This is a genomic window from Geobacter argillaceus (assembly GCF_007830735.1).
GTDB classification, from domain to species: domain Bacteria; phylum Desulfobacterota; class Desulfuromonadia; order Geobacterales; family DSM-12255; genus Geomobilibacter; species Geomobilibacter argillaceus.
In genome coordinates this window covers 1-49212 of sequence record NZ_VLLN01000029.1, presented here as the reverse complement: position 1 = coordinate 49212, position 49212 = coordinate 1, and the positions used below count along the sequence as shown (strand labels likewise).

The 49212-nt window shown below is 57.9% G+C and carries 38 protein-coding genes, 1 pseudogene and 3 riboswitches; of the genes and pseudogenes, 14 read left to right on the top strand and 25 right to left on the bottom strand.

Annotated elements, in window-relative coordinates:
• A partial coding sequence (locus JN12_RS17480) for a helix-turn-helix domain-containing protein (protein ID WP_170242033.1) occupies positions 1–247 on the bottom strand: 247 nt, incomplete at its 3' end.
• A 36-nt stretch (positions 248–283) separates the two neighbouring features.
• Here JN12_RS17480 and JN12_RS17475 point away from each other — a divergent pair.
• The 4 genes from JN12_RS17475 to JN12_RS17460 all read left to right on the top strand — a co-directional run bounded on the left by JN12_RS17475 (position 284) and on the right by JN12_RS17460 (position 7023).
• Positions 284–688, top strand: a complete 405-nt coding sequence (locus JN12_RS17475; protein ID WP_145025139.1) for a diguanylate cyclase — start codon at positions 284–286, stop codon at positions 686–688.
• A 67-nt stretch (positions 689–755) separates the two neighbouring features.
• A complete protein-coding gene (locus JN12_RS17470) occupies positions 756–3416 on the top strand; it encodes a chemotaxis protein CheB (protein ID WP_145025137.1) in 2661 nt (886 codons plus the stop codon).
• A gap of 49 nt (positions 3417–3465) precedes the next feature.
• Complete coding sequence (locus JN12_RS17465) at positions 3466–5499, top strand: PAS domain-containing hybrid sensor histidine kinase/response regulator (RefSeq protein ID WP_145025135.1); 2034 nt, start codon at positions 3466–3468, stop codon at positions 5497–5499.
• A gap of 243 nt (positions 5500–5742) precedes the next feature.
• Entirely contained in the window at positions 5743–7023 is a 1281-nt protein-coding gene (locus tag JN12_RS17460) for a sensor histidine kinase (protein ID WP_145025132.1), read from the top strand.
• A 68-nt stretch (positions 7024–7091) separates the two neighbouring features.
• On the opposite strand, the gene ftsH is transcribed toward JN12_RS17460, so the two are convergent.
• From ftsH to JN12_RS17445, 4 genes are all read right to left on the bottom strand, one after another.
• Complete coding sequence (gene ftsH / locus JN12_RS17455) at positions 7092–8954, bottom strand: ATP-dependent zinc metalloprotease FtsH (RefSeq protein ID WP_145025130.1); 1863 nt, start codon at positions 8952–8954, stop codon at positions 7092–7094.
• Between the two features lie 3 nt (positions 8955–8957).
• Positions 8958–9164 (bottom strand): hypothetical protein, encoded by a 207-nt coding sequence (locus JN12_RS17450; protein WP_145025128.1) that lies wholly within the window; start codon positions 9162–9164, stop codon positions 8958–8960.
• A 13-nt stretch (positions 9165–9177) separates the two neighbouring features.
• The gene (locus JN12_RS20575) at positions 9178–9339 is read right to left on the bottom strand and encodes a hypothetical protein (protein WP_170242031.1); all 162 of its coding nucleotides are present in this window, start codon (positions 9337–9339) and stop codon (positions 9178–9180) included.
• A 178-nt stretch (positions 9340–9517) separates the two neighbouring features.
• Positions 9518–10867: a porin gene (locus JN12_RS17445; protein WP_145025126.1), complete on the bottom strand. Its 1350-nt coding sequence runs from the start codon at positions 10865–10867 to the stop codon at positions 9518–9520.
• Between the two features lie 337 nt (positions 10868–11204).
• Between JN12_RS17445 and JN12_RS17440 the strand changes: the two genes are divergently transcribed.
• Positions 11205–12722: a B12-binding domain-containing radical SAM protein gene (locus tag JN12_RS17440; RefSeq protein WP_145025124.1), complete on the top strand. Its 1518-nt coding sequence runs from the start codon at positions 11205–11207 to the stop codon at positions 12720–12722.
• A 102-nt stretch (positions 12723–12824) separates the two neighbouring features.
• On the opposite strand, the gene JN12_RS17435 is transcribed toward JN12_RS17440, so the two are convergent.
• The 3 genes from JN12_RS17435 to JN12_RS20880 all read right to left on the bottom strand — a co-directional run bounded on the left by JN12_RS17435 (position 12825) and on the right by JN12_RS20880 (position 16776).
• Positions 12825–13586 carry a methyltransferase domain-containing protein gene (locus JN12_RS17435; RefSeq protein ID WP_145025122.1) on the bottom strand — a complete coding sequence of 254 codons (762 nt, stop codon included), beginning with the start codon at positions 13584–13586 and terminating at the stop codon, positions 12825–12827.
• A 134-nt stretch (positions 13587–13720) separates the two neighbouring features.
• Positions 13721–15898, bottom strand: a complete 2178-nt coding sequence (locus JN12_RS17430) for a TolC family protein (RefSeq protein ID WP_246125909.1) — start codon at positions 15896–15898, stop codon at positions 13721–13723.
• Between the two features lie 284 nt (positions 15899–16182).
• Positions 16183–16776, bottom strand: a complete 594-nt coding sequence (locus JN12_RS20880; RefSeq protein WP_246125908.1) for a c-type cytochrome — start codon at positions 16774–16776, stop codon at positions 16183–16185.
• 179 nt (positions 16777–16955) lie between these two features.
• A riboswitch (cyclic di-GMP riboswitch) is annotated at positions 16956–17032 on the bottom strand.
• Between the two features lie 60 nt (positions 17033–17092).
• A riboswitch (cyclic di-GMP riboswitch) is annotated at positions 17093–17169 on the bottom strand.
• Positions 17170–17554: 385 nt separating this feature from the next.
• On the opposite strand from JN12_RS20880, the gene JN12_RS17420 reads away from it, so the two are divergent.
• The 5 genes from JN12_RS17420 (at position 17555) to JN12_RS17400 (ending at position 21696) form a co-directional block, all read left to right on the top strand.
• Entirely contained in the window at positions 17555–18013 is a 459-nt protein-coding gene (locus tag JN12_RS17420) for a MarR family winged helix-turn-helix transcriptional regulator (RefSeq protein WP_170242029.1), read from the top strand.
• Between the two features lie 25 nt (positions 18014–18038).
• Positions 18039–18803 carry a 4Fe-4S binding protein gene (locus JN12_RS17415; RefSeq protein ID WP_145025116.1) on the top strand — a complete coding sequence of 255 codons (765 nt, stop codon included), beginning with the start codon at positions 18039–18041 and terminating at the stop codon, positions 18801–18803.
• Between the two features lie 82 nt (positions 18804–18885).
• Positions 18886–20049: a YeeE/YedE family protein gene (locus tag JN12_RS17410; protein WP_145025114.1), complete on the top strand. Its 1164-nt coding sequence runs from the start codon at positions 18886–18888 to the stop codon at positions 20047–20049.
• An 8-nt stretch (positions 20050–20057) separates the two neighbouring features.
• On the top strand, positions 20058–20312 hold the full coding sequence (locus JN12_RS17405; RefSeq protein WP_145025112.1) for a sulfurtransferase TusA family protein: 255 nt from the start codon (positions 20058–20060) through the stop codon (positions 20310–20312).
• Positions 20305–21696, top strand: coding sequence for a sensor histidine kinase (locus JN12_RS17400; RefSeq protein WP_145025110.1), 1392 nt, complete (start codon positions 20305–20307; stop codon positions 21694–21696). The genes JN12_RS17405 and JN12_RS17400 overlap by 8 nt, the downstream gene beginning before the upstream one ends.
• A gap of 84 nt (positions 21697–21780) precedes the next feature.
• On the opposite strand, the gene JN12_RS17395 is transcribed toward JN12_RS17400, so the two are convergent.
• The 7 genes from JN12_RS17395 to JN12_RS17365 all read right to left on the bottom strand — a co-directional run bounded on the left by JN12_RS17395 (position 21781) and on the right by JN12_RS17365 (position 32569).
• Positions 21781–23940 carry an alpha/beta fold hydrolase gene (locus JN12_RS17395; protein ID WP_145025108.1) on the bottom strand — a complete coding sequence of 720 codons (2160 nt, stop codon included), beginning with the start codon at positions 23938–23940 and terminating at the stop codon, positions 21781–21783.
• Positions 23937–24701: a glycerophosphodiester phosphodiesterase gene (locus tag JN12_RS17390; RefSeq protein ID WP_246125907.1), complete on the bottom strand. Its 765-nt coding sequence runs from the start codon at positions 24699–24701 to the stop codon at positions 23937–23939. Before JN12_RS17390 ends, JN12_RS17395 begins: the two co-directional genes overlap by 4 nt.
• 7 nt (positions 24702–24708) lie before the next feature.
• Entirely contained in the window at positions 24709–25818 is a 1110-nt protein-coding gene (locus tag JN12_RS17385; protein WP_145025104.1) for a hypothetical protein, read from the bottom strand.
• A gap of 210 nt (positions 25819–26028) precedes the next feature.
• Positions 26029–26523 (bottom strand): hypothetical protein, encoded by a 495-nt coding sequence (locus JN12_RS17380; RefSeq protein WP_145025101.1) that lies wholly within the window; start codon positions 26521–26523, stop codon positions 26029–26031.
• 4 nt (positions 26524–26527) lie between these two features.
• Entirely contained in the window at positions 26528–27352 is an 825-nt protein-coding gene (gene ccsA / locus JN12_RS17375) for a cytochrome c biogenesis protein CcsA (RefSeq protein ID WP_145025099.1), read from the bottom strand.
• Positions 27349–28752 carry a cytochrome c biogenesis protein ResB gene (locus JN12_RS17370; RefSeq protein WP_170242025.1) on the bottom strand — a complete coding sequence of 468 codons (1404 nt, stop codon included), beginning with the start codon at positions 28750–28752 and terminating at the stop codon, positions 27349–27351. The genes ccsA and JN12_RS17370 overlap by 4 nt, the downstream gene beginning before the upstream one ends.
• Positions 28753–28834: 82 nt before the next feature.
• Complete coding sequence (locus tag JN12_RS17365) at positions 28835–32569, bottom strand: CxxxxCH/CxxCH domain c-type cytochrome (RefSeq protein WP_145025094.1); 3735 nt, start codon at positions 32567–32569, stop codon at positions 28835–28837.
• A 439-nt stretch (positions 32570–33008) separates the two neighbouring features.
• Between JN12_RS17365 and JN12_RS17360 the strand changes: the two genes are divergently transcribed.
• Entirely contained in the window at positions 33009–33884 is an 876-nt protein-coding gene (locus JN12_RS17360) for a C1 family peptidase (RefSeq protein WP_145025092.1), read from the top strand.
• An 83-nt stretch (positions 33885–33967) separates the two neighbouring features.
• Here the strand turns inward: JN12_RS17360 and JN12_RS20570 are convergent, their stop codons facing one another.
• The 6 genes from JN12_RS20570 to JN12_RS17335 form a co-directional block, all read right to left on the bottom strand.
• Entirely contained in the window at positions 33968–34123 is a 156-nt protein-coding gene (locus JN12_RS20570; RefSeq protein ID WP_170242024.1) for a hypothetical protein, read from the bottom strand.
• A 53-nt stretch (positions 34124–34176) separates the two neighbouring features.
• Positions 34177–36426, bottom strand: a complete 2250-nt coding sequence (locus tag JN12_RS17355; protein WP_145025090.1) for a phospholipase D-like domain-containing protein — start codon at positions 36424–36426, stop codon at positions 34177–34179.
• A gap of 19 nt (positions 36427–36445) precedes the next feature.
• On the bottom strand, positions 36446–38242 hold the full coding sequence (locus JN12_RS17350; RefSeq protein ID WP_145025088.1) for a lipase family protein: 1797 nt from the start codon (positions 38240–38242) through the stop codon (positions 36446–36448).
• Positions 38243–38251: 9 nt separating this feature from the next.
• Positions 38252–38632 (bottom strand): hypothetical protein, encoded by a 381-nt coding sequence (locus tag JN12_RS17345; RefSeq protein ID WP_145025086.1) that lies wholly within the window; start codon positions 38630–38632, stop codon positions 38252–38254.
• On the bottom strand, positions 38629–39384 hold the full coding sequence (locus tag JN12_RS17340) for a hypothetical protein (protein ID WP_145025084.1): 756 nt from the start codon (positions 39382–39384) through the stop codon (positions 38629–38631). Before JN12_RS17340 ends, JN12_RS17345 begins: the two co-directional genes overlap by 4 nt.
• Before the next feature lie 178 nt (positions 39385–39562).
• A riboswitch (cyclic di-GMP riboswitch) is annotated at positions 39563–39650 on the bottom strand.
• A 116-nt stretch (positions 39651–39766) separates the two neighbouring features.
• The gene (locus tag JN12_RS17335; protein WP_145025082.1) at positions 39767–41875 is read right to left on the bottom strand and encodes a family 2 glycosyl transferase; all 2109 of its coding nucleotides are present in this window, start codon (positions 41873–41875) and stop codon (positions 39767–39769) included.
• A 592-nt stretch (positions 41876–42467) separates the two neighbouring features.
• On the opposite strand from JN12_RS17335, the gene JN12_RS17330 reads away from it, so the two are divergent.
• Together JN12_RS17330 and JN12_RS17325 are read left to right on the top strand one after the other, a co-directional pair.
• Positions 42468–42686 (top strand): hypothetical protein, encoded by a 219-nt coding sequence (locus tag JN12_RS17330; RefSeq protein WP_211360578.1) that lies wholly within the window; start codon positions 42468–42470, stop codon positions 42684–42686.
• On the top strand, positions 42676–43020 hold the full coding sequence (locus JN12_RS17325) for a type II toxin-antitoxin system RelE/ParE family toxin (RefSeq protein ID WP_145025080.1): 345 nt from the start codon (positions 42676–42678) through the stop codon (positions 43018–43020). Before JN12_RS17330 ends, JN12_RS17325 begins: the two co-directional genes overlap by 11 nt.
• 212 nt (positions 43021–43232) lie before the next feature.
• Here JN12_RS17325 and JN12_RS17320 read toward each other — a convergent pair whose 3' ends face one another.
• From JN12_RS17320 to JN12_RS21135, 4 genes are all read right to left on the bottom strand, one after another.
• A complete protein-coding gene (locus tag JN12_RS17320; protein WP_145025078.1) occupies positions 43233–43964 on the bottom strand; it encodes an HNH endonuclease in 732 nt (243 codons plus the stop codon).
• A gap of 224 nt (positions 43965–44188) precedes the next feature.
• Entirely contained in the window at positions 44189–45700 is a 1512-nt protein-coding gene (locus JN12_RS17315; RefSeq protein WP_145025076.1) for a hypothetical protein, read from the bottom strand.
• A 3-nt stretch (positions 45701–45703) separates the two neighbouring features.
• Positions 45704–48538, bottom strand: coding sequence for a hypothetical protein (locus tag JN12_RS17310; protein WP_145025074.1), 2835 nt, complete (start codon positions 48536–48538; stop codon positions 45704–45706).
• A 209-nt stretch (positions 48539–48747) separates the two neighbouring features.
• Positions 48748–48900, bottom strand: coding sequence for a LuxR C-terminal-related transcriptional regulator (locus JN12_RS21135; protein ID WP_145025144.1), 153 nt, complete (start codon positions 48898–48900; stop codon positions 48748–48750).
• A 96-nt stretch (positions 48901–48996) separates the two neighbouring features.
• Between JN12_RS21135 and JN12_RS17300 the strand changes: the two are divergent.
• Positions 48997–49212: pseudogene (locus JN12_RS17300) on the top strand (IS1380 family transposase); the annotation flags it as partial.

The following is a 49212-nucleotide window of genomic DNA, read 5'->3' as shown; positions in this document are numbered from 1 at the left end:
GCTCAAGTGCAGCTTCGAGGCCATCTTCTACAAAACGCTTCTTCAGGTGTTCAATTGTCCGACTACTCACACCAAGTGCCTCTGCAGTATCAGCAACACTCCAGCCTGGACCATTATCACCGGCATCAGAAAGCAACAAGGCACGGGCGTGGACAAACCGCCTTGCGTGGGTCTTTCCACGCTTGGTTAAGGCTTCAAGATCTTTACGCTCCTGCTCGGTAAGTGTTACTCGGTATCTTGGCGACATGGTGGCCTCCTTGAATGAGTTACGCCAGTATGCCATATACCGCAATTAAACGAAATATTAAATGTTAAGTGGTACTACGGACATCTGGCCGGCGACGTGGTGCTCCGCTTGACTGCCGGCAAAATGCATTCCCTGATGCGTTCCTACGATGTTATCGGACGTTATGGCGGCGAGGAGTTTCTGGTCATCCTTCCCGAATGCTGCCCGGAGTGCGCTGCCGCTTTTGCCGAACGACTCAGGCTGTGCGTGAGCAGCGACAGTATCGACACCCCGGAGGGGAGGATACCGGTCACCATCAGTCTCGGGGTAACGGTAAGCAGCAAGGAGAGGAAGAATGATGCCGATTCCCTGGTAAAGGCCGCGGACAAGGCCCTTTACCGGGCAAAAGAAAACGGTCGCAACCGTGTGGAACCTGCTCATGATGAAGGGATGATGGCTTGAGGAATCAATTTCGCTGTCCAGATACTCTCATAGATACATTTATGAAAATGCTGGTATATCTATCGTTATGAAAAAGCGACTGCAACCTGCCATCAGCGGTAATGAACGGGACAAGCCCTCCGCCAGGGAGGCCTTGTCACAGCACAAGAACCGCCTCTTCCCCATTGTCGGCATCGGCGCCTCCGCCGGCGGACTGGAGGCGCTGGAACAGTTCCTGCGGCAGGTGCCGGAAGGGTGCGGCATGGCCTTTGTCATCGTCCAGCACCTGGACCCGACCCACAAGGGGATCATGGCAGAACTGCTCCAGCGCACCACCGGCATGGCGGTATTCCAGGTAAAGGACCGGCTGCGGGTCAAACCGAACTGCGTCTACGTGATCCCACCCAACAAGGATATGTCCATCCTGCACGGTGTGCTGCATCTCTTCGCACCGACTGCCCCAAGAGGACTCCGTCTCCCCATCGACTTCTTCCTCCGCTCCCTGGCCGAGGACCGGCAGGGGGCGAGCATCGGCGTCATCCTCTCCGGCATGGGCTCGGACGGTACCATGGGCCTGCGGGCCATCAAGGAAAAGGCCGGCGTGACGCTGGTGCAGGAGCCCGCCTCGGCCAGGTTCGACAGCATGCCCAGGAGCGCCATCGAGGCCGGGCTGGCCGACCTGGTAGCCCCGGCGGAGGAACTGCCCGCTAAGATCATCGACTACCTCCGGCACGCCTTTACCATCACCAAGGCGGAGCTCACACTGGAGGAGAAGGACCAGAGCGCCCTGGAAAAAGTCCTGATACTCTTGCGGTCAAGGACCGGCCACGACTTCTCCCTGTACAAGAAGAACACCGTCTATCGCCGGATCGAACGGCGCATGGGCATTCACCAGATCGACCGGATCGCCTCCTACGTCCGCTATCTGCAGGAGAACTCCCAGGAGGTGGAACTCCTCTTCAAGGAGCTCCTGATCGGCGTGACCAGCTTTTTCCGCGACCCGGCGGCCTGGGAGCAGATACGGGAAGTAGCCATCCCGGCGCTCCTGTCGGGCCGCCCGGCCGGCGGGGTCCTGCGGGCCTGGTCGGCAGGCTGCTCCACCGGGGAGGAAGCGTATTCGCTGGCCATTGCCTTCAGGGAGGCACTGGAACAGGTCAAACCAACCGAGAATTTCACGCTGCAGATCTTTGCCACCGACCTGGACCGGGACGCCATCGACAAGGCCCGCCAGGGTCTCTATCCGGTCAACATCGCCGCGGACGTAAGCCCTGAGCGCCTGCACCGTTATTTCATCAAGGAAGAGAACTGCTACCGGGTCGGCAAGGAGATCCGGGAAATGGTGACCTTTGCCACGCAGAACGTCATCATGGACCCCCCCTTTACCAAGCTGGACATCCTCATCTGCCGGAACCTTTTGATCTATCTGACGCCGGAACTGCAGAAAAAACTCCTGCCGCTCTTCCACTACAGCCTGAATCCGGGCGGAGTCCTGTTTCTGGGGAGTGCGGAGACACTCAGCAGCTCAAGCGACCTCTTTACGCCGCTGAACATCAAGTCGAGACTCTTCCGGCGCCGCGAATCCCTTCTGACGGCCGAACCGATAGCGTTCCCGGCCTCGTTCGTCCCCGACCTGCCGGGAGTTTCCAAGGAGTTGCCGATGGTGAAGCCTGCAGCCAACCTCCAACAGCTTGCCGACCAGCTGCTCCTGCAGCACTTCGCACCGCCGGCCGTGCTGACCAACGACAAGGGGGACATCCTCTATATCAGCGGGCGGACCGGCAAATATCTGGAGCCGGCGGCCGGCAAGGCCAACTGGAACATCTTCGCCATGGCCCGCGACGGCATCCGTCTCGATCTGGGCAGCGCCTTCCAGAAGGCGCTCCGGCAACAGGAGACGGTCACTGTCAAGGGGCTCAAGGTCGGGACCAACGGCAGCACGCAGACCGTCGATGTCACGGTCCAGGCGATTCAAGAGCCGGAGGCGCTGCGGGGGTTGGTGATGATCGTCTTTACCGACGTGGCGGCCCCCCCGGCAGAGAGAGCCACCGGCCGCAGCAGGTCCGCACCGGCAGGCAACGCCCGGCAGCTCGAACTGGAGCAGGAACTCCAGCAGCTCCGCGAAAATCTCCAGACAACCCGAGAGGAGATGCAATCCTCGCAGGAAGAGCTCAAATCCACCAACGAGGAACTGCAGTCCGCCAACGAGGAGCTGCAGTCAACCAACGAGGAACTGACCACCTCCCGGGAGGAGATGCAGTCCCTGAACGAAGAGTTGCAGACGGTCAACGCCGAGCAGCAGTCCAAGATGGACGAGCTCAGCCGGACGAACAACGACATGAGGAACCTCCTGAACAGCACGGAGATAGTCACGGTGTTCCTGGACAACGACCTCCACGTTCGGCGGTTCACCACCGGGGCGAACAAGCTCTTCAAACTGATTCCGGGGGACGTGGGGCGGCCGCTTTCCGACATCGCCAACGATCTGCTCTATCCCGGGTTGACCGACGAAGCGCGGGAGGTGCTGCGGACACTGGTCTTTTCCGAGAAGCAGATCGCCGCCACCGACGGGCGCTGGTTTACCGTGCGCATCATGCCCTACCGCACCATGGAGGACGTCATCGGCGGGGTAGTGATCACCTTTGCGGACATCACCGAGGCCAAAAAGCTGGAGGAGGAACTGCGGGCGGAGATTTCCAGGCTGGCTGAGGTCAATGCCGGAACCAAACCGGAACATGTCAAAGGTAATTGAACGCGGAATTAAATGGGCATGAAAGAATCCTGAATTGAGAGAGTCAGCAATGGGAATCGACAACGACAAGAACCAGTTAACAGCAGCGGACGAACTGCGCCGCCGCGCTGAAGAACTGTTTCTCTCGGAAACTACGGAATCGCTCCCTCCTCGGATAAAGACCGAATTGCAGAGGCTCCTCCATGAACTCGATGTTCACCGGATCGAACTGGAGATGCAGAATGCAGAGCTCCGTCAGGCCAGGAACGAGGTGGAGACGGTACGGGAAAAGTACACCGACCTCTACGATTTCGCCCCGGTCGGCTACTTCGCCCTCGACCGCGACGGGACCATCGGTGCCGCGAACTTAAGCGGCGCCAGCCTCCTCGGGATTGAGCGCTCCCGGCTGATCGGCCGGCGTTTCGGGTTGTTTGTAACGGAAGAATATCGTCCAGCCTTCACCGACTTCCTCGATAAGGTCTTCACGAGCCCGACCAAAGAGGCGTATGAGGTGAAAATCCTGAAAGAGGAGGCCCCCCCGCTCTTCGTGCGGATCGAGGCCGTGGCCGCCGCATCGGGACAGGAGTGCCGCGCTGCATTGATTGACATCACCGAACGCAAGCAGGCGGAGGAGGAGCTACATGAGAGCGAGGAGCGCTTCCGGACTCTCGCCGACGCCATCCCCCAACTGTGCTGGATCGCGAATGCCGACGGCTGGATATTCTGGTACAACCAGCGCTGGTACGAGTACACCGGCACTACTCCTCAACAGATGGAGGGGTGGGGGTGGCAGTCGGTCCATGATCCCGAGGTGCTGCCTCAAGTCCTTGAACGGTGGAAGACTTCGATCGCAACCGGCAAGCCATTCGATATGGTGTTCCCGCTACGTGGCAGTGACGGCCTGTTTCGGCCCTTTCTGACGCGGGTGATGCCGCAATGCGCCCAGGATGGCAAGGTTGTCCGCTGGTTTGGCACAAACACCGACATCACCGAGCGGGAGCTGGCTGAGGAGGAGCTGCGCCGGGCGAAGAAGACCGCCGAGGCGGCCAACAGGGCCAAGAGCCAGTTCCTGGCCAACATGAGCCACGAACTGCGCACTCCCATGACCGGCATCCTCGGCATGCTCCAACTAGTCCTCGAAAAAGAACTTGCCCCGACGCTGCGGGACGATATGGAAATGGTGCTGAGTTCGGCCCGCTCTCTCCTCCTGATTATTAACGATATCCTCGATATGGCCAAGATCGAGGCGGGAAGACTGGTCATCGAAGAGACAGTGTTTTCTCCACGGAGGTGTATCGCAGAGGCGGTCGACATCTTTACTCCCGAGGTGCAACTCAAGGGACTCGACTTCTCCGTCTCGGTGGCGGAGGAACTGCCGGATACGATTGCCGGTGACCAGGTGCGGCTGCGGCAGGTCCTCACCAACCTCATCGGCAACGCCGTCAAGTTCACCGAAGCTGGCAAGGTGGTGGTGCACGTCACCGCCGGCGGGACGACCTCCGAGGGAAAACGCGAGGTTACGTTCGCCGTCACGGACACCGGCATCGGCATCCCTGATGACAAGAAGGAACTTCTCTTCCGGGCTTTCAACCAGGTTGACGGCTCTCACAGCAGGAGTTTCGGCGGCACAGGCCTTGGGCTTGCCATAAGCAAGGAAATTGTGGAACTGATGGGGGGAACGATCGGCTTCGTGAGTGAAGAAGGGGTGGGAAGCACCTTCTCATTCACCATCCCCCTGGGAGAAACCGGACTGGACAGGCACGTCCTGCCCTCAACCGAGCCCCAACCAAATGAAACGACAACTCCTGCCTTGCAGGGAGAAAGGATTCCGCGTCTCCTCCTTGCCGAAGACGATCCGGCCACCCGGAAGGTTTTGGGACTGATGCTCAATCGGTCAAACTTTGATCTCGATTTTGCCGAGGACGGACTGAAGGCGGTCGAACTGTGGGAAAAGGGGGCATATGATCTCGTGCTGATGGATGTCCAGATGCCGCGGCTCAATGGCTTCGAGGCGACCAGCGCCATCAGGGAGAAGGAGCGGGAGCGCGGCGGCCATACCCCGATCATTGCCCTGACGGCCCACGCCTTCAAAGAGGACGAGTAAAAGTGTCTTGCCGCCGGCATGGATGCCTATGTCTCAAAACCGGTCGACTTCAAGAACTGTGTTGAGGTAATCCGGGAGCTTCTCAACAAATAAGGTCGATAGCGGTAATCCGGAGACCTGATGGCAACAAGGGCAGATCATGCATGATGACCAGAGTGAGGCTACTGAAGCCGCCGAACTGGGCCATAACTGCGCGAGGTTAATGTGCGCGGCTCAAGGGGCTGCTTGAGACAGGGGGTAGTAATGGGTAGCAACAACGACAAGAGCAGATCGGAGACGGACGAGCTGCGGCGCCGTGCTACGGATCGACTGCGGGTTCGGGCACCGAAAGAGCGATCATCCTGGGAAGAGAATGACCGACAGCGGCTTGTTCATGAACTTGAGGTCCACCAGATCGAGCTTGAAATGCAGAATGAGCAACTCCGCCAGTCCAGGGACGATATGGAAGAGACTCTGGAGAAGTTCACCGACCTCTACGATTTCGCCCCGGTCGGCTACGCTACCATCGACCGCGACGGGATCGTCCGGGCTGCGAACCTCACCGGCGCCGGGCTTCTGGGGATTGAACGCTCCCGGCTGACCGGCCGGCACTTCAGTCAGTTCGTTGCCGCTGAAGCCCACTCGTTATTCTCTGAATTTCTCGGGAAGGTGTTTGCGCGCCCGGGCAAGGAGTCATGTGAAGTAACGCTCTCGACAAAGGGGAGTCTTCCGCTTATCGTACAGATCGATGCCATGGTCTCCGCTTCCGGTCAGGAGTGCCGTATTGCGATCATCGATATCTCAAAGCGCAGGCAGCTGGAAGAGCAACTTGAAATTCTGCACGACGACCTTGCCGCACGCGCCGCCGAACTGGCGGCTGCCAACATCGAGCTGGAGGCATTCAACTTCACCGTTTCCCACGACCTGCGCAAACCGTTGTCGATCATCCACGGCTATTGTCAACTGGTCCAAGAACTGTGCAGAGAACAACTCGATGAGCAGTCCAAGGAATTCATCCAGGAAATATATGAAGGCACCAAGAGCATGAACCGGCTCATTACTTCCCTGCTCAGATTTTCGCGCGCCACCCGCACCGAAATGCGCCGGGAAACGGTTGACATGAGCGCCATGGCAAAGGCGGTAGCTTCGGAACTGCAACTGGCGGAGCCGGAGCGCCGGGTTTCGTTCCGCATCGCCGAAGGGATAACGGGCAACGGTGATGAAGGATTGTGGCGCATCGTCCTGGACAACCTCATCGGCAACGCCTGGAAGTATAGCGCCAATCGGGAGGAGGCGGTCATCGAATTCGACATGAAGGAGGTTGACGGGAAACCGGCCTGTTTCGTCCGGGACAACGGACCGGGGTTCGACATGGCGCATGCGGACAAACTGTACATTCCGTTCCAGCGAATCCCCGGAATAGATGTCGAGGGGCACGGCATCGGTCTGGCCACGGTGGAGCGGATCGTCAGGCGCCATGGTGGACGGATCTGGGCCGAAAGTGAACCGGGCAAGGGAGCGACCTTCTTTTTCACCATGGAGTAAATCCCATGACGATGCATCCACAAGTTGATCGAGGAGATGCGCGCCAGGAACAGGGGAGAGGCTGAGACTTAAGAGGGGGCTGGGGTAAGCCGAAGAATCTCCTCCACCCGTGCACCATCCAGGGTCTCCTCTTCCTGCAGGGCCGTCGCCAGGGCATCCAGACGGAGTCTGTGTGCACTCAGCAGCCCGTCGGCAACCTCTTCCCCATGGCGGATGATGGCGGTGATCTCCTGGTCGATCACCCAGGCCATCTCTTCGGAAAACCCCTTTTCTTGTGCCAGCTTGCGTCCGAGAAACGGATGCTCTTCGCCGCGGGTAAAGGCGACCGGCCCGACCTTTTCGCTCATCCCCCACTGGCAGACCATCTTCTCGGCCAGATCGGTAACCATCTTCAGATCGTTCTGGGCGCCGGTGGAGACTTCACCAAAGATCAGCCGCTCGGCAGCCCGACCGCCCAGGGTAACACTGATGCGGTTTTCCAGATAACTCCGGGGGTAATAATAGCGATCATCCTCCGGGAGTTGCTGGGTGATTCCCAGCGCCATGCCGTGAGGTATGATCGTTACCTTGTGGATCGGATCGGTGCCCGGAAGCAGCTTGGCAATCAGGGTGTGTCCTGCCTCATGGTAGGCGGTGATCCTCTTCTCGTTGTCGGATATGACCATTTTCCGCTCGCCGCCCATCAGGAGCTTGTCCTTGGCCTGCTCCAGGTGCGCCATGGTAACGGCTGAGGCGCTCTCCCGCGAAGCCAGAATGGCCGCTTCGTTCACCAGATTTTCCAGATCGGCGCCGGTCATTCCGGGAGTCCCCTTGGCGATGGTGATGAAATCGACCCCTTCGGCCAGCGCGATCTTACGCGTATGTACCTTAAGGATTTTTTCCCGGTCCCGCCAGTCCGGCCGTTCGATCACCACATGCCGGTCGAAACGGCCGGGGCGGAGCAGCGCCGGATCCAGCACGTCGGGACGGTTGGTAGCTGCCAGCACGATCACCTCCTCGTGCTGGTCGAAACCGTCCATCTCGGAGAGAAGCTGATTCAGTGTCTGCTCCCGCTCGTCATTGCCGCCGCCCAGGCCTGTGCCTCGGCTTCTCCCTACGGCATCGATCTCGTCGATAAAGATAATGCTCGGCGCACTCTTCTTGGCGTTGTTGAAAAGGTCCCTGACCCGGCTGGCGCCAACCCCGACATACATCTCGATAAACTGGGATGCAGAGATGGTGAAGAAGTTGACCCCCGCCTCTCCTGCTACCGCCCGCGCCAGCAGGGTCTTTCCGGTACCGGGAGGCCCGACCAGCAGGATCCCCTTCGGCACCTTGCCGCCGATGCGACGAAACTGTCCCGGCTCCTTCAGGTACTCGACAATCTCCTTTAGCTCCTGCTTGCTGTTCTCCATGCCGGCCACATCTTCGAAGGTGACATTGACCTTCTCCCCGGTGCCGTACATCCTGGCTCCGGATTTGGCAAAGCTGCCGAACATACTACCCATCGGCCCCTGGTTACGGGCAGTGCGGGAGATATACCACCAGACACCGATAATCAGAATCCAGGGGAGTAGTGTGATGAGAAAAGAAACAAGAGGCGATGCTTCGGTAGAAACTGCAACGATCTCCACCTTGTGGCCGCTCAGTTCGGCAATCAGCGCCGGATCGGCCGTAGCCGGCATGGTCGTGGAAAAGGCCCCCACGTCCCGTGTGACCTCTTTGCCCTGCACCGTTTCGGCCACCTGAACCTTCTTCAGGAATTCACCGCTTACGGCCGCCCCCTTGAACCTGACCTTTTTCAGGTTGTTGCCGGCAAGTTCGCTGCGAAAGCGGCTGTAGCTTATCTCGGCACTCTGCCCCGCATCGCGTCGAAGATAGTTGTAGCCGAAATTAAATAGTATCGTTACTACCATCATGAGAAGAATCGTGCGCCAGGTTGACTGGTTCATGGATTAGTCCTTGACAGGAATGTCGCTGCTATTTCTGCCCCAGAAGAATATCATCTGCGGGGTAGTGGCGCTATGCTCATTAATGAGCTGCTGGGTGCTTACCAGTTCCCATCCTGCCTTGGCCATTTGATCCAGGTGATCCTGTAGATCAAGTGCCAGGAGATCGTTTACCGGATAATGCCTGGTCGTGAAGGTGTATGCTTTCGCCATGACCGACTCCCCATCAATCTCTTTCCCAGAAAAAATAGTAATAACCGCTCTCCTTGACGACAGTAACCATCCTCCACCCTTCCTGCGCCACCTGGTTCAGATGCTGCTCCATTCCTTCTCGGATGAGTTGGGTGGTAGGAGGTTCGTGCAACGTAATGGAGTATTCTTTAGCCATGGTCATTCTCCTTTCGCTGCTGTTGTTGGCAGGACCTGATGATCTGTGATATTGGCCTGGCGCGGGTGTCAATATTATTATTTACAATTGTAACATGTCTTTTTGCAGGCATTTTCTTCTTGATAAAGGTAATTGACCTAAGGAGGTAAAAGGATATGAAAGAAAACGCCCTGTGGCGTCAGAATGATTTGTTCCAGGTAAGGATCAGGCCGCTTCCCGACTTGCCATTACGAACGAAACCGGAATCCCATGCATACCCGATATACAGCTCGGAATCCCAGAAAAAACCGGTATCCAGGCCGATGGTCGTTGCTGCCCCGGTTGTGCTTTTGAACAGAAACCGGTTGCTATCGGTAACCGCTGCCCGGTCCGCCCAGATGAACGTCTCCCGCAGGTGGAGATAGAGGAATGGCGCCAGTTCGCGCCGGTATTGCAGGGCTGCCAGGGCATAATTGGCTACGAGAACCTGGTTGAACATGGTGCCGGGATAATCGGGGCGACAGAGGTCATCCGATTCGCCGGGAAGAGGTCCGCCGCCGATCGTGATGGCATTGTAGCGGTCGGCGCTCTCCTTGGGAGTGATGCCACCGTGGAAGCTGAAGAGCATCCGGTTCTTCTCCGACAGCCCCGGAATCGCGCCGGCACCCATGAAATAGCCGTTAAACTGGAGGAAGTCCCGGGTATGCGCGCTGGTGAAGAGCGCATCGGGAATGGTGCCGAAATCCGCCCATTTGTCCCGGAACAGGTAATCAAGGTCGAATCCGGCTGCCATCCCCGTATGGGGGAGTTCCAGCAGATTCCGGCGCATCCCGTCATAACGGCCCCGCAGTTTCACGCCGTACAGCATGGTGTCCGGCGGCAGTACCAGGTCTGGTCCGGTGTCGCTTGTCCGCTCGGCATAAAAGTACCCGATCTTGCCGAGCAGTTGAAGCCTCAGGTCGTTGTCGACCTGGAAGGGGGCCACCCTGTAGCGAAGTCCGGGACCCAACGAGGCGATCACCGTCCCCCATATCGCGTCTGACGACCTGATCTCCCGGTTGTTGACCACCTCCCTCTGGCCACCTGGAATAGTGTTGTTTTCAAAACGCGTGACGAGTTCAAGATTCCCGAAGCTTCTGTCATACTCCAGGTCGTTGACGAAGATACTTATCAAGTTGCGTGTCCTGGACTCGTCCCACACCCGCTTCAAAAAGAGGGCGCCAATCGGCGTAGCGGCGGTACTTCCCTGTCTGGGAGTGTAGAATACGCCCCCCAGCGTCAGGGCAGTCACACGACCACGGTCCTGGGCAGGGATGTCTACCGATTTGCCCATGAAGTAAGAGTGTAATGGCTCTCCGGCCAGCGGCGTGTGATATTCCACGGTTTCCCCAGAGGTTGTTCCCCCCCCTCCTATCCGGGAAGCAGACGCCTCAGCCTTCTGGTCGGCAATGGCAATGCCGTGCATCGTCAAGCCGGAACACAGGAGAGTGCCCGTAAAAATCAGGGATACGATGCCAGTTTCCCGTCTGCCCGATTTCCACCCAGCCATAGCCTGCGTCTCCCGGAGCACATCGCATTGAACATCGCCAAGTTAGAATAACTTGCGCTACTAACCTGTCAATCAGTCAATGCTGGTTATGCTGGTTACGCGTGCGCCCACAAATTCGTCCCAAAACCTGATCGAGCGGTATCCCGGAGATTTCCACCGCTCCCCTGGCAAAGCACAAGGGCCACATGTTGGCCGTGGCACTCCGCTGAAGTCAAGTCTAGCCCGCAGTCGCCCACCTTTTACAAAGGCTTTACATTGCCAGCAATGACAGCCGCAGAAATAGCCCTATACTTTGGGAAACCCTTCCCGCAGACATACAGACGACAGGAGCAGTCACATGAAGATTCTCCTTGTGTATCCCCACTACCCGGACACCTTCTGGAGCTTCCGGCACGCCCTGAAATTCATCGACAGGAAAGCGAGTTTCCCCCCGCTGGGGCTCTTGACGGTGGCTGCCATGCTCCCCGCTGAATGGCACAAGCGGCTCGTCGACATGAACGTGTGTCCGCTCGCCGACGAGGAACTGACATGGGCGGACTACGTCTTCATCAGCGCCATGACCATCCAGCGGGAATCGGCGCAGGAGGTAATCGCCCGCTGTCGACAGCTGGGAGTGAAGACCGTCGCCGGTGGCCCCCTCTTTACCGCCTGCCACGAGGATTTCCCCGACGTGGACCACCTGGTGCTGAACGAGGCGGAACTCACCCTTGCCCCGTTCCTGACGGACCTGCTGAACGGGGAGCCGAGGCGTATCTACGCCGACGAGCGGCGGGCGGACCTGGCGAGCACCCCGATCCCGCTCTGGAACCTGATAGATGTCAGGAACTATGCCGCCATGAATATCCAGTATTGCCGGGGTTGCCCCTTTGACTGCGAGTTCTGCGACATCACGACGCTGTTCGGCAGAAAACCGCGGAGCAAGGCGCAAGCACAGCTGATCGCCGAACTGGAGAGCCTCTATGTCCGGGGGTGGCGCGGGGCGATTTTCTTTGTCGACGACAACTTCATCGGCGACCGGGCGAAGCTGAAACGGGAACTCCTGCCCGCCATAATCGACTGGATGGAGGAACGGGGGCGGCCGTTCTACTTCTATACCGAGGCGTCCATCGACCTGGCCGACGATCCCCAACTCATGGAGCTGATGGTCAGGGCCGGGTTCGAGGAGGTCTTTATCGGCATCGAGACCCCCCACGAGGACGGTCTCGTTGAGAGCGGCAAGGTGCAGAACAGGAACCGCGACCTGCTGGCCTCGGTCAAGTGCATCCAGCGGGCCGGCCTGCAGGTGCACGGGGGGTTCATCGTCGGCTTTGACAGTGATTCGCCGGAGACCTTCGACCGGCAGATCCGTTTTATCCAGGAGAGCGGCATTGTCACCGCCATGGTAGGGGTGCTGATCGCCCTGCGCGGCACCAGGCTCTATCAGCGCATGTCACGGGAGGGGAGGCTTCTGGGGAAGGCCTCGGGCAACAATACCGCCATCGCCATCAACTTCACCCCCCGGATGGAGCTCAAGCTGCTCATCGGCGGCTACCGGACCATCCTCGACACCATCTACTCACCCAAAAACTACTATCAGCGGGTGATCAGGCTCCTCAGGGAGTACCGTCCGGCGCATCTGGGGAAATTCCACCTCCAGCCGGGGTATGTCGGGGCGCTCTTCAAATCGATCCTGTTCCTGGGGGTCATTGGCAGGGAACGGTTCCAGTTCTGGAAACTCTTCTTCTGGTCGCTGGTCAGGCGGCCACGACTCTTCCCGCTGGCCATAACCTATGCCGTCTACGGGTTCCACTTCCGAAAGGTCGCGGAAACGATCACCGGGGGTGCGATGCTAGAAAGAGACGAGTGCCTGGAATAAGCGGGGATGAACCCGGTTCGGCAGATAAGGGAGGAACGGGCCGGCTATCAGCAGAGATAGCCGGCCCGTTCCCATTCCAGGTCAATGGCGGCGGGCAAAAATTCAGGCGCTCTTGCAGGCGGTGAAAAGGATGCGGCGAAACGTATAGTAGACCGGCTCGGTCGGCCAGAGACGACGGAGCTTCTCCTTGTAGCGGTCCAGAAACGGCTCGTGCAGCTCGGTGGGCAACCGTTCGAAGTACGGCACCAGGGTGGTGCCCGATGTCCATTCGGCCACGGCAGCGGCATCGGGCATCAGGGCCGGGTAGACCTTTTCGAGCACCGTAATCTCCTGGCCGCCGGAGCGGTAAAGGAGCTCGGCATAGGTGTCTACCTCCAGTACCGGCGAGGGACGGTACCAGCCTTGGAGAGCCGTCCGGAACGGCTCTTCCCGGGCGGTCTCGATAATGGCCAGATGGGCGGGATGGTTGTGGTTTGAGGGGAGTTGTACCGCCAGCTGGCCGCCGGGCCGGACCAGCGAAAAAAGGCGCGGGACAAGGGCGTGGTGATCCTCTACCCAATGGATGGCGGCATGGGAAAACACCAGATCCCACTGGCCGGTAGCGCTCTCTATGGAGCCAAGGGCAAAATCGAGGTTTAGAGAACGTTGCTGACCGGCCTTCTCCAGCATGGTGGCCGAACTGTCGAGACCGAGGACCGTGCTTTCCGGCAAACGGTCTGCCAGGCGCCGGCTCAGTTCGCCGGTGCCGCACCCCAGATCGACAACGGTCAGCCCCTCGCGAACCTTGATGAGGGCGAACAGGTCTTCGAACGGGGCAAACCGCGCCTCCTTGAATTTGTGATATAGCTCCGGGTCCCAGGGCATATCTCTACCTCCCGTTGCTGGTGGCCGTTCAGCAGTTGATGTTTGAACGCCAGGTGCGAAGAGTTATACCTTATCATGGAAATGGGGGCACAGGAAGTTTGCGCTTATGAAAGCTAACCTGGCAACAAAGCCCCTTAAAGATTTTCTGTGACAACCGATGGCACACCCTGTCCTTCCAACCGCGCTGCGCCTTTCAGTGCGGCCTCGCGTGTCGGGTAGCTTCCGGCGGTAAGCAGTAGCGTCGACACGGAGATGATGGCCGTTTCCCGGCTAGACCGAATACCATGGGCAGCAAGCCGCGCCTGCTCCTGTGCAGCCCCCTTCTCGTCACGATATGTCCCGGCATAGAGACGGTATTGCCGGTTTTCATCCATAAGGATGAAGCAGTCCGCAGTAATGTTGCGCAGCCTGCTGAGCTCTTTGCGGGCCGACTTCTGATCCGGGAACCCGCCGATAAGCAGGCGGATCATCGATACCTTTTTCTTCGGCCCCGGCTTCACCAGCGGTGACAGGCCGGCGCTTTTGATCTTGTTCTTGGCGTCGGCCATGGCCGGTTTTCCCGCATATTCGCCGATCATGAGCGTGTACGAGGCAGCCTTGACAGCACTCCCGGTCTTCCCCGCCTTATCTCCGTTCCGGACCATCGACTTGTCCATTGTGGCAGGTGGAGAGGGATTCCTCCTGCCGTCGTCGACGGATGGGACAGCGCCTTGCGCCCGGGGGGCATCGAGTACGGCAGGTTTCACGCCACTGCCGACCGGATTCCCCATCAGACCGTTCACCGTTGTCCGGAGCGGATCAGGCTCCGCTACAACAGTCTGGTTCGCAGGTGGTACGGCATCGAAGGAAGCTGCCATTCCCGTTCCCTCAGTCATCTTTTCCGGGTGCGCGGTATCGACACGAACCCCCTGGTGGTCGAGGAGACTTCCCATATCGCGCCAAAGTTTCGCCACGGCATAGGCAAACGCTTCTGTCGCGTCCTGATGCGCGTTGCGGGCCGAAGTCAGGTCGTTCTCCGCGTTGATGACGTCCTGCACCGAGGTCGTGCCGGCACGGGTATGCTTTTGGTACTCTTCTCGGCGCTGCTCGGCGTACAGGCGTGATCGTTCCGTCGTCTGCAGCTGCAGTCGGGCCGAAATCAGCGCCCTCATATCCGCTTCAACATCATTCCGTATCTTCCACTCCAGAGCCCTGATCTGGTTTTGCGCCTGTTCTGTCCTGATCTTGCTCTTGCGGTAATCGTTCACGGCGGCGGTATTCCCGAGCGGGACACTGAACTGCAGACCTGCCGACCAATACCTTCCTTTGCCGTCTCCGATCTGTTGATACGTACTGCCGACTGCGCCGGCGATCCCGCTGAATCCGCCACTGGCCGTAACCGAGAGGTCGGGGAGCGATTGGTGCCGGGCGACCCGCTCCTGCAACTCGCTGGCCTTGAGGGCCAAACGAAGCTGTTTCAGGTCCGGCCTAAGCTCCAGCGCCATCTTCACCGCCTGCTCCTCCGTTTCCGGTGGTTCGTCCCTGGCCGGAGGGTCGGTGGGGATGAGCTGGGTCTTTGTCTCCATGCCGATCAGGTACTGCAGGCTCGCCTCCTGGTCCCTGACGTTTCGCTCGGCATCGACGAGTTCCTTGCGCCGCTGGGACAGGGCGTACTCCACGTTGGCGATGTCCAGCCGCTGCTTGGGACCAGGCTTCGTCTTCTTTATCTCTTCCAGAAGATTCTGCACCGTGCCCAGCGCCGCTACCCGCGACTCCAGTGTCTGGCGCAGAGAATAGAGACGGTTGTACGAGGTAATGACGGCGACAACCGTGTCGGTGACGTACAAACGGAACCGCTCGATGGAATCTTTCCGGGTATTGGCGGCCAGGGTGATGCTCAACTCCGTCGTTTCCTTGCCGGCATTCTTCAGGAGCGGCTGCGAAATGCTGATCCCGGCCGATGACTGCCAGTTTTTCGAGGGCACGCCGGTCAATTGGGAGTCGGCGTTCGTGTAGCCGGTCTGGGTGGCAACGGCGATGCTTCCGCCGGTCGGGAGATACTGGGTCAGACCAACAGACGCGTTGGTACTGGTAACCCCGAAGGTCTCTCCGGGGAAGGACGACACCGCGCGACTGGCCGACGTACTCAGAAGGGGATCATACAGCGCCCGGCTTCTCACCGCATCGGTGTCGGCCATGACGGCGTTGAGCGCCTCGTTCCGGACGTCGATGTTCCTGCGGATTGCCATTTCTACTGCGGCCAGCCGCGAAAGGTTCATCCCGTTCGGGATAGTTGCGCACTGGCCGTTGCCGGTGGCAAAAAGGGGAACCATGGGGATTGCGTATCCAAAAGATGCATAGAGCAAAACGCCGCACCGTACGGCGAACCTGGCTAGCGAATGAGTATTCATGACTCAGCCTGTTTACGTGCATATCGGCCACTGATGGCGGCTGTTTGGTAAATTTCACGTGGAATGTGAGAGATTGGAAATATCTTCGGCATCAGAAGGAATAAGGGGTGCCCTCCCCGAAGGAAGGGCACCTGTGGTCAAACGTTGGGGCAGGCAGTGATCCGGGCTGGGGACAAAAACTAGATGGCGCCCAACCTGCCGTATAGTTACTGCCCGGCCGCAAGGGCAGAGATCTGGGCGGCAGAGAGAAAGCTGAGCGAGCCCATGCCGCCGGTGTTGGCGCTGATGGCACCCTGAATGGCAGTGGCTGTTCTGCCCTGCTTCGCCGTGCCGTGACACCCGGAACAGTACTGGTTGTACAGGGACCAGGTCTTGGTCGGCGTCGGAGCCGGAGCCGGGGCAGGGGCCGGAGCAGGAGCAGGAGCAGGAGCAGGAGCAGGAGCAGGAGCAGGAGCAGGGACCGGGGTCGGCTTCGGTGCGGGCGCCGGGGCAGGGGCAGGAACCGGGGTCGGCTTCGGTGCGGGCGCCGGGGCAGGGGCAGGAACCGGGGTCGGCTTCGGTGCGGGCGCCGGCGGCACCGGTACCGGAGCAGGAGTCGGCTTCGGAGCCGGTGCCGGAGTTGGAGCCGGTGCCGGAGTTGGAGCCGGTTTCCGGTGGTTATAGGTCTTTCTCACGGCATCGTCATTTTTTTCCCTTTCCCTTTCCCGGTCAGAATCGGCATAGCCGGCAGAAACAAGACCTGCAACGAGAAGGGTGGAAATGGTACCTACGGAAAAGAATCTCTTTGACTTGCTAAACATGTGTATCCTCCGATTGATTGTGATTGTTGATTGTTCTTGTCAGTAGTTGATTGTTGCTCTCCAACAGATAAACAGTTGTTCATACAATCTACGCTTTCAGTTCAGACACACCTCCCTATGTTAGCCCCGGCTTATTTATGTCCGGACACAAAAAAGCCGGGGCCGAATATAGGTGATATTTCGGCAACCCGGCTGTCTCTGTGAGACCCTATAGGCTTTCCGCCCCATTCTCGCGAATGGTTTAGTATTATCGGCTATCGCCAAAAAATAAACTATGAGAACACAGAAAAGCCGGGGGCCTAATATCAAGTGATATTTCGGCAACCCGGCTGTCTCTGTAAGACCCTATAGGCTTTCCGCCCCATCCTTACGGATGGTTTAGTATTCTCGTCTATCTTTTCTGCAATATTTTGTCTGAAACTACCTTGTGATAGTAACGTTGTCAACATTTTTTTGAATACGAGCATATAACCTTCAAGAATAACTTGCAAAACATGAAGCAGCATAATGATATCGTTTTTTCAAACCATTACCAAATTATCATATGTATTCCTATCGATCAAATGACATACAGAAGCAAATAAGTCACAGCTAATTTATATCAATTCATCTCACAACCAAGTCATTTAATTAGCATATTACAATGGCAGGTATGTTACCGGAAAGAGGAGCAGAACAACTCTCGACAGTCGCAACGCCCCGAGGAGAGATCCTAATTCCCATTGCAAAATAACCAACCGCATGATACGTGCATATGCACGCAAAAATCGGAGAAACCATGCCAGCAGGAAAACCCATCCCTAAGCCCAGCATATGCGTCTGTCTGAACGTACGCCGGGCATCACGTGCCATCACGAAGATATATGATCAGGCATTGAAACCAAGCGGCCTGAAGGTGACCCAGTTTTCCGCCCTGATGAATATCGATGCCCATGGCCCTCTCACCACCAGTTCGTTAGCGAAAATCCTGATGCTGGAGAGAACCACTCTGGTGAGAAACCTTAAGCTCCTGGAGAGCGCCGGTTTCATCGAAAACTGCCCCTCACCGGACCCGCGGGAGCGGCAGATCAGCATCACCGAACATGGCCGGCACGCCATCGGGCAGGCCCAGCCCCAATGGCGGGCAGTGCAACGGCAGATGAAGCAGCAGATCGGTACGGAACGGTTACAGATGCTCGGTCATCTGGTTACGGCTCTGGAAGGTATGGCTGACAAACCGGGTATGTCGACAACGTAGGAAAGAAAGGCACAGGGATACGGTCATGAAACAGAACATCAAGGCGTATGCGTTGGAACTGGGTGTGGATGATGTGGGGTTTGCTGCCGCAGCCGGCTATGACAGCCCTCTGACGCCGGCTCTGGATACCATCTTCCCCGGGGCACGAACGTTGATCGTCATGGCCTTTCGGGAAGCCTCCCACTGCGAGAGCGAGAACATGAGGATTGCCATGGGTGGCAGACTTGCCATCATGGACTTCATGAAATCCAGCAGTTACAAACTGTCGCACCTGCTGGAGCGGGAATACGGTGCCAAGGCGATGATGATTCCGATGTCATACCCGTCGGACATCTCCCCGGAAGCCAAGTTCGGCCTGATCGGCGACTTTTCCCATCGCCATGCCGCCATCGCCGCCGGTCTGGGCAGCTGGGGCCGCCACAATCTCGTCATCCACCCGACCCTCGGTGCCAGGGTGCTGTTCAGCACGATTCTGACCGATATCGAGCTAGCGGCCGACCCGCCGGTCACGCAGGAGCTGTGCACCGGCTGCAATCTCTGCGTCGAAAGCTGCCCGGGAAACGCCCTTGCCAGCGAGGGGAAAACCGAGCAGATGAAATGCCTGGTACATTCCCAACCGTACGGCATAGGGGCCAATATCCGCTTCTGGAAAAGGTTTGTCGACACCCCGCCCGAAGATCAGAAAAAAATGCTGGCGACCCCTGAATATATGCGCCTGTACCAGGCCTCGTTCATCGGCTACCAGTATCATTGCTTCAAATGTTACTCAGTCTGCCCGATCGGACGATGATCAGGTTTTATCCCTCGACAAAACTAATGAAATATAGATAATATGCCCACGAGGTCATTTCTCTCCCCGGGAAAGTGGGTGCATGATCGATTCACACAGCATACTGCTACTCACCATCGGTTTTCTCCTTGGCGGCATCGCCGGATTTGCCATGCATCGAGCAGACTTCTGCATTGCCGGCATGTTCAGGGATCTCTTCCTTTTCAACACGGCTGCCAAGCTGCGTGCGCTTGTCCTCTACCTGGCAGTGACCATGACCTTGTTTGAAGCGGCCCGTCTCTGCGGCCTGCTGCCACTCTACCCGTTCCCGTTACTCGGGCCGGCTACGGGTGCCGGCTTTCTGGGGGGAATGCTCTTCGGCGTCGGCATGGTTCTGGCCGGGGGGTGTGTGGTTGGAACCCTCTACCGCATGGGGGCGGGCAACCTCCTGAGCTTCGTGGTATTCATCGGCCTGATCATCGGCAGCACCCTGTACGCCGAATTCCACCCCGCCTGGAAACAGTTACTGGCAGCAACCACCATGTTCTCCGGCACGAGCACCCTTCCGCACTATCTCCACTGGTCGCCGGCGCCACTGGTTGTCGTCACTGTTGCAATCCTTGGCGCACTGGTGGCATATTGGGCACAAAGAGGACTGATGACCCGCAAACTGCACACCAGAGGGGCATTGCAACTGTGGCAGGCAGCTCTGGTGCTGGCTTTCGTCAGCCTCTCCTCATATGTGTTGATCGGGATGCCGTTGGGAGTCACCAACGCCTACGCAAAATTGGGGGCGCTGGTCGAAAAGACCCTGTTCCCGGAGCATGTGGCGTCGCTGGAATTTTTCTCGTCTCAGCCGCTCTCCTACCGGAACCCGCTGACAGGGAATGTCCTGAGCGGCGGGCCGGGACCCGCTTGGGACGGAATCGCCATTATCCAGTTCCCGCTGATTGCCGGCATAGTGCTGGGCGGAACGCTATCCGCCCTGCGGCTCGGCGAGTTTGCCACCAGCAGCGTTGCTCCTCGGCGGCAGTACGTATCGGCGATGGTGGGGGGAATGCTCATGGGTCTGGCAGCGCGCATGGCTCCGTCATGCAATGTCTGGCATTTACTGGGCGGGCTGCCGATATTCGCTCTTACGAGTATCGTCTTTCTGGCGGGGATGCTTCCCGGGGCGTGGCTTGGAGGTCGTATCCTGGTAAAATGGATACTCAATGAGGAGCGGCCCGGCTGCTCCCCTGTTCTTCCTGTTGTACCGAAACAATGAGGTCCCACATGACATCAGTTGAACATGCCGTCATCGAATTCGACATCCGGGGACAGATCTGTCCGGCCACGCTGCTTATAGCGCTCCGGGAAGTAAACCGTCATGCTACTGCCCTGAAAAATGGCGACGTAGAACTCCTCTTTCTGACCGCCAACCGCGACTCGACCCAAACGATCCCGGAGGCGATGGAAAATATGGGGTTCTGCGTCGACGTAACTGCTGAGAATGGATATTACGCCATCAAGGTTACCGCTCATGAGTGATCAGTACTGGCCCGCTCACGACGACACAACTCCCCCCCCTCTCGCAGGCGCCGCACCCGTACCGGAACTCGAACAACTGCGGGCGGAAAATGCCCGGCTGCGCGAGCGGCTTGCAGACAAGGCCAGCTATATCCGTCGGAAAATCGACCAGATGCTCGAGGTCATGGGTACTCTGCCACTCCGCCCGGAAGAACTTGATGACGATACCTTGCTGGAACTTGACCCGATCGGCATCCTCACCGAATCGTTCTCGCACATCCTCATGCATCTGCATGACACAAACAGCGCACTCAACGAGAACCGAGAGTTCCTGCAGACCATTTTCTCCTCCCTCGAGTCCGGGATCATCCTGGTACGGGAAGAAGATAATGTGATAACGGATGCAAATGACACCGCCATGCGCATCATCGGCCGTCAGCGCGCCGACATCATCGGACAGGTCTGCTTCAAATTCATCTGTCCGGCCTGCAACGGTACGTGCCCCATGAAAGACCTGAACCTTTCGATCGACAATACCGAACGAATAATTCTGGCTGCTGACGGCAGCGAAGTGCCGGTGCTGAAAACGGTCGGGCGCGTAACCCTGAACGGTATCCCCCATTTTATCGAGAGTTTTGTCGACATCACGGCCCAGAAAAGAGCGGAGGAAGAACTCCTCTGCTTGAACAATGAACTGGAACAACGAGTGGTTGAACGTACCAGTGAACTGGCAACGGCAAATAGGGGACTTGAATCGTTTTGCTACTCGGTTTCCCATGATTTGCGGGCACCGCTCAGGCATATCAATGGCTTTACCGCCATAATCAAAGAGGAGTACCGTGAGAAGCTTGACGCTCAGGGGTGCGGCTATCTTGATCGAATCTGTGCTGCCAGCAGCCGCATGGGGGCGCTGATCGATGACCTGCTCCTTTTTTCCCGAATATCCCGGGCAGATATTAAAATTGTCGATTTGAACCTCAGCGAGCGTGCCAAGAAGACAGCCGCCATGTTCCGTGAATCGGAACCGGGGCGAGCCGTGCGGATCGAAATTGCAGAAGGGCTTACCGCCCGGGGTGATGCACTATTGGTGGACATGGTTCTCCAGAACCTGATCGGCAATGCCTGGAAATACACGTCGAGAACCCCCCGGGCGGCCATATCTGTCGGCAGCATACGGGAACGCGGTGCAGAGCTGTTTTTTGTGAAGGATAACGGCGTGGGGTTCGACATGGCCTACAAGGATAAACTGTTCCGGGTGTTTGAACGTTTGCACGGGGAAGAGTTCGAGGGGACAGGCATCGGGCTGGCCACGGTGCAACGAATCATCGAGCGGCACGGTGGGAAGATCTGGGCGGAAGGCGAGGAAGGCAAAGGAGCGGTCTTTTATTTCACCCTTGCCGGATGACCATGAATCGGCACTGTTTTCCGCAGTCTGAATTGGAAGGCAGCGCCCCGCTAAACAAGGTCAGCCGGTTTCTGCCCGGCAGAATCACCTCAATCCCCGTAGCTTTTCGATGAACTCCCCGATGACCGCGTAGACCCTGTCGGCCCCCTCCCCCTGGAGGATGCCGTGGTTGTGGAGATTCAACAACCGGTAGCCCTTCTGCCCGGAACCGAGCCGGTCATAGAGCAGCTTTGATCCGGCGGGATCGACCACCGGGTCCCCTTTCGCCTGGATAACCAGGGCCGGCGCGGAAACGGACGGCAGCTTCGGCTCCAGCTCTTTCATGAACGCTCCCATCTCCGCCAGCGCCGCAACGGGAAGCCGGTGGTAATTTATCTCCGGATGCTCGGGAACGATCTCCACGTACTCCTTTTTCCGTTCGTGATATTTGAGGAAATCCATGAGCCGGTTCCAGACCACAACGGTCGGGGCGAACCGCGACGAGATATCCTGCAGCCGCATGGGTGGACAGACCGCAAAGACCCCGGCCACACTGCCGAGCCGGGCCGCGCACTCCAGTGCCAGACCTCCGCCGAACGAAAACCCGCCGACGACCACCCGTTTGCAGATCAGCTCCATGGCAGCGAACCCGACGTCGACCGACTCGCGCCAGTCGCTGCCACTCTGCCGGGCAAGGTCTTCCGGCGAGGTACCATGCCCCTTGAGGCGCGTCACGTAGACCCACAGACCCTGCCGGCCGAGGTACTCGGCCAGCCCCCTGAGTTCCCCCGGCGCGGCCAGAAACCCGTGAACCAGGACGACACCAAGTTCCCTGCTTGAGCCGCGGATCAGTATCGGCCGGCCGACGTCCCGTCCCTTTGACTCGCCGGTGTGGAAGAAGGCGTGGTAATCCGCAGCAAAATCCCGCTCCGCCTGGCGCAGGAGCTGGCGACCGGCCAGGTACCGCGTCATCTGAGGTGGCAGCCAGGCCATGATCCGCACCAGCCGCTGCAGCCTGACCAGTGGCAGCACCTCATTGGCCACCACGCCGATCGGGTTGTCGATCCGGGCTCGATGCAAATCAAAGGAAGACGAGAATTTTGCCGGGTCTTTGACGAGCAGCGGCCCCTTCTGGCGCAGCACACCGGTTTCGAGGGCGAGGGCGAGAAATTCCCGGTATTTGTGGTAACGGTCGTCAGTGAGCAGGGCGATCTGGCTGTTTTCCAGGCTCTGGTGCCGGCACAGGCCGCTCTCCCCCATTTTCTGGATGAGCAGGAATGCCCGGCGCCGGAAATCGTCCGCTGCAAACTCCCTGAACGGGAGAGCGCGGAGCAGCGACGCGAAGAGGTGGTCGTGGTTTACCGTGGTAAGCCCGTAGATCGCCCCCATGTAACGCTTAGTGAGCAGGTTGGCCTCCCGCCGTATCTCCAGATGGGACGGAAGGCGGTCGTTGAAATCGATCCGCTTGAGCGAGGAGACGTCCCGCCTGATCGGGACGCTCTCCAGACGCTCGCCCACCTCTATGAAGCGGCCGAAACGGATGTCGATGTCCACACCTTCGAGAAGCATCGCCCCCTCGGTGAGGAGTTCCTCGTGGAAGCGCGCCGGCACCTGACCGAAAAACCGGTCGGCGAGGCGGCTCAAGGCATTTTCCCGGGCGCGGAGCGGGTAATAGGTGATATTGACCGGCACAATCAGGGTCCGGCCGGCAAGCACCGGCGCAAGGTCATCGATGCCGAACAGTTGCCGCAGACGCTCCGCCTCGTCGGGCAGCTCCCGAACCAGCAGGCGCAGACGCTGCCGGTAAAACTCGGTCCTGAGCGCCAGTGATGCAGCCCCGGTATGGGGGGGAAGCCGGCCGCCGGCCCGGAAGATGGCGTAACGGGCCTTTTCGACAATTGCCTTGTCCTTGACCATGTACCCTTCGGGAAAGATGATCCAGTTGGCCTCACCGCTCAGGAGGTTTTTCACGATCAGCCGGTCCCGGTCCGGCGCACTGGTCGAAACGGCGCCGACCGCGTCCAGCACCTTGCCGAGGGTACCGCCGAACATGGCCGCATCGGCCAGCGACCATACCGGCCGGCCGGTCAGGGAGTAGATATGGTACGGGAGGAGCAGGGTCTCGATCCGGGTGAAGTGGTTGATGACGAAGATGAGGGAACCGTCCGGGATCTGCTCCCGGCCATGGATGTTCACCCGCACCCGGGAGACGGCCTCCATCAGCGCGATGGCCCGGCCGGAAGTCAGGTAGGCGTAGCGGTTCACCGGCAGCTCCTGTCCGACAGAATGACCGGCAGCACCAGCCCGGGCCGGTTGGTCATGATCGAATCGACCCCCAGTGCCCGGTAATGGCGGGCAGTGCGCACAGCATCGACAGTCCAGACATGGAGTTCCAGGCCGGTCCGGCGCAGCTCCGCAACGAAACCGGCATCGAGCAGCGGACTGGATGCCGAAGAGAGCCCGTCGGCCCGGCAGCCGGCCAGCAGTGCGGCCACCTGGTCCGGGCGCGGCGTCCGAACCCCTCCGACCCTGCGGTACGACAGGTTCAGACAGCTCCTGAACTCCGGCAACTGCTCCTTGAGCAGCCCAACCAGCAGCGGACTGAAGGCGAGCAGCCTAACCCGCTCCGGAGCGATCCCCGAACCGGTGAGGATCTGCCGCAGCGGCGCCACCATCTCCGGCCCCCCCTTCAGTTCGATAAAGATCCGCTTCCCGGTCGGGAGTTCGGCAAGGATCTCCTCCAGGGTCGGGATCAGCTCGCCGCGCCAGCGTTCACCCTTGCCAGCGCCGACATCGAGCCGGCGGAGCTCAGCCAGCGAAGCATCGGCCACCGCAACGACCTTGCCGGCAGTGCGGGCGGTTGTATCGTCGTGGATGCAGACGATCTTCCCGTCCCTGGTCAGGCGAAAGTCCGCCTCGATACCATCCGCTCCCTGCTCCCAAGCCAGCCGGAAGGCAGCGAGGGTATTTTCCGGGGCATCGTGCGAGGCTCCCCGGTGGGCGATTACGAGCATTCTGCGGTCCATCGGCTCCTCAAGGCAATCCGCCAACGGTTCTTTCTTTAGCGGCATTCCCCTGGAACACCACCTCAATCCGCGCGGTAATGGCAAATTTGGCAAGGTATTGCCCGGCTTCATTCCTCGGCCAGGAGACTTCCGGCTCCAATTCGTAGAACAGCCAGTCCCGCAGGAAGTTTCGCCGGTAGCGGGTGAATATCTTGTAGCTCCCCACCATTGCCGCATCGCGGGTGTTGCCGTAGACGCCGGCCCCGACGGTTACGGCACTTCGGGGAGAGAGCTCTTTGGCCAGGGAGAGTTCCGTCCCCCACTCCATGCCGCGGAACTCCTCGGAAACGGTGCCGGAATTGGCCCAGCGTACTATCTTGTAACGACCCAGGAGCCTTTCCAGGTCTATTTCGGTGGTCTCGCCGAGACCACTGGTATTCTTGATGAAAAGCGTCTCCCCGAACCGCACGAGGGAAACCTCGTCCAGATTGCGGATATACTGAAAACGGCTCCGCACGAACCCTTCCGGAGGAATCTTCACCCGGAAGCCGGCGCCGAGGAACAGATCCAGGTCTGTGGTTTTGACCAGTCCGTAACGGAGTTCCGTATTGACGAGACGGGTATTCCGGGACGTCCGGTCAAAACCGGGGTTGCCGGGGTCTTCCGGAAGTCCCGGCGAGGTCCGATCCGGCTCGTCCTCACCGGTGATGGCCAGACGCAGACGGTCGCTGATCCCGGAGAGCACCACATTGGCCCGGAGCGTCATCCCCGGCTGGATGTTTCCCTCCTCATCCACCCGGAAGGAATTTCGCCAGCGGAGCTGGTACCTTGTTTTGCGCTGCGCCTCGGTCTTGACGTTGCCGAAAAAATCGTCGAGACGGATCACCCGCTCCAGAATGTCTTGCTCGATCCGGTCGTGGGTTTCCTCCATCTCCTTGCCGATACCGACCATTTGTTCCGTGAACGTCCGGTCCACCGGCGCCGGACGATCCTCCGGGACCGGTGCTGCCGCCGTAGGCGGAGCGGTGGCGGCGCCATCTCCGGCCAGCGAGGTCTCTGTGCCCAGAGGCGACAGGAGAAAAAACGCTGCCAGAAGGACAGAGCACGCACATGGCATCAGTCCGTTGAGAACGAGCATCACGAGATTACCCCCCCGCGAAGTCAGGCGCGGCTCAGCCAGATCTGCTGCGGCTTTGTGTGCCCAACTTATTCGAGTAATGATACCATAGCATCAGCCAAAAATTTGGCCGGAAATAACTTTGGTCGGGAGAATGCAGGATTGTCCATCTTCCGGGTGCAGGCGTTCACGAAAGCGGCAGGGGAGCAGTGCGACTGTTTGCAACAGCTTTTACTTCGGAGGGATTTCTTTCAGCACATTAACCGCATCGATCTGCCACATACCATCGTGCAGCTCGAATTCATATAAAAGATCATATACCAGCCCTTTGACTTCTTTCACAACCTGACCGGTTCGACCATCAATATGACGGACGTCCCAGGTCTCCCTCGTCTTGACCAGTGCCCGCGGGAATCCGGTTTTCCCGGTGCCGTCATCCTTGAATTCCAGAAACTCAATCTGTTGTACAGTCGATTTCATACGCCTGTTGGCATTTTTAAACCCTGTAAGCCGGTGGTCGAGCCTGTTGAAATGACTCTCCGTAAGACTGTCCCTTAAGGGTTTCAGGTCATAGGTCGAAAACAGTTCGCCAATGTACTGGTCATACCGGCGTATGCGAGACCTGAAATCATCACCAACCACCGGCTTCCTGTCACAACCGACGGCAGACACCAGAAGCACGCATGACAACAACAAATTAACAATGCGAAACCATTTTCTGCACATGAAACTACCTTGCCATATATTGGGAATGGAGATCCTTCACGAAGTACGGCATGACAAAAAAAGCAAATACACTGAAAACAAAGGCGAAGATGACGAACCAGGCCGACAAGGTGCCACTCCAGCGAAATGTCATCCGTCCATGGAGGTAACTGCCGTACACGAACCAGACAACGAGCGACCAGGTCTGGGCCGGGTCCCAGGACCAGTAACTCCCCCAGGAATAGTTGCCCCAGATCACACCGGTAATGATCATAATGGTCAGGGCAATGAAACCGAACACCACCATCCGGTAGATGAAGTCATTCAGCACACGCCCATCGGGCAGTCTGGCGAGCAGCACGCTTCCGGCTCCATCGCGTTTCCGTTTAAGCAGATAACCTATGGAAAGTGCAACAGCCATCAACATGGCGGCAACGGTGAGCTTGGCAAAGACGACATGGACGACGAGCCAGGCACTCCGCAGGGTCGGGGGCAGCAGGCGCACATCCCGCGAACCGGTAAGGGCAAAACCCATCATCAGAAAAGATAACGGCATTACCAGGATGCCGAGACCCGCCAGTTTCCTGCTGCGCCACTGCAAGAGAAGGAAAAAGAGCACTGCAATCCAGACATCCGACGACAATATTTCATAGGTGCTGATATAGGGGCCATGTCCGGTCTCGTTCCAGCGCACACCAAGGGAAACCGAGTGGAACACCAGCCCGGTGACGGCTGCAAAGATGGCCCCGCGACGAAAACGATCCATGCCGAACAGTTGTGAAATCATGTAACCAATGGAACTGGCAACATAACCTGCCACGGCAAGCCAGAAAAAAACCACTTCAATCACGTTTTCCGTACCTCCGACTGCAGGGCCTCTACCTGCTCGGCAAAACGTTCGGCAAAGGTTTCGCTGTAACGCTCTGTTACCGCACCAATCGTGATGCGATACCCCTCCTCTTCGTTCCGCTCACAGGCTGCCCACCAGTTCTCCGGTACCCAGTAGTACGCAACGATAAGACCGAGCAGCAGCGAAATGAAGCTGGCAAAGATGACAGGGACCCCGTAATCCCTTTTTACCACAAACGATGAATACGGCTTGAGATCGTCAAACCCCACGGTCAGCCCTTCAAAGGAGAGTGCAGTCCCCCTGAAAACGACCCCCCGGAACACCGGTGCCCCCCGCTCCACAGACGATACCTTGATGAGTGTTGCGATATGGTTCGGAAAGAATCTCTCCAACCCCTGTATCTCTCGAATCTTTTCAGTAAACAACTCCATCAGCAGGGTAACTTCGGTTCCGGGCAGGGTTATGCTGCTCGTCATCCTCTCACCGGGCTGTTCCGGAAAACGGAACCGCGCCCGGGCCTTGACTGTTGTTCCTGCCCGGTCCGTAACATGCAGGTCGGCCACGAACCCTTGCCGCGTTCCCTGATACACTGTTACGCCGTCAACATGGAGAGGGTGATTTATCTCCATCCTCTGCCGGCCGAGGTCTGTCCCGTCAGCGGCAAAGAGCGTGACGATATTTGCCCGCTGCTTCGCCAACCCCGGCTTCCAGTAGGAGACATCAATGTTGTCGAGACGGAGCCTGAACAGACGATCCCTGCCAAAGAGCAGGGGGCGGTCCGTTACGCGCATATAACCACTTCGTTTTTCAACGAAGATGTCACCCGGAGAAAGGGCAATATAGCCGGCATATCTGGTAAGTGTGCTGAGAAGAGCTCCAACAAGGACAATCATGAATGTCAGGTGAAAGAAGAAACCCCCCCAGAGCCCTGCCTGCCGCTTACCGGCGTGCAGTCGGATTCCTTCGGGACCCTGTTCTCCGGTAACCTTTAAGCCGCGCCCCGCGAAAAAGGCGATAAGCCTATCGGACGGGTCTCCCGTGACGGTAATGACCGCATGGTCTGCCAGGCGCGAGATCTCCCGGGCAGTCTTGAGCCGCTTGAAGGCTTCCTGCCTGCCCCGCACCTTTTTGACCATCTTGACACTCGAAAGCAGCAAGTTGATCACAAACAGTCCCAGCACCACCATTAAGAGGGTGCTGACAGCTTCAGGCGAGATGCCCCCCAGAGTATTAAGCGCCGTCAGAAACCACGGCTCATCCTCCATATCGATGGCCTTCTGGGCCATGATCGCCTTCTGCGCGGCAAGAGCGCCCAGTAATAACAAAAGGACAAAGGAGAGCTTAAGGCTACCGAGGAACCTGACCAGAGCGTCAAAAAAAATTTTATTGGAAACGTTCATACTCATCGTTATGGCATCAAAAAATCAGAAAAAAGGGCTGGTCTCCCCAGCCCTTGACGAATCAATTATTGCTATGATTGTGCTATGTGCAGCCCGGAATTACCCAGGTTCCGTGCTGGTTCTGATTTCCCGATGTCTCGGAATCTATTCCTTCCGTAAACGTCGTCGGCTTCAGGAGATGCTTCCGCTGATTGGCCGCTCCAGCCCCTTCAGAGCCGGACCCGTGCGGGATTGCCAGGTGGCAGAATTGGCACGCCCGCTGGTGCTTGTCCGACCCGCCGTAGAGATGGCCGTTTGACGGTATGAAACCGGAGTTGGCAAAAGTCGGGTCATGGCAGTTCAGGCACCAGGTATCGCCGGTCAGGGAGCTGGTGGTTGCGTTCCAGGTGGTGTAGGGGCTGCCGGCCGGAACCTTGAGGATGTTGGCAATGGTGGAGCCATGGGGGCCTTCGGGGATGTTCACCCCGCCATCGGCGCCGTCGGAACCATGGCAGTCGGAGCAGCGCAGGGGAAGGGTCCTGAGGGTGGCATTGTCATAGGTTATGCCGGTCCGTGGCATCATCACTTCGACATATTTCTTCGTTCCCTGGGTGGGAACCGCGTTCAGGTTGAACTGGGCGTTCTTCCAGATGCCTTTGCCGGTACCACTGTTTACGGTGTAGGTATATTTGTCTTTCTCCACCCAGTGGAAGCTGTCGTTACTGGTATTGAAATCGACGGCCAGGTTGGTTGTGCCGGTTCCATAGCCGGCCCAGTCGGTATGGCACTTGAAACAGACCTTGTACTGCTGGTCGGGGGCGGTCACCGTAACCATCGTATAGGTCGGCGTGGAACCGGCCGCCGGAGACGTGGGATCAAGTCCGGTGGCGCCGCGCAGAGGGGCTGCCATCGTAGCCTGGTGAGGGTTATGACAGTCCTCGCACTCCACATGGCGCTGGGTACCGCTGAAACTGGCGGCAGCGGTTTCCACGGCATCGTGCTTGTTGCTGTAGCTAGCGACCGGGTGTTTGCTTGTCTTCTGGAACAGCTGGTAGATGGCCGTGGATGTTGCGGACATGTTGGTCCTGGCCCCGTACCAGTCGTTGGCGTCGGCGCTCTTCTTCACCCCGCCGATGGCGTCGGCGGCCTTGCTGTGGCAGCGGTAGCAGAAGTTCTCCTCCGGGAACTGGCCGGGCGTTGCAGCACCGAGAGCACCCAGGACATGCCGGGACCCGCTGTCGTGGACGGCCGTGGAACGGCTCTGGAAGAGTGCCACCTCACCAGTCCTGCCGTTGTGGCACTTTGAGCAGTTGGCGTTGAATACCGCCCCTCCGTTCGACATGGTAGAGGTGACGTTGTACTGATGGGCTGACGACGAATAGTTGGCCAGGGTGACAACGACGGTCGTCGAGTTGCCGTCGGTCATGATCTTTGTCGTATCCTTGGTGAGGGTGTTCTTGTGGCAACTGATGCAGATACCCTCGCTGGCGGACTTGATGAAATCGGAGCCGGCGCCAGTGGTGGAGGCAATGTTTGTTCTGAGGTTACCGGCCCGGGTGCCGGCGCCGTTGCTGAGGGCCGGGCTGAAGACATTGTGGTCCACGTGGCACATGGTGCAGCGCCGGTTGACGGCGTTGGTGCCGTTGTCGGCAGAGCCGGAAGGGACGCCGTTCTGATAGGTGGAGGAGTAGTTCCGCATGGCATGGTGATAACTGGTGGTTGCGGTCAGGTTGACGTTATGGCAATCGATGCAGGCATAGTTGTCATTCCACCTCACCGAACCGGCAGCCTTGGTCCCTGCCAGGCCTGTCGGGTGGCATGAGACGTTGGAGCAACTACTGCTGTTGGGGGTGCCGCTGTAGGCATAGTTCACCGTCACGGCAACCGCGGCGCCGCCGGCATTGTCTCCGTCCGTATAGGTAGAGCCGGCAACAACGTTGTATGTGTTGTTTGCGTGGTTGGCCGGGGTGGTGCCGTCGATGGCCGTATTGGAGGCGGTGACGGAGGCATGGCAGTGTTTGCACTGGGTCTCGCCGACCGGAGTTGTGCGGGTGTCCACGTGGAACTGGTGGGAGTTCGGCTTCGGCGAGCCGTCGGCATAGAGCGGCGCAGCCTTCCGGTAATCGGTGTATCCTCCGGTATTGCCGTGGCATGCCCCGCAGCCGCCGGCAGCGGCATTTCCCCACTGCGGGGTGGTGCCGGCACCGGTCGTACCCAACCAGACCGACTGGCCGTTGTTATGGCAGGTAATGTTGGTACAGCTGCCGTAGGATGCACCGTTGTCCGGGGTCTTGGCTCGCGGAGTCGCCACACCGCCGTACTGGGCGCCGCTGGTCGCCGAACTGTTCATCTCGAAGGCGATATTGATCTGACCGTTCACATGGTAACCGGTGCTTGCCACGTTCTTCAAGGCGTTGGCATTGGCAGCGGTCAGCGCATGGCACTTGTCGCAGCCGGCGCTCGCCACGTGCTTGGGATGGGAACCGGTCGTCAGGGTCGCAGTACTGTTGCCGTGGCAGTCGTTGCAACCGAGCGCAGTACCCCACGTGGGCACGGTGCGCGGTGCCGTGACGGTGGCGATGGTCGCGCCGGAGCTGTGGCAGTAAAGCCCGCTGCACGTGCCATAGCTGGCGCTTGGCGCGATGGCGCCGGTGGAGCCGTTGGCAGAGCCTCGATAGGTGGCCCCCGGGGTTACGACCGAACCGGTGGCAGAGCTGAGACGCCACTGGACGTTCCCCTGGATATGGCTGCTGTTGGTTACGCCCGGATGGCACGTGGTGCAGGCGAAACGGTATTGGCCGCTGCCGTTCCCCGCATGGGTCGGGTGGCTGGCGCGGGTAGGCGGAGCAGAGGCGGAAGCGCCGTGGCACTTGCCGCAGGCGCCGGCGCCGCCGGCACCGATATCGGTCCACGCAGGCCGTACCGCACCGCTTCCTGGCCAGTTGCCATGGCAGTAAACCCCGCAGCTGTTGTCGATGGCCGCCTTATTGCCCACAACGGTGTTCGCGTCGCTGGACCCTGCGGGCTTGGCGCCGGCCGCGTTGTTGCCGGTGTAGCTGCTGAAAACGCTGAGCGGGCCGGAGAGTTTCGCCCAGTTGGTATTGTTGTACTGGAAGCCGATCCTGACGGTGGCGCCGGGATGGCCACCGGTGGTATTGCTCACATGGCAGGTGGCGCAGGCCATGTTCTCGGTCTGGGCATGCCTGGCGTGGGCGCCTTCGTTGACTGCCGGGTTACCCAGGGCATAGGTCGGCGCCGGTACGGTCGCCAGTTGGCCAGTGGTGACCGGAGGATAGCCGTGGCAGCTTGAGCAGGAAGCGGAAAACCCCTTGTTGTGCTTATGGCAGGAGATGCAGTCTTGCCGGCTGCCGCCCATGTGATTGGGCTTCTGGGTAACTCCGGCCGCGCTGTTGTCATACCGATGGGCGATAGTTTGCGTATGGCAGACCTCGCAGACCCTGGTCGACGAGGTGTAGTTTGGGGTTGTTGAATCATCGCCGAAGCTGTTCAGGCCGGTCACGTTGGTGAAGACCACCGACTTGTTTACGGCAACTCCGATGGTTGCAGGAATGGAGGTGACGATCCGCTTGATGTTGGTAGTGTTCGTAGAATGGCAGGTGGAGCAGGTGAACGGTCCGTACTGCCCCCCCGCGACCCCCCATTTGCCCGACCAGTACCCCTTGGTGTTGGCCGTTGAACTGTTGTGCATAATGGAATTGGTCGCTGCGTCCGACTGCCGACCGAGTGCCAGGATCATAACCGCTGCCACGCAGGCAAGCACCAGGTCGATCCGACGTACGGTGCGGAGTTTGCCCTGCCTAATCGGTATTGTTCTCATGGTGACCTCACCTTAATGAAATTATAGCAATCGGAATAATGGCATCTTTCTTACACGATTTCAGCGATTATGTCAACATCATGAAAACATTAATATTATTACGAAATGGGTGGACCGGCACCGTCGGTCGACCCTCTGATCGACCAGGTTCATCGGGCCTAACCATTTCACGCGTCCCCTTCAGCACCAGCTACCGCTCATTTGCCGCGCCAGAAAAGATATTGTGCCCTTCCATCGTTGGACCTCAATAGCACGATAGTATTGCCCCATCCGTTGTCCCCCTTTCGGACGGCAAATAAATAGCCGTACGTAGCATTGTATTTTCAGCGCCTTACCGGACTATTAAGGCATATCCCTTCGCCAATCAATATCAGACGCCGGCAGACCGGTGGAGGGGAACATCTAAATCCCCGGCGTACATTCACCACAGGAGGATGTCATGAGTGAGACAGGCGAAAGATTGAGCATGGGTTGGTTACCGGACTACCCGGACTTCAGGGACTACACCCCTGAACACGGAATGATCAAGCCGATGCTGACGAGAGCCAAGGCGGCGACACCGCCCAAGGCGATTCCTTTAACGGCGGACCTGCGCCCCTGGTGTTCCCCCATCGAGGACCAGAAAAACATCGGCTCATGCACTGCCCATGCGGGGGTCGGGATCTACGAGTATTTCGAGCGGCGGGCCTTTGGCAAGCATCTCGACGCATCCCGGCTCTTCCTCTACAAGGTGACCCGCAACATGTCCCACTGGACCGGGGACACCGGCGCCTTCCTCCGTACCACCATGGGGGCGCTGGCCCTCTTCGGCACACCGCCGGAAGAGTACTGGCCCTACGTCACCGCCGACTTCGACAAGGAGCCGCCGGCCTTCTGCTACGCCTTTGCCCAGAGCTTCCAGGCGCTCAGCTACTACCGCCTCGATCCGCCCGGGACGACAAAGGCCGACCTCCTGATCCGGATCAAGACCAACCTGGCGGCAGGACTTCCGTCCATGTTCGGCTTCACGGTCTACAACTCCATTACCCAGGCTGCGGCAAGCGGCAAGATCCCGTACCCGACCCCCGGAGAAAAGATTGCGGGCGGCCACGCCATCGTCGCCGTCGGCTATGACGACGCAATGAAGATCAAAAACACCAATGCCGGCGCGGTAGAGACCAAAGGCGCCCTCCTGATCCGCAACTCGTGGAGCACCGGCTGGGGGGCCGCCGGCTACGGCTGGCTCCCGTACGAGTACGTCCTGCAGGGGCTGGCAACCGACTGGTGGTCGATGCTCAAAGGGGAATGGGTGGAGACCGGGGTGTTCAAGCCCTGACGGGGGGAACCCGGTTAGTCGACAAGTGCATGGGGGCTGGAGATATGACGGGATCGTATCTCCAGCCCCCTTCGTCGAGGAGTTCAGCTCCGACATCCGTTATCTTGGTTTCGATCCGGATGCTCGGCAGCGACAATGTCGAACCGGGCCATCGCCTCGTTCAGGGCCGGTGCCCACCCCGTCGGGTCGGCGCAGCCGGGCATGATCTGCTTGAGTTGCTCTGGGGTAAGGGTTGCCATCAGCCCCTCCATTTACCCCCACATCGCTCTGCCGGCTGCCTGGGACCACGGGATCAAATAGGCTTGAATTTTTCGTTAAAGGTATCCTGCTGTTTTCTCTTTTCATTCAATGATGCTGCAGGGTCTAAGGAGCCCTTTGTCAGTTCGTACGCCGCGTTCAGCATCTCCACGAACCGTCCCTCGACCTGCTTCAGCTGCGCCTCGTCGAGCTTCTTGTCCACCCCGTACTTTGCCAGGATCTGCCGGAACACCGCCAGATCCTCCTCAAGCATGGTTTCGCGCGGAGTGTTCGCAAAGTAGTCGTTCAGCTGCGTTACCCGGCCCGGTTCATCCAGGATATGCTGGACAAATGCCCGGTACTCTGCCGCGAACGCAGGTGCATTCCGGACAAGCATGACGTTGTTGCTGTCCATCATGAAACTGCGCACATCCGCATTGGCCGAGCCGATGACTATGTCGTCTCCCAGCACGGTCACCTTGCTGTGCAGCGAGAGCTTGTCCTTGCCCGGTTGCGGCTGGTACTCGAAATACTCGAAGCGGGCCCGGCCCGGCTGGTCCTTCTGCTGCTGGTAGAATTCGGTAAATGCCTTAAGGGAGTGCCGGGCCGCCAGGTTGACCACGTTCAGGTCGGTGGTCTCGATGGAGTTGGTGAGCACCGTAACCGTGACGTTGCTGCAGTCCAGTGCACCGCCCGCCAATTGACTCAAGCCAAAGGTCAGGTTGGCTGCCGGGAAGAAATAGGCGTTGTGCAGGATGATCCGCGCCGGGTTTGCCGGCGTCGCCCGGACGCATACCTCCGGGAGCGACTGGAGCCACAGGGCGGTGATGTTTTTTTCGCTGGCCCCCTCTTTGCCGGCAATGGCTCCGTAGCTCCTGGCCCGCTCGGCCGGGGGCACGGATCTGTTGAAGGGAATGTTTTCGAAGTAGGTCAGCACCGTGGCGGCATCGACCGGGAATCCCCCCTCTTCGGCAGCGACTGTCGGCAGGTAATGCTCTCTGTAGTGGCCTTCATTCCCGGTCATCTCCTGCTGCAGTCTTGCCAGACGCTGGTCCAGGGAGAGGAAGCGGGCCTGGAACTCATTGTCGATGCAGGCTTCCCTGGCTACCGCTTCAGTCAGCGCTTTGCAGTTTTTTTCCGCCTCTCTGAAGGCAGCTCCATTGGCAGCGAAGTCGTTTGGGGCGTGCTGACGCACTTCCGCCAGGGTGGCAACCATGGCCGAGAAGTTCCACAAGTCATCGAAGGATCTGACCATCTCATCGCCCCCTTGCCGGAGTTCGGCATAGAGGTCGGTATCCATGAACAGGTACTTTTTGACCAGGGGATTTGGGTGCATATGGTAGGAGTCTTCGATATTCCGCCCTCCCATCTGCACGTGGTGGCCATCCACCAGCAGCAGCTTGTGGTGGAGAAAATCAGTCAGGTGGTTCCAGTCTCTGGTCTCGTCCTTCGAGAACTCCTTGCCCACCGGCAGAATCCCGGTGACCAGGTCGTCTATGGGGTTGAGCTGCTCGCCGTACAGGGCAAAGGCGAAGAAGAGGAACGCCTTCGCCTCCAGGCGCTCGAAGAGGGGCGCAGTGCGGGAATCCCAGTAGCTTTGGGCGACCTTCTTCAGGTTCTCCTTGTCCTGGGGAGTAGCTGACGGCGCCCCTCCTTTCATTTTGGCCAGGTCCAGGTTCTGCCCTTGCTGCACAGCCTGCGCCATCAGGTCGGGCCGCTTGGCGTAGAGCCCGGAGAGGAACAGGCCGGAATTGCCGATATTCAGGTTGGAGATGTTGCGGCTACCGACGGGCTGGCCGTCGATGGTCTCGTCGGCAAAGAGCCGGTCGATGGCGGCGAATTTCCCGGCCGAGCAGGTTTCGGTGCCGGGAGCGAAGGCGGCCGGGCTGCACCCCATGGTCATGTAGACCGCGTCCTGCACGATGTTCTTTGTCGGTCGGTTATAGAGGCGGACTTGCAGGTTGCCGCCACCTTCCCTTTCCAGCAGGGAGAAGAGGTCGAGGCGCCCGTAGTTGGTATGGTAGTCCACCAGGAGCCGCACCGTTACCCCTCTCTTGGCAGCATCGATGAGGGCCTTGGAGAGGGTCGAGGAGCTGTAGTCGTCGGCAAAGATGTAGTACATCAGGTCTATGGAGGATGTGGCTCCCTCAACCAGCTTCAGCTTGTTGAGAAAGGCCGCGTCGTTATCGGTGATGACCCTGGCTGTCGCCGCAAGCGGCCCGGCAGATGGAGTTGCCCGCTGCATCGTGGCGCAGCCGGACAGTAGCGCGACCGAGAGGACAAAGGGGATAAGACGTCGGTTCATGGTTACCTCCGATGAAAGATCATGCTCGGACCGTTGACGACCGAGGCAGGCATCCCTGGGCGATATAGGCCTGATGTAGGCGCTTTCCGGCCATGGAGAGGCGGATATAGCGGTGCCAGATGAACACCAAATCGAAGACAAGTATGGCAAGCCACCAAAGGTAGAGGAATGCGGCGCCATTGACCAGGAACATCCAGAGTGAACCGTGGCTTGTTCCCGCCAGCAGAGCCACGCCCAGGAGGATGGCAATGCCGCCACCACCGGTCAGGAGAAGCGGCAGGAGTTTCGTGTCCGGCCAGATCCTGCCGGCAACTGTGGAGAGGAGCAGAGTCCCCGCTCCCCACCAGACAGGCGCCGAGATGAAAGCGGTAGCCTGATGGGCAGCAGGCAGCAGGTCTTTCAACGCCAGATAGGAGAAGATGCCAAGTATGCCTACGGCGATGCCGGCAGCCTGCCAGGCAGCAATGCGTGTGAGACGCTGGATTCGTACCGCCATGGATACGCCGGCAAGCAGGGAAAAATACCCGACCGTCTGAGAGGCTCTGCCCAATGACAACGCGCTGTCAGTGCATCCGAGGAGACCGTTGACGATCCTGCCGAGAAGGAAGGCCGCTGCCAGAAACAGCGCGATCACGCATATCGTGGAAACCGTGTACTGGACAAATCGTGCCCATGGACTACTGGTCGGCTTCGACGCTTTTGCCGGGAGCGGCTTACCGTTGATCGACGGTGGCGGCGTAATGGCCGTGCTGATGCAGTGGCGGAATAGGCCGTCGTCATCCCAGTAGTCCACATGGGCCTTGCCGGGGAACAGGTAGCGGCTGAAGCCGATATCATTCTTCTCGTCGAACGCGAACACCCGGCACTGCCGTTCATCAAGCCAACTGCGGGCGCTGTTCAGTTCAAAACCGACCGGATCGCCGAAATCGTAGTAATTGAGCCAGGTTACACGACCGGCCCGGAGCGGTGCAAACTGTTGCGGCGTGAAGCGCTCCCATAGCTCCGGCCAGAGTATCAGGTGCTTGTCGATTGGCGAACCGATGGTGATGAAGCTTCGTACCCGGTCGATCCACCCCCAATCCCGGTCCCAGTCAGGATTGTTGTTCTGTGCATTCTTGTGCCCCAGCCCTTCGAGGAGCGCCAGAAATGAGACAACCGTCCCCTCGCTGTGGGCGATGACATGTATCTCGGTATCCTCATCAAAGGCGTGGATGTCCCGTACGGCATCGAAAAACCGGCCGAGAATCTGCTCCCGGTATGTCTCAAACTCGGTGAAGAGCTGCACGTCGCCGACAAAGTCGGTCAGCACCTTGGACAGATCAAAACTGAACAGGCCGGCCTTTTCCGCGATGAACAAGAGGCGCTCCAGCACGGTGACCGTTTCGATGATTTCCTCGAGGACCCGCTTGATCTGTCGGGCATCCTCAACCTTGATGCCAACCGGATTGCTTGCAGCGTCGTGGGGGTAGTTGGTCTGCAGCCGCTCCACAATGGTCTTTGCCCAGGATACGGTCTCTTCCAGCGTGTACCCATCCTTCACCACGCCGCGCGGAATATCGGCCCAGTAGACCTCGCGGAAACCGAGATCAGCCGGGAGTTGCGGATCAGGGGGGTGAGCCGTGAAGAAGATGGGGGGAGCTCCCGATGCGGCATGCCTGCTGAAGGCAGAATGGTATCTGCCCAGAGGCACTGCTCCGGGCGCCTGGTAGTACTTGCAGAACTGGCGGGCGATCATCTGGATAGTTTCATTGCGGACCTGATCACCGATCCCGTGCACGCCGACGATGATCTTCCTTTTTCGCTGTTCCTCGCCCATGGCCGCCCCCTACCAGAAGATCCCCAGCACGGTGGCCTTCTTCGGGCCGCCGAACAGGTGCATGTCGAATTGTGCCCGAGAACTCCTGTCGTCCGGCTCGATAACCGCCTGCTGGCGTGGCCCGTTCTCCAGGAAGGTGAGGGTGGCGTCCTGGCCGTCGTTCCGGTATGGCTTGCCCACCCTGGGCGGGTTGTCCACCTGGAAGACGCCGTAGAGCGGATGGCTGGCAGTTTCGCCGGAGATCGAAAGTACCGCCTGCTTGCTGGTGATGTAATGGCTTTCCACGGCGGTCACTACGCCGTCGCTGAAAAAGGCGCAGCCTACCAGGGCCATCAGGAGGGCCGGGGTGACGACGAAGCGGACGGCGGCAAGCTGAGCGATCTTGTTCATGGCGTTCCCCCTTTGACGGAGAGTTGATAGACGACATTGGCCACCACGACCGACGACCAGTAGGAGGTGTGGGCTACGACGAACGACTCGCCGGCACTCAGTTTGCGGTTGGTAACCCCGGGGAACATCGCAGGGGAGAGTGCCTTGCCCAGGGTGACCGGGTCGGTGGGATACCAGAGGTTGTACCAGCGGAACGGAAACGGCTGGGCAGGTGCCATGGGGCTGCGCAGGCCGAGGAGGTTCAGGGGGCTGCCAAGGGTGATCAGGCCCGAAACCGGGAGAGAAGAAAAGTTATCAGCGGTCTGTGCTTCGCGCAGGATGTCGGCGGCGATGACCGAGCCGAGGCTGTGACCTACCACGATGCAGCCGGGGAACTGCCCGATAACCCCTTTCACCAGGCTCCTGATGGCGTTGCCGTGGGGGCCGAGGTAGAGCGGGACGTCTCCGAGAAGGTCCAGAACTTTGGCAAACCAGTCGGCCGGCGGCCCGGGGATTACGGCCTTGAGCACCTCCTCGGTAACCTGGTCGACATGGTCGTTAACCGTCTCCCAGAGGGCTTCCCCCCACCAGATGCCATTACCCGGAGCCTCCCCGGCAGGGGTCTTCACCGCTTCGAATGCGCCGACCCTTGTTACCGGACGGGCGGCCTCGTACACATCGATGGAAAGCTCCTTTGAAAAACCGGCCCGGTCCTGGTTGGTGCCATAGCCGATACCATGGATTACGACAACCGGTAATCGTTTGTCCTGCATGGTCATCCCTCCTATTGATCAGCAGCGCGTCAAACAGCGGCAGGGTGTCGAGCAGCTCTGATCCGCGATCCGGATATCGGTCAAGGTACCGGTTCCCATATATAAGCTTCTTGTCGTTGTTCTCCTCCGGACCACAAAAAAGGCCGGATTGCTCGGTGACCTCCATGCGGAGAAGGCATCCGGCAACCCGGCCGACTCTAGGGTGAAAATAGGTTAGTCCCGTGGTTTTCCGTCCCCCGGTCACCCGGGGTTTGGCTACATGTTGGTTTTGCTTAATATTAAGAGATGGTTGCACAGTGTCAAGGTGTCGAAGACAAAATTTCAGGGGCGTCGCCCACCACCTGACCCCGTGCCTCTTCCTTAACGAGTTTCCGTCCGAAAACTAATTAATACTGGCGAATTTATCCCTGACGATATAATAGGATTGCTTCAATCGTTCGCGATAAGCGGGCATATCCCACGTTTTCAGGTTGAAATTCCCCATGCCGATCGTCTCGGCCGCTGAACCGGAGTTCACACCGGCCTTTACGGATTGAATCCCGATCGGCGAAAACCCCTTTTTCGCATAGAAATCATCCATAATCCGGCCTTTGGATGGGGCCATGAAGTTCAGCAGCTGCCACGGTATCCTGATTTCCAGGGTATCCCCCTTGGCATACCAATCAGACAGGGAATTGTAAAACGGACTGTTCGGGTCGCCTATGCCGTTGGTCAGGATGCCGGTTTCATAGACGGTGAGCGGCACAGTCCTCCGGTCCTTGGGGAGATAGAGCTGTTTCGACAGCATCAGCATCATCTTGTTGAAGTAAGGATTGCTCTTGCTGGCGTATTCCGGATGCTTTTCTATAAGCCCCAGCTTTTCGCCATAGTGGTAATAGTAGCTGTCGTAGTACGAATGCACCAGTATCCTGGAATTGCTCCCGTCAATCACGATTACAAAGTCGGCAGGCGTTTCGAACCCGTATGACTCAAAAACGGTGCCTCCGCTGTTCGCGGTAACATCCACCGGGATGATGATCCGTGCCCCCTCCAGTGCCTGCTTTGTATCCCGCACCATGAAATAGACATATTTCTCATCCGACAGCATATGAAGTTCGCGATTCCCCTGGATGCCGACCAGGGAGTTTGCGGGCCATTCGGCTCCGTTCCCGTCCAGGGTGACAATCGCCTCTGTGCCGGCATCAAAGGCGAGCAGGCCGAACTGCTGCTCGTTTGTCTGGGCATTTGCCCAATATGGCCGCAGGCCGGGATCGTCAAAGTCCATGGTGTTCCATGTCCTCTTGAACCACTCGTCCTGCCACGAATAGATCAGTCCCCCCACGTATCCTTCCCGATGAATGTCGTCCAGCATGGAGACCAATTGCTTCCCCTGGGTTGCTTCATCGGCAAATCCCTGATTGAATCCTGTCACAAGGTTTTCATGGGCTTTCCCGCGTGAGGAAGGTATGCCGAATTCCGCAACCAGCACCGGCACGGTATGATGTGAGATTAAGGCCTTCAGATAGGCCCGGTAGGGGTTTTTCTTTCCCGTTTCGTCAACATAGTTGACGTACTCCGCCTGATAACTGAACATGTCGGGATAATACGGATAGACGTGGTACGAGGCGAAGAGCCCCGCCGCGAAAACAGGCTTTGCCTTTATTTTCTCGGCATCTACCGAGACATGATCTTCGTAGTACAGCGGTTCGTTGTCATGGGTCAGTGGGTCGGTAGTGACCCAGTTGGTGAATGACAGTGGACGTTGGACGCCATATGTCTGCAGTTCGTAGGAAACGAGCCGATCCCCGACCGTGGCCAGGAATATTTCAAACGGCCTGGCCCCTTGCGTGGCAATGCTGGTTCCGTTGTAGTCAGCCATTCCGGCATGGTTGGTGTTGGTGGTATCAACGAATACGGGGTCCCACTCTATGCCGAGTATCCATCCGATCATGTAGTTGGAGACGTCCCTGGTGTAACTGCCGGACGCATGTCCCGCCCGTGGCGGCAGCGTTATCCTGCCGTGAATGACATCCGCCAGTTTTTTAGACTCATCAGCAAAATCGTTCAGGATTTTATTTCCGGAAGCGTATGGGTCCTTAAATGCCGCGATGTCGTCTTCGTTTACCCAGACGCCCTGCATGAAATAGAGCGGCTCGTTCTTCCCGAGATTGAATTCATAGAGTGCATCGTAAAATTCCGGTTTCATCGTCGTATAGACCCTGACGGTGTTGGCACCCATATCGTAAATCTGCTGAAACCATCTCAGATAGTCGGCCTTGGTAATGGCGAGTTCGCCGGGGAAGTATCCCGGCTTAGTAGCGCCGATGTTCACCCCTTTCAGGAAAAATTCCTTTTCGGAGCCGTTTTTCACGACATAAAACTTCTTCCCCTTTGCCACCGACGGCATCGGAAGTGGCGGCTCGGCAGATGACTGGCCCCCTCCCTGGCAGCCGGCAACTGTCATGGCAAGCAGCAGCAAAAAAAGCGTAAACAACGCTTTTGAACCTTTCATTAATAGCCCCCCCCCCCCCTCAACCCGATCATAGAAATAATTGCAGCTCAACAAAAATCTGGGCGACCTTGAGGGTCACGATATTCAACAGATGCCCCCGGATTACGGGGACATTCATTAAATCCCCCTCCACGGCATCTCCCTTACCGCCTAAGGGGCAGATGCCGGGGCAGGATTGCATACTTGCAAAGTTGCCAAGTTTGCAACTTTACAATCCCGACCCCATCGCTCTCTCTTGCCGTCAGAGCCGGACTCATACTGGTCTTCGATCAGGTGAGATGTGGTGTAGCGGTCGGTCATGTCTCAGCCTGCTCCATCATAATGTTTGATTGTGGTGGAGACGCGTCCCTAAAGGGGATACTTCGTACTGCCGTGTTATGGCGTCATCAGCAAATGTCCGAATGTGTAGCTTGACGCCAGAGGTTCCTCCCAGCACAGCAACTGACGCCAGATGTTCTCCCTTTATCGTTTCTCGGTGAATCATATTCCCGTCCTCTACTTCTTGAGCCTTCTTGACTATTGAAACCGGTGACGGCTTGACATCAATTGTTACTTCATGGATAGTTAGAGCACTATTGCCATGAGGTGAACCATGCGAACCGCACCATCTGCCTGCGCAAAAGAGCTGTTACATGAAATCAAGGCCACACCGGAGGAATATCTCCCGGCCCTGCTCGAAATCGTACGCGGCTTTCGTCACGGTATTCTCCTAAAGCCCGCCGAAGAGAGCGTCCGGCAAGGAATAAAAGAGGCGCTGGCTGGAGAAACGCTCCCTGTTTCGGAATTGTGGGCAGGGATTGATGCCCGCTGATCACGTCAACATATCCTTTACCCTCGAATTCAAGCGCAACCTGCGCGCCCTTGCCAAGAAATACCGCTCCATCCGTTCCGACATCCAGCCACTCGTCGATCAATTGCTGGCCGGCGACTTTCCCGGGGACCAGGTACCGGGAGTCAGCCTGACCATTTTCAAGGTGCGCCTGAAAAACAGCAACATTCAGAAAGGGAAGCGTTCCGGCTATCGTTGTATCTACTACCTCAAGACCCATCACGACATCATTCTGGTCACCGTCTATTCCAAATCCGAGCAGTCAGACGTCAGCACGGTACGATTGCAAGCCATTCTTCAGGAGATGGGATACTAATCCAAGCCTTACCCCCCCCACACCTTTCCCAGACCGACCGTCACCGTCGTCTAAACTTTGGGGGTCGCGTCTACAGATTTCATGTTCTGGAATCTGTAGACGCGACCCCTATTTCTCGTTCTTCATTTGAATACCCATTCTTTGGCGATAACGTCTCAAGGCGCACCGGCGAAGCGTAGCGAAGACCGAGTGGCGCCGCTGGTTGAACGTTCCTATGGCTCAGTCTCCTCAGATAAAGGCTGGACTGCGGCATACATTCGGAGCCTTCCCCAAATTTCGATACAGAAGAGTGCCGACGTTGGCATGTCATGGGCAACAACTCTGGTTATCTTTATTCCTGGCTCACGCTCATATACTGCCCCATGTTGTTGCAACTGGGCGACAATAGGTGCTGCCGCGTCATCTCTTAAGAAGAAAACTTCAACTGTGTGGTCTTTTTCAATAAAACGTCCGTCTACAACGTAAGTAATGCCTCTCACAAGCTTCTCCCCCAGCATGACTAGGTCGGAATGTGCAATAGGCACACCCGGTTGATCTTCTGGTGGAAAGTCTTTGTACTTGCCGAAATTCGGAAAAATCGACTCCTCCGGAATGGAGTGATGAGGAATGAGACTTCGCATAACTTTGTGCCGACGTTTCAGTCGGTGCTCTTGGTCTTTCGGTTTTTTCGCGTGTGTGGGATCAACAGATAGTAGTGCTTTCTGCGCAATGCCAAGTGATTTATTTTCTGCGGGGTCGATGCACAGCCCAAATCTGAGAAGAAGATTATTTTCCATGCGACCATGAATTCTATTGCACTCAGTACAGGCAGGCATCTGCCATTTTTCCAGATTTTCGGGTGTTGTCTCCGGATACCATGAGTCAGGGAAGACGTGATCGGATGTCAGGGAATCAAATTCCTCAAGGCAATGTACACAACGGCCTGCCAGAAATTTTTTTGCCATTTTTCCTCTCGTTCAACTCGTAATTGGCGCTGCTTATCTCCGCTAGACGGGCTTCTCTGAGCCATCGAACTTTGCGGCATAGTCTTTAGTGACGATGCCTTTGCCTGTACCTACCACACATGGCTGAACCCATGTCCACTTCTCCGGCGCATACTGTCGTGGGTGACCACGCCGGAGGTGTACTCTGGGTGATGCATGTGTACCATTAAGTTTTTTTTTGCCACTCAGAACGTAACTGTCAGAAGTATCCGCTGCAGATTGCCGCCGGGGTTGTGGTTGATCTTGTCGGTGATCCCCTGCCAGATATCAGCCCCGCCTCCCCCGCCTCCACCACCATTACCGCCGCCAGTTTCGGTGGCAGCAGTCCGATTCCTTGTCCCCAAGGGGATGAACTGGCCAATGGCATAGGTCAGCTTCACCTTGCTCCATTGGTAGCCGAGGCCAAGCGAAAGGAACAGCATATCGATCCGGTCGGTATCAAGGGTCAACCTTCCCGCTCCGGTATTGCCCAGACCGAAAAGGACGCTTCGCCAGTAGTCCAGGTTGGCAGCCGTCTTCATATGGAGATACTGAAACCCCAGATTGAAGGAGAACTGTTCTCCTGTGTAGCCGGTTGTCAGGTGGTACTGATCCGTGACCAGCGAGGCCAGGTAGGTGTGGTTGTAGTTGCCAACCAACAGGGCCGGCCAGAAGTCGAGAACTGCCGAGGAGGTCGCAATCCCGCCACCGTTTGAATCCAGTTCCAGCCGCTGGTAATTCGCTTCAAGATTCCAGCGTGTGCCCAGCTTCGCACCCATCCCGAAACGATACTTGCGCCAGTCGATGGTTCCGGCCAGATAGCCGCCGTTCTTGTTTTCCACGAAAAAATCCTGTGCAAACCGAAGGGTGCGGGTTGCGTAACTGCCCGCACCGTACAGATTCCCCGGCAGATCGACCCGCCACAAAATTTCTCGATTGTCGGGCTTCTGCAACTCGTTACTGTACGAAATCGTTGCTATATCGCGAAAAGTTCCGGTGAGGTACAACTCGTTGATTTCCTCACGATAGCGGAATGGCACAATGCCACTGTGCCCGGAGAGAGTCACGCCAAAGTTGGCGGCTGAGTCCAGAAAGGAGCGGCGATACCCCACCGCCAGTTCCTTCGCGACTGACAGTTCCGCACTGATGGGTATCTCCGGGGCACTGCGATAGTCGGTATTGACAACCGACATGCCGATACGGAGGAGATCGGCGGTGTTGACGTGAATTCCGGCCTTGGTGGCTTCGAAGTTTTCCGCACTGCGCAGACCAATCCTTTCCTGGGAGTTGTTGGCAGCCACCTCGAACCAGTGGTAATCGTAGCCGGCAGCCACGCTCCCCCTGATCTTCTCGTTCATGAGACTGAATGGTGCCGCACCGGTGACTCCCAGCTTCTCTGAGTAGACGTGGGACCCCTTCCAGCGTCCGTCGAAGACCCTTACCGTCCGCTGGTACTCGTAGCCGCTTTCCAGCCGGTAATGCCCGTCGGTGTCGAGGGTGAAGGGTTTCTGGAAGTCGGCCGCCTCCGGACGTTGCAGCACCTGCCTGAGCCCACCCCTGGCAAGGGAGTCGACCCCCTTGTCGAGGAAAAGATCGATTACTTCCGTATAGGCTCCGGCAGGGGATGCTACGAAAAGCAGCAGACAGAACAGTGCACCAATGGAGGCATCAAAAAAAGGGCGACCGTTGCGGCCGCCCCAAGAACATAAGATTCTCATAGGTTAAAAGAAATTGCTCAGCAGTTTGGCTGCGGTGCCGTCCGGTTTGCCGGCGTACTTGAGCAACTTACCGTCTGAAATTTCATAGAAGTAACCATTGACGATGACTCCGGGGTTTACGTTGCCAGCAGTAAACGTAATTTTCCCCTGCATGTCGTACTTGCTCTTGTTCAAGTAGAGGTAGTTATTCCAGAATCCGAGGAAGTGGCTCCTTTCCGTGGTGGAGAAGAGTTTGGTGTCTGTCGTGAGATTACTCCACTTGTGCACCTCAGACTGATACGCTCCATTGCTCCAAGTCCCGGATAAGTAGTAAATATCGGTGCCATCACCTACCGCGCTGTTAACCCAGCTATTGGCCGGCAAGGCCAATGAACCGGCGGGGGTGGAGCTTACGCTGTACGTGCTGTTACTTATAGTGACCGGGTAGAGCTTCAGATAAGTGGTATAAGTATTAGGCGCCGTTGTCGTACTCTGCGACTCGGGTCTCAAGACGTAAAAGCCGTTATTGTACCTGATCAGCCCATAAATATAGCTGTTAGTGCCGCCAGTCGCGAATGTTGTCACCACCCCCGTGGCAGGATCGATTTTCATTATGTCATAGCCGCCGCCACCCTGATAGGCAGTGGCGTAGATACTGGTCCCATCGGTTACAACGTTCCAATAGTAATCTCCCGTCTTCCCGGTAAGTACCGCCCCACCGAGCATCGGCAGAATCCCATTGAAGCCGGCCACATTATTGGCCGCGGTATTATTCGGCAAGATGCCATTCAGGGTGTAGTCCGGCAGGTCACTCGTGGGCTGGATGTTACTGTCAACAGGAACCTTAATTTGAGTTGACACCGAAGTCGTACCATTCCACACGTACCGCGTTGAATCCCTAACTGCGGCAACGGCTTTACCATAAGTTGCGGAAAGCGTCGCATCCGGCGCCACATCGTAACCAAGCGCCGGGAAATCGGAGCGATCCAGCGGATTGGTGAAGAATTTGGTGGCGTCGAAGGTCAACTGCTTGCCATTCCCTATGGTGATGGTAAGCGGTGGACCGGTAAGGGCGGACTTGATCTTGGCAAGCACATCGGTGGCGTTGGTATGATCAGTCGTCGACCAGTGGCTCAAGTCAATGGCCCCCTGACCGGCAGACCTGGTCTTCACGGCAGCGTACGCCGCTTCGGCCTTGTCGCGAGCAGCTTTTACATAGTCCAGAGCCGCGGTCATCTTGGCGTTGCCGTCGGACTTCAGAGTGAAGAAGGTTGATTGATTGATCGTCTTCAGCGGATCCTGCTTGAGCTTGTCGTAGTCGTTTCTTACCCCGTTCCCGTCGTAGTCAAACACATCAAGGTTGTAGGCGGTGGAAATCTTCAGCAGTGCCAGAGCACCATTGGTAAGGGCTTCGATAGCGTAGATCTCGCCGTCAGTGATGATTACATCCTTGCCGTAGGTCGGGTTCCCCTGCATCGCCTTGGTCACCGTGAAGGTGTAGCTCTGCCCTTCCAACTTGGCAAGGAGGGCCAGAGAGCCTTTCAGTTCCGGAATGATCACGTTGTCGATAACGGTCTGCAGGTCGCTGATGGACGTAGCCGTTGCCGGCACGCTGGTAACGACCTTGGGATTGGCCTTGGTCGGAGCCTTCTGCTTGGGAAGCCTGTCCATCAGCTCCGTGAATGCGGAGACAACTTCTACGGCCGTCGTACGGGAGGCATCTTCCGAAGTCATGGCGGCACTCTTGAGCGTTGTGCTGCCGGACGTTTTACGCAACAGCCCGGTGTAGTTTTTGAAAGGATTGCCGACCGGGCTTGTCCGGGAAATCAGACCATTGGCCGTTGGCGCCACGCCGCCCCACTTGGTGATCACGTCGCGGACTTCCGGCTTTTCGGTCAGCATGATGACACGGGTGATGCCCGCACCAAAGATGGCATCCTTATTGTTCGGGTCGACAAGAAGGGCTTTTTCGTAGTTTATACTGGCATTGGCCACATCCTGCTTTTCCATATACAATTTGGCAAGGCCGACGAAGTCGACCGCTGCAGAAGTACCACCGCTGATGGCAGGCGGCGTGTAGCTGGTTGCAGCTGTGGTAGCCGTTGTTGCGGCGGCAGTGGAATCTATGGTTCTTGTTCCTTGAGCAGCAACACGATCGGTTACCACCACGACCACTATATTGATGGTGACACTCGTCAATTCTCCATTTACAAAAGAGCTGGCATCAACATTCCGCTTTACTGCTGCGTCAACCATGTTGAACAGGTTGACCAGATCAGCTTTATCGGCAGAGTCAATGGCTGAGAGGTTGCCCAGGGTCAGGGTTTGGATCTTGTACTCAAGTGCTGCCGGCTTGACATCCGTGCTCAATCTGCTGGAGATGGTGTCCACTGAAACCTTCGCCGGCAGTGCAGTCTCGCCAAGCTTAAAGCCAGGACCGGCCACCGCCTTCAACTTCTGCTCAGCCACGACAACGGCAGCGGTGGAGACTGTATTGACGTTCTGTGCTTCCACCACGCCGGGCTTCACGTCATCCTTGGCCACGATCTTCTTGACCACCTGGCTGCCCTTCTTGGCCTTGAGGATATAATCAACGCCAGTGGGCAGGTCTTTGATCTCGAACTGGTATTTTTTCACACTAAGCGTGTCATCATACTGGGGCTTAACCGATGTCAGCTTGTTCCCATTCAGGTCGTACGCTTCTACGGTAACATCCGTTGCCTCTACCATCTTGTCCACACTCTTGGCAACTGTCGCAGCAGGAAACTCGACCATCCCCTTCAAGGTGGTCTTGTCTCCGCCCCCGCCGGCTCCGCCCCCGCCGCATGCTGCCAGCAGCACGAGAAGGAGACACGTCACTGCCACACCGCCTAAAACTCGCATCCGTCCCTTCATTTACCCCTCCCACGTTCAAGTATTTTCCTGGGTTGCACGTCGATCGGCAACCTGGTACCGCCATTGAATACAAGTGACCCATGTAGATTTCTGCTCAAGGTGTTATACAGAGGATATCGAGGAAAACACATCAGCCGGAATGAGTATTTTTGGAGTATACAAGGACCATTTAGTTAAAGAATCCCTTTCTTGCGAGCCTTCATGATGGCATCGTTCCTGCCCTTTGCCTGAAGTTTTTCATAGATGTGGGTCATGTGGGTATGGACCGTATGGACACTCAAATGCAGGGAATCAGCGGTCTTCTTCCTGACTCCGTGACGGCAAATTCAGCAATTTGAAATTTGCCAGCTGTAACCATTTGAAGTTTTTTGATAATTAAGCTATTTTGCTATGCAACAAAAACTCACCCGGCAGGTGAATTCATGAAGCGTTTTGTGATCGAACAGTCCGACGAAGAATTCTACACTTCCCACTCCGGCATCGCCCTTGTCGGGCTGGCCCTGAACCGTTTCACGTCCCTCTCTTCAGCCCTGGCAGTCATGGATGCCCCAGGCGATCTGATCGCCGGCATCGACATCATCAGGAGCTACTGTGCCCTTCTCGCTCAAGGGAAAAGTGATTTCGTCGCCGTTGAGCAG

What these genes read in the sequence shown, in the direction of transcription:
- JN12_RS17470 (WP_145025137.1), top strand. Translation starts at nt 756, where the DNA reads ATGAAAAAGCGACTGCAACCTGCCATCAGCGGTAATGAACGGGACAAG.
- JN12_RS17465 (WP_145025135.1), top strand. Translation starts at nt 3,466, where the DNA reads ATGGGAATCGACAACGACAAGAACCAGTTAACAGCAGCGGACGAACTG.
- JN12_RS17460 (WP_145025132.1), top strand. Translation starts at nt 5,743, where the DNA reads ATGGGTAGCAACAACGACAAGAGCAGATCGGAGACGGACGAGCTGCGG.
- ftsH (WP_145025130.1), bottom strand. Translation starts at nt 8,954, where the DNA reads ATGAACCAGTCAACCTGGCGCACGATTCTTCTCATGATGGTAGTAACG.
- JN12_RS17450 (WP_145025128.1), bottom strand. Translation starts at nt 9,164, where the DNA reads ATGGCGAAAGCATACACCTTCACGACCAGGCATTATCCGGTAAACGAT.
- JN12_RS20575 (WP_170242031.1), bottom strand. Translation starts at nt 9,339, where the DNA reads ATGGCTAAAGAATACTCCATTACGTTGCACGAACCTCCTACCACCCAA.
- JN12_RS17445 (WP_145025126.1), bottom strand. Translation starts at nt 10,867, where the DNA reads ATGGCTGGGTGGAAATCGGGCAGACGGGAAACTGGCATCGTATCCCTG.
- JN12_RS17440 (WP_145025124.1), top strand. Translation starts at nt 11,205, where the DNA reads ATGAAGATTCTCCTTGTGTATCCCCACTACCCGGACACCTTCTGGAGC.
- JN12_RS17435 (WP_145025122.1), bottom strand. Translation starts at nt 13,586, where the DNA reads ATGCCCTGGGACCCGGAGCTATATCACAAATTCAAGGAGGCGCGGTTT.
- JN12_RS17430 (WP_246125909.1), bottom strand. Translation starts at nt 15,898, where the DNA reads ATGGTTCCCCTTTTTGCCACCGGCAACGGCCAGTGCGCAACTATCCCG.
- JN12_RS20880 (WP_246125908.1), bottom strand. Translation starts at nt 16,776, where the DNA reads ATGTTTAGCAAGTCAAAGAGATTCTTTTCCGTAGGTACCATTTCCACC.
- JN12_RS17420 (WP_170242029.1), top strand. Translation starts at nt 17,555, where the DNA reads ATGCCAGCAGGAAAACCCATCCCTAAGCCCAGCATATGCGTCTGTCTG.
- JN12_RS17415 (WP_145025116.1), top strand. Translation starts at nt 18,039, where the DNA reads ATGAAACAGAACATCAAGGCGTATGCGTTGGAACTGGGTGTGGATGAT.
- JN12_RS17410 (WP_145025114.1), top strand. Translation starts at nt 18,886, where the DNA reads ATGATCGATTCACACAGCATACTGCTACTCACCATCGGTTTTCTCCTT.
- JN12_RS17405 (WP_145025112.1), top strand. Translation starts at nt 20,058, where the DNA reads ATGACATCAGTTGAACATGCCGTCATCGAATTCGACATCCGGGGACAG.
- JN12_RS17400 (WP_145025110.1), top strand. Translation starts at nt 20,305, where the DNA reads ATGAGTGATCAGTACTGGCCCGCTCACGACGACACAACTCCCCCCCCT.
- JN12_RS17390 (WP_246125907.1), bottom strand. Translation starts at nt 24,701, where the DNA reads ATGGACCGCAGAATGCTCGTAATCGCCCACCGGGGAGCCTCGCACGAT.
- JN12_RS17385 (WP_145025104.1), bottom strand. Translation starts at nt 25,818, where the DNA reads ATGCTCGTTCTCAACGGACTGATGCCATGTGCGTGCTCTGTCCTTCTG.
- JN12_RS17380 (WP_145025101.1), bottom strand. Translation starts at nt 26,523, where the DNA reads ATGTGCAGAAAATGGTTTCGCATTGTTAATTTGTTGTTGTCATGCGTG.
- JN12_RS17370 (WP_170242025.1), bottom strand. Translation starts at nt 28,752, where the DNA reads ATGAACGTTTCCAATAAAATTTTTTTTGACGCTCTGGTCAGGTTCCTC.
- JN12_RS17365 (WP_145025094.1), bottom strand. Translation starts at nt 32,569, where the DNA reads ATGAGAACAATACCGATTAGGCAGGGCAAACTCCGCACCGTACGTCGG.
- JN12_RS17360 (WP_145025092.1), top strand. Translation starts at nt 33,009, where the DNA reads ATGAGTGAGACAGGCGAAAGATTGAGCATGGGTTGGTTACCGGACTAC.
- JN12_RS20570 (WP_170242024.1), bottom strand. Translation starts at nt 34,123, where the DNA reads ATGGCAACCCTTACCCCAGAGCAACTCAAGCAGATCATGCCCGGCTGC.
- JN12_RS17355 (WP_145025090.1), bottom strand. Translation starts at nt 36,426, where the DNA reads ATGAACCGACGTCTTATCCCCTTTGTCCTCTCGGTCGCGCTACTGTCC.
- JN12_RS17350 (WP_145025088.1), bottom strand. Translation starts at nt 38,242, where the DNA reads ATGGGCGAGGAACAGCGAAAAAGGAAGATCATCGTCGGCGTGCACGGG.
- JN12_RS17345 (WP_145025086.1), bottom strand. Translation starts at nt 38,632, where the DNA reads ATGAACAAGATCGCTCAGCTTGCCGCCGTCCGCTTCGTCGTCACCCCG.
- JN12_RS17340 (WP_145025084.1), bottom strand. Translation starts at nt 39,384, where the DNA reads ATGCAGGACAAACGATTACCGGTTGTCGTAATCCATGGTATCGGCTAT.
- JN12_RS17335 (WP_145025082.1), bottom strand. Translation starts at nt 41,875, where the DNA reads ATGAAAGGTTCAAAAGCGTTGTTTACGCTTTTTTTGCTGCTGCTTGCC.
- JN12_RS17330 (WP_211360578.1), top strand. Translation starts at nt 42,468, where the DNA reads ATGCGAACCGCACCATCTGCCTGCGCAAAAGAGCTGTTACATGAAATC.
- JN12_RS17325 (WP_145025080.1), top strand. Translation starts at nt 42,676, where the DNA reads ATGCCCGCTGATCACGTCAACATATCCTTTACCCTCGAATTCAAGCGC.
- JN12_RS17320 (WP_145025078.1), bottom strand. Translation starts at nt 43,964, where the DNA reads ATGGCAAAAAAATTTCTGGCAGGCCGTTGTGTACATTGCCTTGAGGAA.
- JN12_RS17315 (WP_145025076.1), bottom strand. Translation starts at nt 45,700, where the DNA reads ATGAGAATCTTATGTTCTTGGGGCGGCCGCAACGGTCGCCCTTTTTTT.